Annotated in this window: 57 protein-coding genes and 2 riboswitches (1 of these 59 running past the window's edge); of the genes, 21 read left to right on the forward strand and 36 right to left on the reverse strand. The window is 37.7% G+C overall.

From position 1 onward, the window contains the following. Positions 1 to 74: 74 nt before the first annotated feature. Positions 75 to 491 carry a fluoride efflux transporter FluC gene (locus AC3WJG_RS23295; RefSeq protein WP_492588628.1) on the reverse strand — a complete coding sequence of 139 codons (417 nt, stop codon included), beginning with the start codon at positions 489 to 491 and terminating at the stop codon, positions 75 to 77. Positions 492 to 814: 323 nt separating this feature from the next. Between AC3WJG_RS23295 and AC3WJG_RS23300 the strand changes: the two genes are divergently transcribed. The 3 genes from AC3WJG_RS23300 to AC3WJG_RS23310 are packed head-to-tail and all read left to right on the forward strand — an operon-like array spanning position 815 to position 3,089. Further along, positions 815 to 1,636, forward strand: coding sequence for an amino acid ABC transporter substrate-binding protein (locus tag AC3WJG_RS23300; protein ID WP_028410254.1), 822 nt, complete (start codon positions 815 to 817; stop codon positions 1,634 to 1,636). Beyond that, the gene (locus tag AC3WJG_RS23305; RefSeq protein WP_034276677.1) at positions 1,620 to 2,324 is read left to right on the forward strand and encodes an amino acid ABC transporter permease; all 705 of its coding nucleotides are present in this window, start codon (positions 1,620 to 1,622) and stop codon (positions 2,322 to 2,324) included. Before AC3WJG_RS23300 ends, AC3WJG_RS23305 begins: the two co-directional genes overlap by 17 nt. A 30-nt stretch (positions 2,325 to 2,354) precedes the next feature. Further along, positions 2,355 to 3,089 (forward strand): amino acid ABC transporter ATP-binding protein, encoded by a 735-nt coding sequence (locus tag AC3WJG_RS23310; protein ID WP_028410252.1) that lies wholly within the window; start codon positions 2,355 to 2,357, stop codon positions 3,087 to 3,089. A gap of 34 nt (positions 3,090 to 3,123) precedes the next feature. Here AC3WJG_RS23310 and AC3WJG_RS23315 read toward each other — a convergent pair whose 3' ends face one another. Beyond that, entirely contained in the window at positions 3,124 to 4,068 is a 945-nt protein-coding gene (locus tag AC3WJG_RS23315; RefSeq protein WP_028410251.1) for a nucleoside hydrolase, read from the reverse strand. 179 nt (positions 4,069 to 4,247) lie between these two features. Between AC3WJG_RS23315 and AC3WJG_RS23320 the strand changes: the two genes are divergently transcribed. After that, complete coding sequence (locus tag AC3WJG_RS23320; protein ID WP_060745387.1) at positions 4,248 to 5,243, forward strand: NADPH:quinone oxidoreductase family protein; 996 nt, start codon at positions 4,248 to 4,250, stop codon at positions 5,241 to 5,243. Between the two features lie 53 nt (positions 5,244 to 5,296). Here AC3WJG_RS23320 and AC3WJG_RS23325 read toward each other — a convergent pair whose 3' ends face one another. The 3 genes from AC3WJG_RS23325 to AC3WJG_RS23335 form a co-directional block, all read right to left on the reverse strand. After that, complete coding sequence (locus AC3WJG_RS23325; protein ID WP_013081642.1) at positions 5,297 to 5,728, reverse strand: Rrf2 family transcriptional regulator; 432 nt, start codon at positions 5,726 to 5,728, stop codon at positions 5,297 to 5,299. A 66-nt stretch (positions 5,729 to 5,794) separates the two neighbouring features. Further along, entirely contained in the window at positions 5,795 to 6,124 is a 330-nt protein-coding gene (locus AC3WJG_RS23330; RefSeq protein ID WP_102813495.1) for an antibiotic biosynthesis monooxygenase family protein, read from the reverse strand. Between the two features lie 123 nt (positions 6,125 to 6,247). Continuing rightward, complete coding sequence (locus AC3WJG_RS23335) at positions 6,248 to 7,657, reverse strand: SpoVR family protein (RefSeq protein ID WP_013055269.1); 1,410 nt, start codon at positions 7,655 to 7,657, stop codon at positions 6,248 to 6,250. Between the two features lie 321 nt (positions 7,658 to 7,978). Between AC3WJG_RS23335 and AC3WJG_RS23340 the strand changes: the two genes are divergently transcribed. Together AC3WJG_RS23340 and AC3WJG_RS23345 are read left to right on the forward strand one after the other, a co-directional pair. Further along, complete coding sequence (locus tag AC3WJG_RS23340; RefSeq protein ID WP_013055267.1) at positions 7,979 to 8,230, forward strand: YhdB family protein; 252 nt, start codon at positions 7,979 to 7,981, stop codon at positions 8,228 to 8,230. A 209-nt stretch (positions 8,231 to 8,439) separates the two neighbouring features. Next, positions 8,440 to 9,051, forward strand: a complete 612-nt coding sequence (locus AC3WJG_RS23345; RefSeq protein WP_028410248.1) for a biotin transporter BioY — start codon at positions 8,440 to 8,442, stop codon at positions 9,049 to 9,051. 34 nt (positions 9,052 to 9,085) lie between these two features. Here the strand turns inward: AC3WJG_RS23345 and AC3WJG_RS23350 are convergent, their stop codons facing one another. The 10 genes from AC3WJG_RS23350 to AC3WJG_RS23395 form a co-directional block, all read right to left on the reverse strand. Continuing rightward, positions 9,086 to 10,840 (reverse strand): phospho-sugar mutase, encoded by a 1,755-nt coding sequence (locus AC3WJG_RS23350; protein WP_028410247.1) that lies wholly within the window; start codon positions 10,838 to 10,840, stop codon positions 9,086 to 9,088. A gap of 164 nt (positions 10,841 to 11,004) precedes the next feature. Next, the gene (locus AC3WJG_RS23355; protein WP_016762944.1) at positions 11,005 to 12,684 is read right to left on the reverse strand and encodes a glycerol-3-phosphate dehydrogenase/oxidase; all 1,680 of its coding nucleotides are present in this window, start codon (positions 12,682 to 12,684) and stop codon (positions 11,005 to 11,007) included. A gap of 187 nt (positions 12,685 to 12,871) precedes the next feature. Beyond that, positions 12,872 to 14,362 (reverse strand): glycerol kinase GlpK, encoded by a 1,491-nt coding sequence (glpK, locus tag AC3WJG_RS23360; RefSeq protein ID WP_028410246.1) that lies wholly within the window; start codon positions 14,360 to 14,362, stop codon positions 12,872 to 12,874. 67 nt (positions 14,363 to 14,429) lie between these two features. Continuing rightward, a complete protein-coding gene (locus AC3WJG_RS23365) occupies positions 14,430 to 15,257 on the reverse strand; it encodes an MIP/aquaporin family protein (RefSeq protein WP_028410245.1) in 828 nt (275 codons plus the stop codon). A gap of 178 nt (positions 15,258 to 15,435) precedes the next feature. After that, a complete protein-coding gene (locus AC3WJG_RS23370) occupies positions 15,436 to 15,990 on the reverse strand; it encodes a glycerol-3-phosphate responsive antiterminator (RefSeq protein WP_013081633.1) in 555 nt (184 codons plus the stop codon). A 113-nt stretch (positions 15,991 to 16,103) separates the two neighbouring features. Then, positions 16,104 to 17,642: a carbon-nitrogen hydrolase family protein gene (locus AC3WJG_RS23375; RefSeq protein ID WP_013055260.1), complete on the reverse strand. Its 1,539-nt coding sequence runs from the start codon at positions 17,640 to 17,642 to the stop codon at positions 16,104 to 16,106. Positions 17,643 to 17,960: 318 nt separating this feature from the next. Then, on the reverse strand, positions 17,961 to 18,731 hold the full coding sequence (locus AC3WJG_RS23380) for a L,D-transpeptidase (protein WP_102813494.1): 771 nt from the start codon (positions 18,729 to 18,731) through the stop codon (positions 17,961 to 17,963). 188 nt (positions 18,732 to 18,919) lie between these two features. Continuing rightward, complete coding sequence (locus AC3WJG_RS23385) at positions 18,920 to 19,714, reverse strand: SurA N-terminal domain-containing protein (protein ID WP_028410243.1); 795 nt, start codon at positions 19,712 to 19,714, stop codon at positions 18,920 to 18,922. A 259-nt stretch (positions 19,715 to 19,973) separates the two neighbouring features. Continuing rightward, positions 19,974 to 20,966: a Gfo/Idh/MocA family protein gene (locus AC3WJG_RS23390; protein WP_098433061.1), complete on the reverse strand. Its 993-nt coding sequence runs from the start codon at positions 20,964 to 20,966 to the stop codon at positions 19,974 to 19,976. A 233-nt stretch (positions 20,967 to 21,199) separates the two neighbouring features. Next, complete coding sequence (locus tag AC3WJG_RS23395; protein WP_013081630.1) at positions 21,200 to 21,592, reverse strand: YhcU family protein; 393 nt, start codon at positions 21,590 to 21,592, stop codon at positions 21,200 to 21,202. Between the two features lie 155 nt (positions 21,593 to 21,747). On the opposite strand from AC3WJG_RS23395, the gene AC3WJG_RS23400 reads away from it, so the two are divergent. Then, positions 21,748 to 22,659, forward strand: coding sequence for an RluA family pseudouridine synthase (locus tag AC3WJG_RS23400; RefSeq protein ID WP_098332953.1), 912 nt, complete (start codon positions 21,748 to 21,750; stop codon positions 22,657 to 22,659). A 37-nt stretch (positions 22,660 to 22,696) separates the two neighbouring features. On the opposite strand, the gene AC3WJG_RS23405 is transcribed toward AC3WJG_RS23400, so the two are convergent. Both AC3WJG_RS23405 and AC3WJG_RS23410 read right to left on the reverse strand, forming a co-directional pair. Continuing rightward, positions 22,697 to 24,715 carry a methyl-accepting chemotaxis protein gene (locus tag AC3WJG_RS23405; RefSeq protein WP_102813492.1) on the reverse strand — a complete coding sequence of 673 codons (2,019 nt, stop codon included), beginning with the start codon at positions 24,713 to 24,715 and terminating at the stop codon, positions 22,697 to 22,699. Positions 24,716 to 24,856: 141 nt separating this feature from the next. After that, the gene (locus tag AC3WJG_RS23410; protein ID WP_028410239.1) at positions 24,857 to 25,732 is read right to left on the reverse strand and encodes a cation diffusion facilitator family transporter; all 876 of its coding nucleotides are present in this window, start codon (positions 25,730 to 25,732) and stop codon (positions 24,857 to 24,859) included. Positions 25,733 to 26,064: 332 nt separating this feature from the next. Here AC3WJG_RS23410 and AC3WJG_RS23415 point away from each other — a divergent pair, with 332 nt between their 5' ends. Next, positions 26,065 to 27,021, forward strand: a complete 957-nt coding sequence (locus AC3WJG_RS23415; protein WP_013081626.1) for an L-lactate dehydrogenase — start codon at positions 26,065 to 26,067, stop codon at positions 27,019 to 27,021. A 62-nt stretch (positions 27,022 to 27,083) separates the two neighbouring features. Beyond that, a complete protein-coding gene (locus tag AC3WJG_RS23420) occupies positions 27,084 to 28,664 on the forward strand; it encodes a lactate permease LctP family transporter (protein ID WP_176526168.1) in 1,581 nt (526 codons plus the stop codon). Between the two features lie 95 nt (positions 28,665 to 28,759). On the opposite strand, the gene AC3WJG_RS23425 is transcribed toward AC3WJG_RS23420, so the two are convergent. Further along, positions 28,760 to 29,752 (reverse strand): zinc-binding dehydrogenase, encoded by a 993-nt coding sequence (locus AC3WJG_RS23425; RefSeq protein WP_102813491.1) that lies wholly within the window; start codon positions 29,750 to 29,752, stop codon positions 28,760 to 28,762. Between the two features lie 416 nt (positions 29,753 to 30,168). Here AC3WJG_RS23425 and AC3WJG_RS23430 point away from each other — a divergent pair, with 416 nt between their 5' ends. Continuing rightward, positions 30,169 to 30,699, forward strand: coding sequence for a DL-endopeptidase inhibitor IseA (locus AC3WJG_RS23430; protein ID WP_028410237.1), 531 nt, complete (start codon positions 30,169 to 30,171; stop codon positions 30,697 to 30,699). A gap of 249 nt (positions 30,700 to 30,948) precedes the next feature. On the opposite strand, the gene AC3WJG_RS23435 is transcribed toward AC3WJG_RS23430, so the two are convergent. After that, entirely contained in the window at positions 30,949 to 31,218 is a 270-nt protein-coding gene (locus tag AC3WJG_RS23435; RefSeq protein ID WP_028410236.1) for a hypothetical protein, read from the reverse strand. A 127-nt stretch (positions 31,219 to 31,345) separates the two neighbouring features. Here AC3WJG_RS23435 and AC3WJG_RS23440 point away from each other — a divergent pair, with 127 nt between their 5' ends. Beyond that, positions 31,346 to 32,488, forward strand: coding sequence for an AI-2E family transporter (locus AC3WJG_RS23440; protein ID WP_013081622.1), 1,143 nt, complete (start codon positions 31,346 to 31,348; stop codon positions 32,486 to 32,488). A gap of 35 nt (positions 32,489 to 32,523) precedes the next feature. Here the strand turns inward: AC3WJG_RS23440 and AC3WJG_RS23445 are convergent, their stop codons facing one another. Further along, positions 32,524 to 32,919 carry an SET domain-containing protein gene (locus AC3WJG_RS23445; RefSeq protein WP_025753011.1) on the reverse strand — a complete coding sequence of 132 codons (396 nt, stop codon included), beginning with the start codon at positions 32,917 to 32,919 and terminating at the stop codon, positions 32,524 to 32,526. Positions 32,920 to 33,254: 335 nt separating this feature from the next. Between AC3WJG_RS23445 and rarD the strand changes: the two genes are divergently transcribed. Together rarD and AC3WJG_RS23455 are read left to right on the forward strand one after the other, a co-directional pair. Next, positions 33,255 to 34,175, forward strand: a complete 921-nt coding sequence (gene rarD / locus AC3WJG_RS23450) for an EamA family transporter RarD (RefSeq protein ID WP_028410235.1) — start codon at positions 33,255 to 33,257, stop codon at positions 34,173 to 34,175. Between the two features lie 66 nt (positions 34,176 to 34,241). Beyond that, positions 34,242 to 35,012 (forward strand): TatD family hydrolase, encoded by a 771-nt coding sequence (locus AC3WJG_RS23455; protein WP_098250137.1) that lies wholly within the window; start codon positions 34,242 to 34,244, stop codon positions 35,010 to 35,012. A 32-nt stretch (positions 35,013 to 35,044) separates the two neighbouring features. Here AC3WJG_RS23455 and AC3WJG_RS23460 read toward each other — a convergent pair whose 3' ends face one another. Beyond that, positions 35,045 to 35,182, reverse strand: coding sequence for a lmo0937 family membrane protein (locus AC3WJG_RS23460; RefSeq protein WP_013055244.1), 138 nt, complete (start codon positions 35,180 to 35,182; stop codon positions 35,045 to 35,047). Positions 35,183 to 35,376: 194 nt separating this feature from the next. Between AC3WJG_RS23460 and AC3WJG_RS23465 the strand changes: the two genes are divergently transcribed. Next, positions 35,377 to 35,820: a YfmQ family protein gene (locus AC3WJG_RS23465; protein WP_028410233.1), complete on the forward strand. Its 444-nt coding sequence runs from the start codon at positions 35,377 to 35,379 to the stop codon at positions 35,818 to 35,820. A gap of 143 nt (positions 35,821 to 35,963) precedes the next feature. Next, complete coding sequence (locus tag AC3WJG_RS23470) at positions 35,964 to 37,265, forward strand: CitMHS family transporter (RefSeq protein ID WP_098433057.1); 1,302 nt, start codon at positions 35,964 to 35,966, stop codon at positions 37,263 to 37,265. Positions 37,266 to 37,576: 311 nt separating this feature from the next. On the opposite strand, the gene AC3WJG_RS23475 is transcribed toward AC3WJG_RS23470, so the two are convergent. The 5 genes from AC3WJG_RS23475 to AC3WJG_RS23495 form a co-directional block, all read right to left on the reverse strand. Beyond that, the gene (locus tag AC3WJG_RS23475) at positions 37,577 to 38,104 is read right to left on the reverse strand and encodes a GNAT family N-acetyltransferase (RefSeq protein WP_337134620.1); all 528 of its coding nucleotides are present in this window, start codon (positions 38,102 to 38,104) and stop codon (positions 37,577 to 37,579) included. A 71-nt stretch (positions 38,105 to 38,175) separates the two neighbouring features. Further along, entirely contained in the window at positions 38,176 to 39,717 is a 1,542-nt protein-coding gene (gene nikA, locus AC3WJG_RS23480) for a nickel ABC transporter substrate-binding protein (RefSeq protein ID WP_337134619.1), read from the reverse strand. Between the two features lie 143 nt (positions 39,718 to 39,860). Further along, positions 39,861 to 40,051: riboswitch (cobalamin riboswitch) on the reverse strand. 2 nt (positions 40,052 to 40,053) lie between these two features. After that, positions 40,054 to 41,058, reverse strand: coding sequence for a cell division protein FtsZ (ftsZ, locus tag AC3WJG_RS23485; protein WP_013055240.1), 1,005 nt, complete (start codon positions 41,056 to 41,058; stop codon positions 40,054 to 40,056). A 359-nt stretch (positions 41,059 to 41,417) separates the two neighbouring features. Further along, the gene (locus tag AC3WJG_RS23490; RefSeq protein ID WP_013055239.1) at positions 41,418 to 41,807 is read right to left on the reverse strand and encodes a tautomerase family protein; all 390 of its coding nucleotides are present in this window, start codon (positions 41,805 to 41,807) and stop codon (positions 41,418 to 41,420) included. Positions 41,808 to 41,974: 167 nt separating this feature from the next. Beyond that, positions 41,975 to 42,133, reverse strand: a complete 159-nt coding sequence (locus AC3WJG_RS23495) for a hypothetical protein (RefSeq protein ID WP_014461742.1) — start codon at positions 42,131 to 42,133, stop codon at positions 41,975 to 41,977. Between the two features lie 260 nt (positions 42,134 to 42,393). Here AC3WJG_RS23495 and AC3WJG_RS23500 point away from each other — a divergent pair, with 260 nt between their 5' ends. Further along, the gene (locus tag AC3WJG_RS23500) at positions 42,394 to 43,347 is read left to right on the forward strand and encodes a TRM11 family SAM-dependent methyltransferase (protein WP_337134618.1); all 954 of its coding nucleotides are present in this window, start codon (positions 42,394 to 42,396) and stop codon (positions 43,345 to 43,347) included. Between the two features lie 36 nt (positions 43,348 to 43,383). Here AC3WJG_RS23500 and rluF read toward each other — a convergent pair whose 3' ends face one another. Further along, positions 43,384 to 44,091: a 23S rRNA pseudouridine(2604) synthase RluF gene (gene rluF / locus AC3WJG_RS23505; protein ID WP_025601719.1), complete on the reverse strand. Its 708-nt coding sequence runs from the start codon at positions 44,089 to 44,091 to the stop codon at positions 43,384 to 43,386. Between the two features lie 339 nt (positions 44,092 to 44,430). On the opposite strand from rluF, the gene AC3WJG_RS23510 reads away from it, so the two are divergent. Continuing rightward, entirely contained in the window at positions 44,431 to 45,006 is a 576-nt protein-coding gene (locus AC3WJG_RS23510) for a TetR/AcrR family transcriptional regulator (protein ID WP_034276671.1), read from the forward strand. Between the two features lie 21 nt (positions 45,007 to 45,027). Further along, complete coding sequence (locus tag AC3WJG_RS23515) at positions 45,028 to 46,464, forward strand: DHA2 family efflux MFS transporter permease subunit (RefSeq protein ID WP_336063980.1); 1,437 nt, start codon at positions 45,028 to 45,030, stop codon at positions 46,462 to 46,464. A 56-nt stretch (positions 46,465 to 46,520) separates the two neighbouring features. On the opposite strand, the gene AC3WJG_RS23520 is transcribed toward AC3WJG_RS23515, so the two are convergent. The 4 genes from AC3WJG_RS23520 to AC3WJG_RS23535 all read right to left on the reverse strand — a co-directional run bounded on the left by AC3WJG_RS23520 (position 46,521) and on the right by AC3WJG_RS23535 (position 48,587). Continuing rightward, complete coding sequence (locus AC3WJG_RS23520; RefSeq protein ID WP_336063979.1) at positions 46,521 to 46,868, reverse strand: hypothetical protein; 348 nt, start codon at positions 46,866 to 46,868, stop codon at positions 46,521 to 46,523. 27 nt (positions 46,869 to 46,895) lie between these two features. Next, positions 46,896 to 47,141 carry a hypothetical protein gene (locus tag AC3WJG_RS23525; protein WP_028410224.1) on the reverse strand — a complete coding sequence of 82 codons (246 nt, stop codon included), beginning with the start codon at positions 47,139 to 47,141 and terminating at the stop codon, positions 46,896 to 46,898. 71 nt (positions 47,142 to 47,212) lie between these two features. Further along, positions 47,213 to 47,662 (reverse strand): hypothetical protein, encoded by a 450-nt coding sequence (locus AC3WJG_RS23530; protein WP_098250143.1) that lies wholly within the window; start codon positions 47,660 to 47,662, stop codon positions 47,213 to 47,215. A gap of 436 nt (positions 47,663 to 48,098) precedes the next feature. Then, a complete protein-coding gene (locus AC3WJG_RS23535) occupies positions 48,099 to 48,587 on the reverse strand; it encodes a QueT transporter family protein (protein WP_098433048.1) in 489 nt (162 codons plus the stop codon). A gap of 9 nt (positions 48,588 to 48,596) precedes the next feature. Then, a riboswitch (PreQ1 riboswitch) is annotated at positions 48,597 to 48,641 on the reverse strand. A gap of 196 nt (positions 48,642 to 48,837) precedes the next feature. On the opposite strand from AC3WJG_RS23535, the gene AC3WJG_RS23540 reads away from it, so the two are divergent. The 3 genes from AC3WJG_RS23540 (at position 48,838) to AC3WJG_RS23550 (ending at position 51,065) form a co-directional block, all read left to right on the forward strand. Then, positions 48,838 to 49,248, forward strand: coding sequence for an Lrp/AsnC family transcriptional regulator (locus tag AC3WJG_RS23540; protein ID WP_028410222.1), 411 nt, complete (start codon positions 48,838 to 48,840; stop codon positions 49,246 to 49,248). A gap of 383 nt (positions 49,249 to 49,631) precedes the next feature. Continuing rightward, positions 49,632 to 50,498: a YitT family protein gene (locus AC3WJG_RS23545; RefSeq protein ID WP_013081605.1), complete on the forward strand. Its 867-nt coding sequence runs from the start codon at positions 49,632 to 49,634 to the stop codon at positions 50,496 to 50,498. Between the two features lie 348 nt (positions 50,499 to 50,846). Continuing rightward, positions 50,847 to 51,065, forward strand: a complete 219-nt coding sequence (locus AC3WJG_RS23550) for a hypothetical protein (RefSeq protein WP_013055227.1) — start codon at positions 50,847 to 50,849, stop codon at positions 51,063 to 51,065. A 256-nt stretch (positions 51,066 to 51,321) separates the two neighbouring features. Here AC3WJG_RS23550 and AC3WJG_RS23555 read toward each other — a convergent pair whose 3' ends face one another. The 5 genes from AC3WJG_RS23555 to AC3WJG_RS23575 form a co-directional block, all read right to left on the reverse strand. Beyond that, positions 51,322 to 52,110, reverse strand: a complete 789-nt coding sequence (locus AC3WJG_RS23555; protein WP_337134617.1) for a 5-deoxy-glucuronate isomerase — start codon at positions 52,108 to 52,110, stop codon at positions 51,322 to 51,324. Between the two features lie 133 nt (positions 52,111 to 52,243). Beyond that, positions 52,244 to 53,269, reverse strand: coding sequence for a LacI family DNA-binding transcriptional regulator (locus tag AC3WJG_RS23560; protein WP_098433047.1), 1,026 nt, complete (start codon positions 53,267 to 53,269; stop codon positions 52,244 to 52,246). A gap of 60 nt (positions 53,270 to 53,329) precedes the next feature. Further along, a complete protein-coding gene (gene iolE, locus AC3WJG_RS23565) occupies positions 53,330 to 54,226 on the reverse strand; it encodes a myo-inosose-2 dehydratase (protein ID WP_025753031.1) in 897 nt (298 codons plus the stop codon). A gap of 84 nt (positions 54,227 to 54,310) precedes the next feature. After that, entirely contained in the window at positions 54,311 to 56,245 is a 1,935-nt protein-coding gene (gene iolD, locus AC3WJG_RS23570) for a 3D-(3,5/4)-trihydroxycyclohexane-1,2-dione acylhydrolase (decyclizing) (protein WP_098334672.1), read from the reverse strand. Positions 56,246 to 56,357: 112 nt separating this feature from the next. Continuing rightward, a protein-coding gene (locus AC3WJG_RS23575; protein ID WP_337134615.1) for a CoA-acylating methylmalonate-semialdehyde dehydrogenase crosses the window boundary here: on the reverse strand, positions 56,358 to 57,671 show its 3' portion. It continues 144 nt past the right edge of the window; only the last 1,314 of its 1,458 coding nucleotides appear in the window; its start codon lies beyond the right edge, outside the window; the stop codon is at positions 56,358 to 56,360.

Consider the following 57,671-nt stretch of genomic DNA (forward strand, 5'->3'; position numbering starts at 1 on the left):
GTAACTTTTAAACCCAAAAGATAACGGCATATTCCTCCAGCTGCCCCGCCAAGTGCCAAGCTCACTATGCTCATTTAGTTCACCTCATGTACTTTCACTAAATTTTTTCCTGCCGCTTCACCGCATAGATAGCCTGCTAAAGCAAGAAAGATTCCACCTACTAAAGAGACAATTACATAAATTGCTCCCCAAAATAAATGGTGCTGAGTGAGAGAAATGACGTCTCCTGCAAACGTTGAATACGTTGTAAAACCGCCGCATACGCCAACTCCTAGTCCAAGCTTTATCCATTCTTTTGGCTTTTTCCACACAAAAAATCCTGTTAATAGGCCTAGTATGAAGCTTCCTAATAGGTTTTCAATTACCGTTCCTATTGGATAGCCCGTATATAATAAGGAAAGATTCAGCAAATAACGTGCATATGTACCAGCGATAGCACCAAAGGCAATTGAGATTAAGTTTATGGCTTTCATCATATCGCTCCGTTTCATAAATTCTTCTTTAAGTGTACCATAAGGAATTTATTTCTACCTTAACATTTAACTATATGTTTATTGCACCAAAAGTCATGAAAAAATGAAAGAGAAAATCGTCGCATGAAACTTCCTTTTTACTCCTCAAATCTCCCTTAAAAATCCACTTAATCCAAATTTTAAAATCTTTCTGTATCCTTATGACAAACCGTGTATAGAAGGTATATTTCCCTTATTTTAAGTCACATTAATCGTATAAGTTTTTTTTGTTGACTTTTGCTGTGTTCTTGTTTAGTATCACAGAGTATCATTTCCTATCAGAATACTAGGGGGTTTAGAAAATGAAGAAATTTGCTGCACTTTTGTCGCTACTATTAGCTTTCACAGTTGTGCTTGCCGCATGCGGTTCTAGCTCAAAAAATGAAGCAAACAATGGAGACAATAAATCTGCACAAGAAGATTTATATAATAAAGTGAAAAAAGATGGCGTATTAACAATTGGAACTGAAGGTACATACCCTCCGTTCACTTTTCATGACGACAAACAAAAGCTAACTGGGTTTGATGTAGAATTGGCTCAAGAAGTAGCTAAACGTCTTGGCGTAAAAGCTGAGTTCAAAGAAACACAGTGGGATGGCATGTTTGCCGGATTAGATGCTAAACGCTTTGACATGATTGCTAATGAAGTTGGTATTCGTGAAGATCGTCAAAAGAAATACGATTTCTCTGATCCATACATCCAGTCAGGCGCTGTATTAATTGTTCGTAAAGACGAAAAAGATATCAAATCATTTAAAGATTTAAAAGGAAAAAAATCAGCGCAGTCATTAACAAGTAACTATAAAGACATGGCTCAATCTTATGGTGCAAACATTACGAGTGCTGAAGGTTTTGCTCAAGCAGTAGAACTAATGAGCGCAAACCGTGTTGATGCTACAATCAACGATAAATTATCGTTCCTTGACTATAAGAAAAAGCACCCTAACGCACCTATCAAAATCGCGGATGAAAAATCCGATGGTGCTGCAAGCGGCTTTATGTTTAGAAAAGACAGCGGTAAGTTAGTGGATAAAGTAAACAAAGCATTGAAAGATATGAAAAAAGACGGAACATACGCAAAAATTTCTAAGAAATGGTTTGGCGAAGATGTTTCTCCTAAATAATATTTTTCCTGATGGAGAGCGATTGAATCAATTGATTTCAATCGCTCAATCATCTCTCTTACCAATGGTAAAGGGAGCTATTCAATATTCTATTCCACTAACATTAATAAGCTTTGCCATAGGCATTGTGTTAGCTGTTTTAACAGCACTTGCTCGCTTGTCGTCAAGTAAGGTATTAAACATGATTGCACGTGTATATGTCTCAATTATTCGTGGAACGCCTTTGCTTGTGCAATTATTTATCATTTTCTACGGATTACCTAACTTAGATATAACAATTGATCCATTTATCTCTGCTGTTATTGGATTTTCATTAAGTGTAGGTGCGTATGCATCTGAAATTATTCGAGCAGCAATTCAATCTATTCCTAAAGGACAGTGGGAAGCTGGCTACTCACTTGGTATGACCTATTCCCAAGCGTTAAGACGGATTATCTTACCGCAAGCAGCACGTGTATCGATTCCGCCATTATCTAACTCTTTTATTAGTCTTATTAAAGACACGTCACTTGCATCGCTTATTCTTGTTTCTGAAATGTTCCGTCAAGCTCAAGAAATTGCTTCAACTAACTATGAGTTTTTACTTCTTTATAGTGAAGCAGCTCTATTGTACTGGATTATGTGCACAATCTTATCCATTATCCAAGGACGCATTGAAATAAGACTAGATCGTTACGTATCTAAATAACCGTTTCAAGTAGCTAAAGGAGTTTTTTATATGATTAATATCAAAAATTTGCATAAATCATTCGGTGATTTGCAAGTATTAAAAGGAATTGATTTAGAAGTTGAACAGGGCAAGGTAATTGTATTAATCGGCCCTTCTGGATCGGGTAAAACAACTTTTTTACGTTGTTTAAACCTGTTAGAAATCCCAACAGACGGCACGATTGAACTTGATAAAAAAAGCATGAATTTTACCAAGCCTGTTCGCAAAAAAGACATTACTTCATTTCGAAGCCTAACAGGTATGGTCTTTCAAAACTATAACTTGTTTCCTCATAAAACTGCGCTTGAAAATGTTATGGAAGGTCCTGTAATTGTAAAAGGTGTTTCCACTCAAGAAGCAGAAAAAAGAGGGAAAGAATTATTAACACGAGTTGGCTTAGGAGACAAGCTCGACTTTTATCCTTTCCAGCTGTCTGGCGGACAACAACAGCGTGTTGGCATCGCCAGAGCAATGGCGATGGACCCAAAAGTTATGCTGTTTGATGAGCCTACTTCAGCTCTTGATCCTGAGCTTGTAGGAGACGTTCTTCAAGCCATGAAAGACTTGGCAAAAGAAGGAATGACGATGGTGGTGGTAACTCATGAAATGCGCTTTGCCCGTGAAGTAGCGGATGAAGTTATTTTTATGGATCAAGGTGTCATTATGGAAAGAGGGATACCGGATCAAATATTTTTAAATCCTCAGCAAGAGCGGACACGTCAATTCTTGAATATGATTCATTAAAAAGGTTGCACACTTTCATGTGCAACCTTTTTCTTTATTTGGCTACTGCTTTTTTCATCAAATCTGTAATGTACGTAAAGAATGCTTCAGCTGTGACATCATATACGATATCTACAGGTCGTCCCTCTTCGGAAATTTCTGTTCTTCCTTGGCTCGGTGTTTCTGTATGCACAATACTCGAAACCGTTTTTACCTTCACAAGTGTTGAATTCCCTGTAAATGCTGTTGTGAGTACATCCCACAAATAATATGTTGAATTGGTTTCAACGTGCACAAGCGGCGGGCAGGCCGCGTAGCACTGCCCTACAAAGTCTACTCCTTCATATCTTCGAAGTGAAGCCCACATTTGACGAATAGCCGGTGTTAAAGGAACTTGATTCGTGCTTTCTAAAGCAACCATCTCAATTTTAATTTTGCTTTCCCATAGTTTCGCTACTGCTTCTGGATCCCAAAAAGCATTCCACTCCGCCGTTCCATCGTGTTCAGGTTCCTGTACATTTCCTACTTCTTGAAATGTACCGCCCATCCATACTAACTTGTCAATTTTCTCTTCTATTTCCGGCGCTTTTTCAAGTGCTCTTGCTAAATCTGTTAACGGTCCTGTAAACAATAAAGTTGTTTTCCCGGCTGTGTGCTGCAATGTCTCGATTAAATGATCATGAGCAGGGAGCTGACTTATTTTTGTTTGTACTTCCCCTTTTTCATTTAAAATCGGCAGTGCATCTACATAAAACGTATGCATGCGCCACTCCTTTGGAAATGGATTCATACCGCGTGAAGTAGATTTAGCAACCTCAATATCATAACTTCCAAAACGATCAATAATCTTTTGGCTTGCGCTGATACCTGGCTCTAGATATCCGTCAGCCGGAATAACAGATACTCCCGTTACTTTTACATCATCCATTTGCAGCAGTAAAAAAAGCGATACTAAATCATCGATGCCTGCATCATGGTTAAAATATACATTTGTGCTCATTTCTCTTCTCCTCTTTTCTATGTATTGCTAACTAATAGCTATACCGCTATTTTATAATGAAATGATCTCTTTCGTAATCAAAGTATTAGGAACTTCTTTTACTATTTTCTATAATGGGTATAGAAAGAAGGTAATCTATGTATAGATGTATACATCTCAGTATAGAAAGGAGAAATAAAATGGAGCAATCATTTTCAGCATTAATCGTAGATAAAAAAAGTGAAGACCAAGTGGAGGCGTCCGTCCAAGAACTGACGCTAAACGATTTGCCAGAAGGCGATGTACTTATTCGCGTTCATTATTCAGGAGTGAATTATAAAGATAGCTTAGCCAGCATCGCAAACGGCAATATTGTGACAAGCTACCCGTTTGTCCCAGGAATCGACCTAGCAGGCGTCGTTGTATCTTCTGACAGCCCTGATTTTAAAGAAGGTGATCATGTCATCGCAACAAGCTATGACATTGGCGTATCACACTTTGGAGGCTATAGTGAGTATGCGCGCATACGCAGCGAATGGATTGTCCCTCTTCCTCAAAATTTAACGTTAAAAGAAGCAATGATTATCGGAACAGCTGGCTTTACAGCTGCTTTATCTGTGCATCGCTTAGAGGAAAACCATACTAGTCCATCTAATGGCTCTGTGCTTGTAACAGGCGCTACGGGAGGTGTAGGAAGCTTTGCGATTGCCATTCTTTCAAAATTAGGCTACACAGTGGAAGCAAGTACGGGAAAAAGCTCGGAAGCAGCTTATTTGAAAGAGCTTGGCGCTTCCTCTATTGTAGCGCGTGAAGATGTTTATAACGGCAAATTAAAAACATTAGGCAAACAAAAATGGGCTGCTGCGGTGGATCCTGTGGGGGGAGAGCCTCTAGCTTCTGTTCTCAGTCAAATTCAGTACGGCGGCTCTGTAGCTGTCAGCGGGCTAACAGCTGGAGGCAAAGTGCCAACAACCGTCTTCCCCTTCATTTTAAGAGGGATTAATTTATTAGGTATCGATTCTGTTTACTGTCCAATGCCTACTCGAAAAGAGATTTGGAATAGACTCGCTAGTGACTTTAAGCCTGAAAGCTTTGAACCTTTCATTCAACAGGAAATTTCACTACAACAGCTCCCTGAGGTACTTCCGACTTTATTAAAAGGACAAGCTCGAGGACGAACAATTGTGAAGCTATAAAAAAACGGAGAAACCTAGGTTTCTCCGTTTTTTTTACGAACAGAAGCATGTTATTACGCATCTATTTTTGCTATTAAATCCGTCACTAATTCTTTCATGGTCACATCGGCTAAGACTTGTTCCATGGCATCTTGAGAACGTTTTAAAATCAATTCAAGGACACTTTGAATATTGGCTCCTACAGGACACTCCACATTCGGATTTTCATGCATTTGAAACAATTCTCCTTCTTCCACTGCCGCCACCGCTCGATAAACGTCTAACAACGTTATCTCTTCTAAATCTTTCAATAGATAAGCTCCGCCAGCTCCGGCTTTTACACCCACGAGTCCAGCTTTCTTTAACATCCCAATTACTCGTCTTATAACAACAGGATTTGTATTTACACTGCTAGCAATCCACTCTGAAGTACTAGGATGACTGCTATCTACTTTAATTAAAGATAGTATGTGAACGGCCACGGTGAATCGACTGCTAATTTTCATTGCTCTCACTCCTATTTTGTTGTAATCATTATAGTTACAACATTTATGAAAGTCAAGCATGCTTTTTTAGGAAAGAATGTCCTCTTCTACCGCCTCATAAAAGCGCAGCGTTTTCTTGATTTCCATAGCTTCAGCACATGCTTTCGTTTTCTTTTTATTCGCTTCTTTATGTTCGTTCACATGTTCTTCTCTTGAGATCCACGCTTGAAAGAACTTCTTGTCTTCCCACTTGGATACAAAAACATATTCAACTTTATCTGCGGAATCTTTTTTCCAGCATTCGAACGATAAATTTCCTTTGGCTGCCTCAATTTCTCTTTTGTTTTTCTTAGCTTTTTGCTTGAGCTGTTCTTCAAATTTCTTTTCTGTTTCAAAACTTGCGTTTACAACAAACATCTTATCTTCCTTTCTAAATGAAAGTAATTCTCATTTGATTATTGCATAGTAATTTTATTTTTTCAATTTATATGGATAAGTTACAGAAGCCCAAAAAGACCGCTGTTTAAGCGGTCTTCTTTTTTACAAATGTTTTCTATGCACTGTTTTTCCATCATACGTAAAGGCGATTGGCTTGCCTTCCATTACCGTTTCTAAATGAACGGGGCGGCCCCAAAGCTGATGAACGTACGGTACCACTTTTTCTAAGTATTTGACATCTAATTCAATTCCTTCATACCAGTGTTTTAAATAGAGCTCTCCATTTTTTAGATAGTCTCCATTGGTTACTGTGATATAAGGAAATCCGCCGTTTACGCGCATATTAACAAGCTGATCTCTAACTTCTGTCCACTCTTTGTCGACGATTTTATAGTCTTTTCCTTGTTTTTGGAATAAGTACATATCCTCCCGCATGACTAAATCTTTTGTTAAGTAATTGCGGATAAAGGAAATATCTGATTCAACCTCACGTACCTCAAACATCTTCTCTCTTCCTGACCCCGGCTCCACGCCCCGGCGAATCATATCTTCTGTTGGATTATTGTAGCGTTCTTCAATGTCTTCAAAGATTTTTAAACCTAAATAATATGGATTGATTCCCGTCTTAGACGGCTGCACAACCCCTGCATTTAGCTTGGCGAATTCTATCGCTTCATCACTCGTTAAATCCATTTCTCGAATAATGCGCTGATGCCAGAAAGAAGCCCAGCCTTCATTCATAATTTTTGTTTCAAGCTGCGGCCAGAAATAAAGCATTTCTTCTCGCATCATCGTTAAAATATCCCGCTGCCAATCCTCTAGATAAGGACTGTATTCTTCGATAAATAATAAGATGTCTTTTTCAGGCTGAGGCGGAAATTTTTTAAAAGACTTTGGAGGTTTTGGTTTTTTCTTTTCTTTATAATCCAAATTCCATAAATCATCGTAAGGAGAAATGATTTCTTCTTCCGATGATTCTACATCATCTATGCTCCAAGAAAGCTTGGCACGCATAAGGGACGGATCAATATGTTCCTGAATCGATAGGACAGCATCCAAAAACTTTTCTACTTCACGCTTACCGTGCTTTACTTCGTATTCTTTAATTCGATCAGCGGTCGCTGCCATACTTTCTACCATATCCCGTTTAGTGTTGGCAAAACGGCTGTTATTTTTAAAGAAGTCACAGTGGGCTAACACGTGAGCTACAATTAATTTATTTTGAATAAGCGCATTGGAATCCAATAAAAATGCATAACAAGGATCTGAATTGATAACTAATTCATAAATTTTACTCAATCCCAGATCGTAGTGTAATTTCATTTTGTAAAATTGTTTTCCAAAGCTCCAATGTGAAAAACGAGTTGGCATCCCATATGCACCAAACGTATAAATAATATCTGCCGGGCAAATTTCATAGCGCATCGGATAAAAATCTAAGCCGAAACCGCTAGCTATTTCCGTAATTTCATCAATCGCACGGTATAATTGCTTATAATCTGCTTCTTTCACGACAGCTCCCCCTTTCACTCCTTACTTCAATCTATGTACAAACATGTCAATTCATGTGTTTTCATCAAAAAGAAGCTTTATTTTTTCAAGAAAAGGGGATTTTTATTTAGTTGTCTTAAATAATGGATGTAATATAACTGTTATGCTGCATCATTCTTTGCTTTTCTTATGATTTATCAGGTGCTGTACGTTTATTCTTCTTGCATAATAACTACAACCTCTTTTAATTATGCACTGGTCTTTTGCCCAACATTTACAGCGTAAGAATTCCCGCAAATATCATACACTAATTTCAACTCCTCAAAAGGAGGAACGTTATTAATGGATGTAATTGATTATGATCGAGCTTTGTATTACACACACCGTTCACAATGGGATAACTTATTAATTTTAATGGTTCGAACAGACGACGATTTTCTTTCAAAAAAGATTGAACATTTTTTGCACGCCTACAATTTCGAACGAAACTACCGCATCATTCAAGAAGAGCTTTATTCCTTACTACGCTACATTGATCATGCAACGGAATATTCGGAGCACAACCCGGAGCTTCTGGAAGAATCATTGTACTAGTATTTTTGATACACACACTTGGACAAAGAAGGGATGAATTCCCTTCTTTATTTTTTTATGTTGCACTAAAAATATGCATACTTTATTTCAAAAAACCTCACATAATATATGTAAACATATTTATTTTTACCGTTGACATAAAAGTGAATTCGACGTACAATCTTCAGTACATACGCTAAGATATTTCAGTACATACTGGGAGGAACAATATGAGTACTAATAAAAGGTTTCGCACATTAGATTTAACGCTAGCCGGTATGTTTGCGGCTCTGATGGCTATTGGTGCAAACATTACTTCTTGGGCACCTTTTTTACAAGTAGGCGGCGTGCCTCTTTCACTTCAGCCTTTTTTTGTTATATTAGCAGGACTTTTACTTGGGAGCCGAATGGGTTCTATTTCGATGATTGTATACGTATTAATTGGCATTGCCGGCGCCCCGGTATTTGCTCAATTTAAAGCAGGAATTGGTATTTTATTTGGAAGCACCGGCGGCTTTTTGCTTTCTTATATCGTAGCAGCATTTATCACAGGAAAAATTATGGAAATGCGCGGGAAGCCAACTTTTTCTATCTTTTTAATTTCATCGCTAGTTGGTATTGCGGTTATTTATTTAATTGGTACTACGTATATGTATGCAGCAGTTAATTACTGGCTTGAAGCTCCTGCAATGACATATGCAGCCGCTTGGAAGATTATGTCGTGGTTTGCGGTAAAGGATCTTATTTTTACTGTTCTTGGGGCTATGCTTGCTCCGAAAATTTATAAAGCCCTACGATCTTCTTCGTACTTGTCAAATACGCAATCAAACAAAGTATCATAAAAGAAGCCTGCTCAAGTTTGAGCAGGCTTTACTTTTATACCGTTTTCACTTTATCCAATACACGTTCTACTTCACCCATTACAGCTGTTTGTACAGCTTCTAAATGAGCAATGCTTGTTGCTTCATCTTCTGACACGACGCCAAAATAGAACTTCACCTTTGGCTCTGTACCAGACGGACGAAGGCAGAACCAAGAACCGTCTTCTAAGATATATTTTAATACATTTGATTTTGGTAATGTAATTTCTTCTACTTTTCCTGCTTTAATATGCTGACGCTCACTTAATGTATAATCCTCTACAACCGAAACATTTAATCCTGCAATGTCAGTAGGAGGTTCATTTCTAAATGTAGCCAAAATATGCTGAATTTGCTCAGATCCTTCTTTTCCTTTAAGCGTTAAAGATTTCAGACCTTCACGATAGAAACCATATTTAGTAAACACTTGCTGAAGCGCTTCGTATAGTGTCATGCCCTGCTTTTTATAATAAGCACAAGCTTCTACTGCTAGAATGGCTGCTTGTACAGCGTCTTTGTCACGAGCAAAGTCACCAATTAAATAGCCATAGCTTTCTTCATAACCGAATTGGAATGTATACTCGCCCGTTTGCTCATATTGCTTAATTTTTTCACCGATAAATTTAAAACCTGTTAGAGTGTCAACAACTTGCAGTCCAAATGAACGAGCAATTTGTGCGCCGATTTCTGACGTTACAATCGTTTTTAACACAACGCCATTAGCAGGCAGCACGCCTTTTTCTTTCTTTTGAGAAAGCAAATAGTGAAGCAATAAAGCACCCGTTTGGTTTCCTGTTAATAACGCATATTCGCCGCTTGGATCTTTGACAGCAATTCCTAAACGGTCTGCATCTGGATCCGTTGCGATTAAGATATCTGCATCAATTTCTTTTCCTTTACGAACAGCATATTCAAATGCAGCCGGCTCTTCAGGATTCGGAGATTTAACCGTCGAGAAATTTGGATCAGGAAGTTCTTGTTCTTCAATAACCGTGACATTTTCGTAACCGATGGATTGAAGCGCGTTGCGAACTGGCTTATTAGCTGTACCATGCAGAGGTGTAAAAACCACTTTTAAGTCTTTACCTGTTTCAGAAGCTAGCTCTGGATTAATTAAAATCGTTTTTAGTTTCTCATTGTATGCTTCGTCAATCGCTGAACCAATCATTTCAATAAGACCTTTTTCTTTTAGCTCCGCTTCAGATTGAACAGCTAATGCAAGTTCATTTTCCACAGCATTTACAAAGCCAACTAGTTCATCAGCTTCTTTTGGCGGCAACTGACCACCGTCTGGACCATATACTTTGTATCCATTATATTCAGGAGGATTGTGGCTCGCTGTAATAACAATACCTCCAAATGCGTTTAACTCACGCACTGCAAATGAAAGTTCAGGTGTTGGTCTTAGCTCTTCAAATACATACGTTTTAATTCCGTGACTTGCTAATGTTTTTGCTGCTTCCATTGCAAATTCAGGGGATTTGTGGCGAGAATCATACGCTATGACTACTCCTTGGTTAATAGCTTCTTCGCCAGCTTGTTTAATGTACTCAGCAAAGCCTTCGGAAGCTTTTCGGATTGTATACGTATTCATACGGTTTGTACCCGCTCCAATTTCCCCACGCATTCCGCCTGTTCCAAATTCTAATGTTTTGTAAAAACTATCTTCTAATTGTTTTTCATCACCTTTGATTGCGTCTAAATTTTGACGTAATTCAGGATCTAAATTTGGATGATTAACCCAAGATGTATACGTTTCTTTCCAACTCATAAAAAAAAGCCCCCTTATATAAATGTAAATATGTATGAAAAGAGAAAAACGAGTAATCGTCTTTCTCTTTTTTTAACAGTCATATTATATTTCTTCGTCAAAATTTGACTTCCTGCTATTATATTATGGCTGTATTGACAAATTTTGAGGTACTTTTTATTTTATCATGAAATACCTGTCATACGGTTAACTTTTTCATCTACTGGTACAACTGCGTCATGAAGGTGCTGTTCTAATTCATCTGTATAAGCTTTTGTTTGCTCAGGCGTCCACTTTAACTCTTCGGCCATATGAGCAATCACTTGTTTTTTCCAGCTTCTTACCCAGTTGATATCAAAGAATAAAGCGCCCGTACGTCTAATAAAGAAGTCCACTGGTTTTGAAACCATTTCTTCTTCTATGCCATATTGAATTTGCAGAAATACACTAGCTGGAAGGTCGCTGTTTTTTAGCTGATCTGGACGTTCAATCATGTAGCGGTATACTTTATCTACGTTTGAGCCATAGCGTTTTACAAGCTTTTCAGCAGCGTCACGTGATAATCCTAGTTTGATGCCTTCTTTGACTTTTTGCTCTACAAACGTTGGGAACCCACCTGAACCTCCTACATTACCTCCAGAAATCGGTAAATGTTTAGTTTGACAGCTTTCAAATTCGCGTCCTTCTGCTTTAAAATCTTCAGCTACGCGATTTACGACAATTTCAGCCATTTTACGGTACCCAGTTAATTTCCCTCCAGCGATCGTAATTAAACCTGATTCCGATGTCCAGATTTCATCTTTACGCGAGATTTCAGAAGGGTCTTTTCCTTGTTCGTGAATAAGTGGACGAACACCAGCCCAGCTTGATTCCACATCGTCTACTGTAATATCAACCGTTGGGAACATATAGTTAATCGCATCAATAACATATTGACGATCTTTTACAGTCATACGCGGATGTCTAGCGTCTTCTTTATAGACCGTGTCTGTTGTGCCCACATATGTTTTTCCATCACGCGGAATTGCAAACACCATACGTCCATCAGGTGTATCAAAATAAATGGCTTGTTTTAACGGAAAGCGCTCTTGATCGATAACTAAGTGAATTCCTTTTGTTAATTGAAGCTGCTTGCCTTTTTTTGAATTATCTTTTTCACGCAGCGTGTCCACCCATGGACCTGCAGCGTTGACGATTTTTTTCGCATAGATATTATATTCTTTATTCGTAAGCTGATCACGAACAACAGCCCCTACTACTTTTCCTTTATCATAAATGAAGTTTTCCACTTTTGTATAATTGACTAAATCTGCTCCTCTTGCGGCAGCTTCTTTAGCTACTTCAATTGTTAAACGTGCATCATCTGTTTTATATTCAACGTAGTAACCGCCGCCTTTTAAGTCTTTAGATTTTACCAATGGCTCGCGGCTAAGCGTTTCTTCTGCGCTAAACATTTTGCGGCGCTCTGAGCGTTTTACACCAGCTAAGAAATCATATACGCGCAGTCCAATTGAAGTTGAGAATTTACCGAATGTTCCACCCGTATGGAAAGGTAACAGCATCCACTCCGGAGTCGTTACATGAGGACCATTTTCATATACAATCGCACGTTCTTTACCAACTTCGGCTACCATTTTAACTTCAAACTGTTTTAAATAGCGTAGTCCGCCGTGAACAAGCTTCGTTGAACGACTAGACGTTCCTGCTGCGAAATCCTGCATTTCAACTAATGCCGTTTTCATACCTCGATGAGTCGCGTCAAGGGCAATACCTGAACCAGTAATTCCCCCACCAATTACTAGTAAATCATATTGATTTTGTGTCATGTCTACCAATTTATTCGAACGTGTTTGACTTGAAAACATAAGTCATTCCCCTTTCATTTTTCAAAGATATCAAATTTTTCCAATATACCAAAAAGAGAGACCACAAATCACATATATAGTATGCCTACATATGGATCTGTGGTCTCTCCGATTCTCCAACCAATTTATTAACTTGAGTAAATTATATCATACATACACTTTTAATTAAAGGATTTTCATCAAATAATTACTTAAAAGCCATTGTTGCATGCACAGCTTTTTTCCAGCCGCTATATAATTCTTCACGCTTTTCTTCTTCCATATTTGGTTCGAAAGATTTTTCCATATTCCACTGCTGCGCAATTTCATCGCAATCTTTCCAGTAGCCAACCGCTAGACCCGCTAAATATGCTGCCCCAAGAGCCGTTGTTTCATTCACTTGAGGACGCTCAACCGGAACGTCTAACACATCACTTTGGAACTGCATTAAGAAATTATTCTTAACTGCTCCTCCGTCTACACGCAATGTTTTTAATGTAATTCCAGAGTCGGCTTCCATTGCACTTAATACATCTCTTGTTTGATAAGCTAGTGATTCAAGCGTTGCACGGATAAAGTGTTCTTTTTTTGTACCACGAGTCAATCCAAACATCGCTCCTCGTACATCGCTATCCCAATATGGCGTTCCAAGTCCTACGAAAGCTGGCACAATATATACACCGTCTGTAGACTCTACTCGTGTTGCATAGTTTTCAGTTTCAGCCGCATCTTTAAACATTCTTAAACCATCGCGGAGCCACTGAATAGCAGATCCTGCTACAAAAATACTGCCTTCAAGCGCATATTCTACCTTACCGTTAATCCCCCATGCTAATGTAGTTAACAAACCGTGATCGGACTTAACTGCTTTTTCACCCGTATTCATTAACATGAAGCAACCTGTTCCATACGTGTTCTTCGCCATTCCTTTTTCATAGCACGCTTGTCCAAATAAAGCGGCTTGCTGATCTCCTGCTGCTCCCGCAATTGGAATACTCTGACCGAAGAAGTGATAATCTACTGTATGAGCGTATACTTCAGAAGAAGGCTTTACTTCTGGAAGCATAGATTTCGGTACTCCTAAAATATCTAGCAGTTCATCATCCCATTTTAAATCGTAGATATTGAACATAAGCGTACGGGATGCGTTTGAGTAATCCGTTACATGCGCTTTTCCACCTGATAGCTTCCAAATTAACCATGTATCGATTGTTCCGAATAACAATTCACCGTTTTCCGCTTTTTCTCGTGCACCTTCTACGTTATCTAAAATCCACTTTACTTTTGTTCCAGAGAAGTATGCATCAATTAATAATCCCGTTTTGTCGCGGAACGTATCGTTTAATCCTTTTGCTTTTAACTCTTCACAAATGGCAGACGTTTGTCGAGACTGCCATACGATTGCATTGTATACTGGCTTTCCTGTTGCTTTTTCCCACACTACTGCTGTTTCACGCTGATTGGTAATTCCAATTCCTTCAATTTGATCAGCATGAACACCTGACTCAGATAGACAAGATGCAATAACAGCAAGGATAGAACCCCAAATTTCACTAGCATTATGCTCTACCCAACCTGGTTTTGGGAAGTATTGCGTAAACTCTTTTTGAGCTACATGTACAACTTCACCTTTTTTATTAAATAACATTGCTCGTGAGCTGGTTGTTCCTTGGTCTAAAGATAAAATAAATTTTTCCATATCAATATCCCCTATTCTCTGTATAGTGTCGTTTCTTTATTGTACATAGTTAGATGGTAAAGCGCATTCATTTTTTTGGTACTACTGCTGATTGAATTTGTGCTGTCTTTTGTTTAGAAACAGCGTAGATAACAGCTAAAACAATCACCGCAATGCTTAAGACAATCCATAAGCTGCTAGACATTTTATTTAAGAATGCCGCTTGATAAAATACTGCACCAATTGATCCGCCTAATAAAGGACCCACTACTGGTACCCAAGCGTATTTCCAGTTCGAGCTGCCTTTTCCAGGTATAGGCAAGATAGCATGAGCAATACGAGGTCCTAAATCACGAGCAGGGTTGATGGCATAGCCTGTTGTTCCTCCTAATGATAAACCAATACTTACGATTAAAAATCCTACTACTAAAGGATTTAATCCATCTGTAAATTTATTTGCTCCAATTGCTAAGATTCCTACAACTAATACAAACGTTCCAATTGCCTCACTTAAAACGTTTGCAAATGGGTTAGCAATTGCTGGTCCCGTTGCGAATACGCCTAATTTTGTACCAGCATCTTTTGTTTCTTTCCAGTGTGGAAGATAGTGTAAATAAACAACTGTTGCACCAAGAATGGCTCCAATAAACTGAGCTAAAATGTACATCGGTACTTGTGACCACGGAAAATCACCTGTAATAGCAAGCGCTACGGTTAACGCTGGATTTAAGTGTGCCCCACTCATATTACCAACCGCATATGCTGCCATCGCTACCGCCATTCCCCATCCCATTGTGATAACGATCCATCCTGAATTAGCAGCAAACGATTTTTTTAAATTGACGCCCGCACATACACCAGCGCCAAGGATAATTAAAATCATTGTTCCAATTATTTCTCCTAAGAATGCTTGCATATAAATAACCTCCCCTTCGTATGAAAACGATTAAAACAACAAGAAAATAAGAAAATCCACCATACATCCCCCTAATAAAATCATTAAAAGGCTATACCGTGGATCTCCTATTCTCCCTCACATCTATTAACTTATCTAGAAGTTTACTAGATGATGAAAGCGTTGTCAAACAGTTTTTTTAAGTTGAAATACTCCACAGTTCTCTATTTGATGTTGTAACAGCAGAAGCCCCCGCTCCCAAAGCATTACGAACTTCTTCTTCGGTTCGTATTAACCCCCCAGCTAACACCGGAATGCCTGTTTCAGCTTTGACTTCTTGGATTAAAGTGGGCACAATTCCAGGAAGAAGCTCAATATAATCGGGTTTTACTTTCTTCATTAACTCGTAGCTTTTCTTCAAAGCCGTGCTGTCCAATAAAAAGACCCGTTGGATGGCATAGATCCCTCTTTGTTTAGCTTTTAAAATGACGTTTGTTCTTGTCGAAATAATCCCCGCAGGCTTAAACTCCTGACACAAAAAATCAACCGCATACTCATCGTGCTTTAAGCCATGAATTAAGTCTAAATGAATGATTAACTTCTTTTCATGCTTATGAACCTCTCTCATAATTCCTTTTAGCATTCCCACTTGATTGTCTAAAAGAACTCCGTACTCGTAATTACTTGCTAAAAAATTTTCCAATTGCTTCATATCTCGAACAGCGGGTAATACCGATTGTCCATGAAAACTCATGTTTTCCCCTCTTTTCCACGGTTAGTCCACAAAATTCATTGTAATAGTTTTTATTATGGCAAAAGTTGAAATAAAAAACACCATGCATTTGCATGATGTTTTTAGAAAATACGTTATTTTTTATATTTAATATTGTAAACGTCATGGCGTCGGTCTTTTAATTGACGAACCGTTCCTGATTGGCGCTGGCGACGAAGAATTTCTAAATCTACATCTCCAATAACTACCATTTCAATATTAGGGTTACATTCTCCTACAATGCCGTCTCGTGCAAATTCAAAGTCCGACGGTGCAAAAATAGCAGACTGAGCGTACTGAATATCCATGTTTTCAGTTTCAGGCAGGTTTCCAACTGTACCTGCGATAACCGTATAAATTTGGTTTTCGATCGCACGGGCCTGAGAGCAGTATCTTACGCGCAGATAGCCTTGGCGGTCTTCCGTACAGAATGGTGTAAAAATAATATTTGCACCTTTATCTGTAGCAATACGAGCAAGCTCCGGAAATTCAATGTCATAGCAAATTTGGATCGCAATTTTACCGCAATCTGTATCAAACACTTCGACTTTATCTCCTGGGCTAATTCCCCACCATTTTCTTTCATTAGGTGTAATATGCACTTTATACTGCTTTTCAATTGTTCCATCTCGGCGGAATAGATACGCAATATTAAAGATATCTCCATTATCTTCTTCGACGAAGTGGGATCCTCCAATAATATTTACATTATATTTAACCGCTAAGTTAGTGAATAGCTCAATGTACTCTTCCGTATATTCTGCTACGCGCTGAACCGCTTTGCTTGGAATCTTTTCATTCAAGAAAGACATTAGCTGAGTTGTGAAAATTTCCGGGAATACGCAGAAGTCGGCTTTTGCGTCATAAGCAACATCTGTATAATATTCTACCTGTGTTGCAAACTCTTCAAATGAATTGATCTGTTTCATCATATACTGAACAACACAAATGCGCACTGGGAATGACGTTTTAAAATGGCGTTTTGAACGGCGAACGTAATCTACGTTGTTCCATTCCATCAGCGTTGCATACTTATTAGAAGCTAGATCATCAGGAAGATAACCAGGGTTTATACGCATAAGCGTAAATCCGTTCATTAGCTGAAAAGATAGGACTGGATCATAAATTTTATGATGAATAACTTGTTCTACATATTCTCTAGGCGACATTTCAGCTGAATGCTTATGGTAATTAGGAATTCTTCCTCCGATGATGATACTTTTCAGGTTCAATTCACGTGCTAAATCTTTACGTGCTTCATACAAGCGGCGTCCTATTTTCATGCCGCGATACTTTGGATGAACCATTACTTCAATTCCATACAGATTGTAGCCTTCCGGGTTATGATTTGTAATGTATCCTTCGTCTGTAATATCGTCCCACGTATGCTGATCATCGTACTCATCAAAGTTCACAATCAAGCTTGAACAAGATCCGATAATTTCCCCGTCGTACTCTGCACATATTTGTCCTTCTGGAAAAATGGCCAGATGACTTTCAAGCTGTTCTTTTTTCCACGGATCCATTCCGGGGAATGATAGCTTTTGAAGTGCTAAAATTTCATCTATATCGTCCGGTTTGATGTTACGAATAATCATTTTTTTCTCGAACTTTGATAAATCTATTGTAGACATACGTTAAAACAACCCTTTCTCTCTCTTCATTAGGCAATTAGTTTCCCTGTTTTTTATTATAATAAACATTATTAAAAATTCAAAAAATGAGGCTGAGACATAACAAAATAAATCCAATCTAAAGACGAACAAATGGATGCATTAGCTCGTATGAATAGCTTGTGACACCGCTGTTGATTTCCGTACAACTGCTAGAAGGAACAAAACAGATGAAACCTACGTTCACCATAATAAAAAAAAACGAACCACCAATCAAACATGTTGATCAATGGCTCATTTTTCACTTAGGCTAAAATACTTTTGTCCCAGCCTCATTTTCTATTTGCAAATATCTAATTTTATGGATGTTTTTTTATTAGGATAATTTTCAATAAATCCTGGTCCTAAAGAGACTTTAATGCCATTTATTTTATATACATTATAGCGTTCACCGCGATTTAACGTACGAATCTTTACCCATTTTCCTTTTTCTTCTCTTAACAAAACCATCGGTGATTGAATCGTTACAAAACCAATTTGGCCTTTTGAGAGCTTTTTCGTTTTACAAAGATTCTGGGCGACTGGAGCACTGCTTACTTTGTATTTGTTTTTAACAGCGATTGAATCAAAACTTTGAGAATGAAATTGACCAATAACCACTTTTGTACCGGTTTGAACGCGGCCAAACAGCCAGCGTACCTCTTCATCATACATACGAATGCACCCTGAACTTGCGTAAGTCCCGATAGAACTTGGATTATTATTCCCATGAATAGCGTACGTCGTTCCATATGTTCCGCGGGCATTTAATCCTAGCCAGCGATCACCTAGCGGATTCCTAGGATCTCCGCCCCGAATATTGTCTTTATAATAAGGCCGGTTCTTAATTTTATTCACAATGCTGAAGGTACCTTCCGGTGTATAGCTCATCTGCCTCCCTGTGGCAACTTTGAACGTCCTTACTAGTTTTCCTCCATCATAAAAAGCCAGGGTGTTAGTAGATTTGTTAATAATAACAAGTTGATTGGACGCCGCAGAAGCATTGCCTGTCAGACCCATCCCCGCGAGTAAAAAAACAAGCCCAACAAAAAAAACAGCCACCTTTTTCATTTATTGACTCCCCCAATTTCTCTTATATCTATATAAGAAAAGTATAGGATGGAAGGCAAATCATCAGAACACTTTTTACTTTATAAGTCAAAATACAATAAAATCTTTCACGCACTCCTTTTTACTGACAAGAAGCAATAATGTACATAACAAAAAAACGGCCGTTTAAAGGGCCGGTTCATTTGTATTTAAAGCTTCACTTCAACTTTTGCATTTTTCTTAAGTTCTTCAACTTTTTTCTGTAATGCTTCTTGTTTCTTTTGTTGTTCAAGCTGCTGCTTAATTTGAGGCTTTACGTCTTCAAGCTTTGGCATTTGAGATTGTTCTTTACCGCCGCTTGCTTGACTTTGGCTTTGTTTTGCAAATTGATCGTAATAATCTTGAATTTCTTTATCTGTTACTTCTGGTGTTTGGATGTCTTTATCTACGTACTGCTGATATTTAATGCTGTCAGCGAGTTCAGACTTTAATTGTGATTGAGTTAATCCTGCATCTTTTAAAGCCGCTTTAAACTGTTTATCTGTCTTGAACTGCTTTTTCGTTTCTTTTAACTTTTTATTTACTTCTTCATCAGTTGCTTTATAGCCTTTGTTTTCAGCTTCTTGCAATAGCAGCGTTTGACCTACTAAATTGTCAATTGTTTGCTGCTTTACTTGTTTAGCTGCTTCTTTAGATGTTGGGTCTTGTCCCATTTGTTGATATTGATTTTGTGATGTAGCAAGAGCTACATTATACTCTTTACCAGAAACTTTTTTACCGTTTACAACCGCTACGGTTTTTTTGTCGTCTACTTTCTGTTTATCTAATTTTTTCTGCATTTCTTTTGCTTGTTTTTCCTGCTTCTTCTGAGCCTCTTTTTGCTGCTCAGTTTGTGCAGTTTTTTGATCATCACTCTTTGATTGCTTTGCATCATCGTTTGAACCGCATGCTGTTAAAGCTGCAGCAATTAACCCAATGAGCAATGTATACATCAGTTTTTTCATGATTAATCTCCTTTCATAATCCCAAACGATTACTAGCTATTCGAAAAAATCATCTAGGGGGCATTGTATATGATATAGACGTAAAAAGAAACCATTTAGGCTAATTTTAAACATATGTAATAAGATTGAAACGTTCTGTAATCTTATGAAAGATAAATGCTCTTCTCTATACGGCCTGTCTAATCATAACATTATTTAGTATGATTTACATAATTTACAGAAGTTTATTCATCGTACATTCTTTTCTCTAAAGCTTTCTTTACATTAAAGATGACAGTATTTGATCACATAATTTCATCGTTTTTACATTGTCACTTCCACTGGAAATAATTTCTTTATCACTTGTACAACACTCAATGAAATGAGCCATCTCTCCAACAAATCCACGAAGGTAAAGATCTCGATATGCTCCTGACATTGGAGAAGCAGAAGGTGTAAACACACGGTCGTTTTCTTTTAATGACTTCCATGGTAAATCATCAAAAGTCTGAGATTCGTGAATAGTCAATGCGTTTACTTCATCAGCAAAAGCAAAGCCATTGTCAAATGTCACTAATAAGTTTTCGCTTTCGCGAGACCACGCTGTCATGCCAGTAAAATATAGGCTCCCTACAGTGCCATTGTCAAACTTCAGCGAAATACTATTTGAAATATATTCACCATGATTATTTCTGAACCCTGTCACGTGAACGACTTCGCCGAACAAGTGACGGACAAGATCAACAATATGTATGGCAGCAAGCTTCATAAACTGCTCTTCATCTTTACAAAAAGGGGTACTGTCTACAGCAAACCTCGCTTGAAATGAACGGACGTTTCCAAGGTTTCCTTCTTCAATTAGCTCTTTTAGTTTTATATAGCAAGGTGCATAGCGCTTCATAAAACCTACCATTACTTTTACGCCAGCTTCCCTAGCAGCATCTGAAATCTCTTTTGCTTCTCTTTCATTCATCCCCAAAGGCTTGTCCACATAAACATTTTTTCCCGCTCGAATGCAATCAAGCACCAAAGCAGGATGATCTTCAGGCTGTGCCACAACTACTACTCCGTCGCACTTTTCCTGCTTCAGCATTTTCTTATAATCATCGTATGGCGTACCGCTGCTCCCAAATCGCTGAAGAGCAGCTTTTGATCTTTCCATACTGCGTGTGGAAATTGCTTTAATTTCTGCTCCCGCTTCAATAACTGAGGGATAAATGTTCGTTGATGCATGAAAGCCTGCACCTATAAAACATAATTTTGCTTTTGTCATGTTTTCGCTCCTATTTGTTTTTTGTGATGGATTTATACAAGTTTGACCATATCACAAGCTCTTTTTGAATGTCCAATTGAAATCTGAAATATGCCAATAAAAAGAAATAAGTTGAGACACAACTAAATGAAACTTACGTTTACCATAACAAAAAAACGAACCACTAATCAAAAATCTCGATCAATGGTTCGTTCTTCACTTCGTCTAAAATGCTTTTGTCCCAGCCTCTTTCTTTAATTTATGTATGAATTATAAAACGATTCATACGAATACGTAATCAAATTGTTTTCTTTTGCAAAACACTCAATGGAAACAGGAAATAAAAACCCGTATTTTTTTAAAATTGCAATATTTTTTTCGAATTGCTCGCAGTCGCTTTCTTCAATCGGCCGATGTTGGATCGCTTCAATCACGGCAATTATTGTCTGAAGGCTACTAATGACTTGCAATGCTTCATCGAGTAAGCCATTATATAAATGGTCTGTACAATAATCTGGGTTCAATAGTTCATCAGGATTAAGCTTATCTACAGATACATACCGAGGTAACAAGTCATAGCGAAGCTGTTCAGTCAACTCTTCTATGTAATTCTCCATTTCTGGCGGAGCTGCTTGGGCAATTTTCATGGTTACCCCCCCTTTTTTCTCTTAACTTATGTCTCTTTATTTAGCATAACATAAACATAAAACGAGAACTTCAGGTAGTTATTTCCTCCTAATTATTTACAAGTTCTTTTAAAAGATTAAAGGATATTTACTAGTATGTAAGGAAGGGATTAAATATGAGTATAAACGGCCAATGGCTAGAAGATAAAATCGCAAAAAATGATGCAGGGCAAACAATTGAAGATTATTTAAAAACGAAATGGCGTATTCCTAAAAAAACGCTGCATCAGTTTCGAATGAATAAAAATGTGCTTATAAACGGTGAGCCTTTACCATGGAGAAACACTCTTAAGGAACATGATAAAGTGTCACTTCCTTTTTTTGAAGCAGAGCCTAATGAAATCACCCCTTACAATGTTGATATAGAGATTTTGTTTGAAGATGAGCACGTACTAATCGTAAACAAACCAATAAACCTAGATACTCATCCTTCATCAGAGCAAGATCAAAAAACTCTTTTAAATGCTGTAGCTGCTTATTTTCAAAAAATAGGCCTCAAAACAAAGCCTAGACACGTTCACCGTTTGGACAGCGATACATCAGGTGCTATCTTGTTCACGAAGCATTTTGTAGCAAGCTCTGTGTTTGATCAGCTGCTGGCTGAACGTAAAATTAACCGTACTTATATTGCCCTCGTCCAAGGAATCATAAAAAAAGAAGAAGGAATCGTTAATGAACCCATTGGACGCGATCGTCATCACGCTACAAGAAGAAGAGTATCTAGAACGGGACAAGCTGCCAAAACATCTTACCGGGTGTTGAAGCGTAATACGGCAAAAAATGAAACGCTTATTGAACTTTCGCTAGAGACCGGACGCACTCACCAAATTCGTGTTCATATGAGTCACATTGACCATCCATTACTTGGTGATACGCTTTATGGAGGAAAGAGATTAAAAGAACAGCAGCAAGCTTTACACGCCATTAAGCTTTCTTTTATACATCCATTTACTCATCAGCGCGTATCAGCTGTTGCACCTACAGATCAGCAGGTTTTTTTACCGTATAGCAACTTGTTTTCCTATTGAATAAAAAAGAGCGCCAATATGTTATTGGCGCTCTTTTTTATTTAATTTTAAATTGACGAATCAAGTTCGCTAATTCTTCACTAATCTCTTGCAGATGTTCAGCCGATTGAGAAACAGTAGAAATAGCTCTAATTTGTTCTTCTGTAGAAGCGGTAATTTCTTCAGTTCCCGCTGCTGATTGCTGTGCGATAGCTGCTATACTTTGAATGGCCGCTACCACGTCCTCCTTATGCTCATCGATACTGTCCATGTTGCTTGTCACATGCTCGACAGCCGCCGCCACTTGTTCAATTGTAGTTGCAATTTCATGAAAAGCTCGTTCTGTATCTCCTACCACAAAGTCCTGAGACTTTGAAAGCTCTTCTGTACGGTTGCATTCTTCACGCGCAGCAGCGACTTCCCCTTGAATCGCTGCAATCGTATGGCGAACTTGTTCAGTGGCCTGAGAGGACTGTTCAGCGAGTTTTCGCACTTCTTCAGCTACTACCGCAAATCCTTTGCCATGTTCTCCTGCACGAGCTGCTTCAATACTAGCATTTAATGCAAGTAAATTTGTCTGATCTGAAATACTATTAATGGTAAAAATAATAGATTCAATTTTTTTCATCTTATTTGTTAACTCTTCCATTACAGCTTGAACAGCATGAATCGTTTGAGACGATTCAGTAGTTTGGTTGCGAAGCAGCTTCATTTGTTTTAAACCTTTTTCATTGATGGTTACAGCTTCAATCGTCATTTTATTAATCTGGGCATTTTGTTCAATGACTTCTTCAATTTGCGAAGATAAACTCATCGTTTTGTGATTAGTAGAGTCAGCGTCAGAAGCTTGCTGCGTGGCGCCGCTGGCAATTTCATGGATAGCCCGGCCGATTTCCTCACTGGATGCAGTGGCTTCTTCAGATACGGCACTCAAGTCTTCAACAGACGTTTTTACTGTCTCAACAGACGTCTGAACCGTGCCAATCAATGTTTTCATTTTGGCTACCATATCATTAAATAAATGAGTAAGCTCACCAATTTCATCTTTTGACTTCGTCTTCACCTGAACCGTTAAATCGCCAGCTGTTACTTTGGCTACTTCGTTTTTCAAGCGGCGAATCGGATTAGTAATGATTCTTGAGAAAAAGATGGTTAACACCACTGATAATAAGATGCCAATTAACGCAATCCAGACAATAACAGTCAGTAAATGATGAGCGCTTGAGAGCATTTCATTATAAATAAAGGCATTTCCTATCTTCCAATTCGTTCCTTCGAGAGTATCATATGCCATCACTCTCTCTTCACCTTGAAAGGTATACTTCATGAAATCTCTATTTCGGTCTGCTTCGTACATTTTTTTCATAAATGGCTGATTCATTAAATTTTTTCCAGCTTCTGTTGGATGGACGAGCGCTGTGCCATTTTGATCAAATAAAAATGCATATCCACCGTGATTTACTTCTGCTTTACCTACAATGTTTTTTAATGCATCTAAGTCTAAATCAGTAGCTATAACACCCAGTACCTTTTTAGTATCTGGATCTAAAATAGCCTTTGCAATCGTCACAACCGTCTTTTTTGTTGCTGCATCTTCATATGGATCCGTATAAATTACTTGATCAGGTAATGCCATTGCTTGTTTGTACCAAACTCTTGAAGTCGGGTCATAATCTGATCCGTACTCTTGCTTAGGAACAGAATACATTCCTTTATTTTTTGTGCCTATGTATTCAAGTGCCAGGTTCGGATATTTTTCTTTAAACTGCGTAAACTCTTTTTGAACCGTATTCCATGTAAAATAAGGATTTTTCTCTTGATTTGTTTCATTTCCTTCTTGCTTAACAAAATTAACGATTACATCGTTCTCACTGTACGTCAGCAAAGAACGACTATACATGTCTAAGTACGTATGAATCGTTTCTTTTAACTCTTTCACTTGACTTTGAGACTGAACTTCTACATCTTTTTCTATTTGTGTTTTGGTAAATTGATAAACAGTCCCTGAAACAACTAATAATAAACTAGCTATAAAAATACTAAAAAATACTACGAGCTTTGCACTTAACCTCTTCATTCCCTCACCCTTCTACAAAAATCTTTATATTACTAATAACGGCTTTTCATTTTCATTTTTGAAGAAGTTTTTGTGAATTATTTCAAATTTCCCCAAAAATAAAACCAGCCCATCCTTTCATAACGAAAGAACGTGCTGGTTTTATTTTTGCTTTTCGTATGCATCAGGTTCAATATGAACAAGCGTATCTTTAATTTGATGCTCATCGTTCATCATATGTTCAATTTGATCAGCAATTTCATGGCTTTTGATAACATTTAAATGGGGATCTACTTTAACAGTTACATCGATCACGACTTGGTTACCAAGCTTACGCGCTTTCACATCTTCTACTTCTTTTACACCATCTACAAGCTCGATGCTTTCTTTGTAGTGCCCTAACTTTTCTTCATCAAATCCGTCCGTTAAGGAATGAGCCGCTTCTTTAAAAATTTCGATGGCTGTTTTACAAATAATAATTCCCACAGCAAAAGCAGCTACCACATCCAGCCAGGGCAGACCGAACTGTGAACCAAAAATTCCCACAACAGCCCCTATACTCACAAGTGCATCAGACAAATTATCTTTAGCAACCGCATATAAAGACTGGCTATCAAGTTTTTTAGCAAGCTTAATATTATATCGGTAGACACCACCCATAACAGCAGCCGCTCCAAGACCTACCCAAGCAGCCAGTAAATTAGGCGCTTCAGATTTGTCCATAAATAATGACTGACCCGCATCGACCAATACTTCTAGTCCGATGACCATCATGATAAAAGAAGCAATAAGTGAAGAGATATGTTCCGCTCTGGAATGTCCATAGGGGTGATCATTATCGCGAGGTTTTTTAGAAATCTTTAAGCCGATTAAGACGGCAATTGATGCAATAATATCTGTAACATTATTAAGACCGTCGGCTTTTAATGCAGAGGAAGCGGTGATACCCGCAATGATAAGTTTACATGTCGATAAAAAGATATATGATAAGATACTAACCCAAGCGCCTTTTTGGGCTTGCTCATAGTAATTCTCCATCCCTTCCACTCCTTTATTCAAAATAAGCAAACTTAGTGTAACAAATGGATTTCGTGTGGGTCTATAGAAACATTATTGGCTGCTAACATACAAATAGAGAATGTTAAACTCTTTAGCTTTCTGCAAAACAAGTTGCCTTTACTCAACACTTTAAACGTTTAAGATCTTTCTAAATGTGGCACTTCATGTAGAAGGACATTTTTTTAAATCGCCCTGTAAAATTGTTTACTATTTTTTTAAGGGTGTGATTTTTATCACAGCCGAGGGTATTTATTCTTGTTACACTAACATTGTGAAAAACATCACAAAATAAAATTCAAAGGATGATACAAATGAAAACACAATTTACACCAAAAACACGAAAAGTTGCCGTTATCGGAACTGGTTTTGTTGGCTCAAGCTACGCTTTTTCAATGGTGAATCAAGGTATTGCCAATGAATTAGTGTTAATCGATATGAACAAAGAAAAAGCAGAAGGTGAAGCACGCGATATCAATCATGGAATGCCATTTGCCACACCGATGAAAATCTGGGCTGGAGATTATAAAGACTGTGCTGATGCTGATTTAGTAGTTATTACAGCGGGCGCTAATCAAGCTCCAGGGGAAACACGCTTAGATCTAGTTGAAAAAAACGTTAAAATTTTTGAATGCATCGTAAAAGATATTATGAACAGCGGATTTGACGGCATCATTTTAGTGGCAACAAATCCAGTTGATATTCTCGCACACGTTACACAAAAAGTATCAGGATTACCAAACGAACGGGTAATTGGTTCAGGAACGATCCTTGACACAGCTCGCTTCCGCTACTTGTTAAGCGACTATTTCGAAGTAGATTCTCGCAACGTCCACGCTTATATTATGGGGGAACATGGAGATACTGAATTTCCTGTTTGGAGCCACGCGCAAATTGGCGGTGTGAAGCTCGAACATTTTATCAATACTGCCGCTATTGAAAAAGAACCCGATATGCAGCATCTATTCGAACAAACCCGCGATGCGGCTTACCATATTATTAATCGAAAAGGAGCGACTTATTACGGAATTGCAATGGGGCTTGTACGCATTACCAAGGCTATTTTAGATGATGAAAATTCTATTTTAACAGTATCTGCTTTATTAGAAGGACAATACGGTATTTCTGATGTGTATATCGGCGTACCAGCTATCATTAATAAAAACGGCGTGCGTCAAATTATTGAATTGAATTTAACTCCTCACGAACAGCAACAGCTCGAGCACTCTGCTAGCATTCTTAAGCAAACTCGCGACAGAGCTTTTGTGTAATATCTAAAGATTTTTGCGGGGGACTTCCCCGCTCCCTTGTTTTAAATATGTAGTAGAGGTGTATGAATATGACGTGGACTCAGGTATATAATCCGTTAGATAATATTTGGCTTTCTGCACTAATTGCACTCATCCCCATTATCTTTTTCTTTATTGCTTTAACTCTTTTGAAATTAAAAGGACATATTGCTGCCGGTATTACGGTGCTTCTTTCTATGATTATTGCTATTTATTTTTATGATATGCCTGCCTCAATGGTTTTAGGAGCCACAGGCTATGGGTTTCTGTATGCACTTTGGCCCATCAGCTATATTATTATCGGAGCGGTGTTCTTATACAAGCTAACTGTCAAAAGCGGACAGTTTACTACCATCAGACAATCTATTATTTCAATAACCGATGACCCCCGCTTGCAAATGCTGCTTGTTGCTTTTTCCTTTAATGCTTTTTTAGAAGGGGCAGCGGGATTTGGAGCTCCAATTGCCATTACAGCAGCGCTTTTAGTTGGACTTGGGTTCAAACCGTTAAAAGCAGCGGCGCTATGTTTAATTGCTAATACAGCTTCAGGAGCGTTTGGTGCCATGGGGATTCCTGTTATTGTCGCAGGACAAGTATCTGGCATAGATCCAAAAGAAATTGCTCATTTTCTTGGCACGCAGCTTCCGATTATTTCTTTTCTTATCCCTTTTTTACTTGTCTTTATTATGGATGGGATAAAAGGATTAAAAGACGTATGGAAAGCAACGGGCATCACAGCCGTTTCCTATGCACTGACACAGTATTTAACTGTTACATACATCGGCCCTGAACTTCCAAATATCACATCTTCTATTGTGAGTTTGCTTGCTCTTGCTTTTTATATTAAACGAACAAGCCCGGCAGCAGCTAAAAGCTTCAGCCTGTCACCAAAACAGATTTTAAAGGCTTGGTCTCCTTTTATTCTATTAACGATACTCGTTACGGCTTGGAGCATTTCTTTTGTCAAAATAATGCTTGAACATATGAACCTGCTTATTAACGTCCCATTTTTACACAATCACGTAATTAAAGCAGCGCCTTTAGTAAAAGATCCTACGCCTTACGCTGCTGTCTTAAAAATAGACGTATTTGCAGCAACAGGTACAGCAATTCTTATTGCTTGTATCCTTTCAGTTTTCTTGCTTAACGTATCGCCAAAAGTGGCATGGACCACTCTTTTAGAAACCGTAAAAGAATTATCAAGACCTATTATTACTATTATGATGGTCATTGCTTTTGCTTTTATTTCAAATTATTCAGGACAGTCTTCTACACTTGGATTGGCGCTCGCTACATCAGCTGCTTATTTTCCATTTTTATCTCCATTTCTTGGCTGGATCGGCGTATTTCTAACAGGGTCTGTCGTATCAAATAATGCGCTGTTCGGCAACTTGCAGCTAACTACAGCTCAGCAAATTAATGTCTTGCCAGTTATTCTCGTAGCGGCCAATACTGCCGGCGGCGTGATGGCTAAAATGCTTTCTCCTCAATCAATTGCCGTCGCTGCCGGAGCAGTGGGACTGGCTGGAAAAGAAGGTGAACTGTTTAAATACACGCTCAAATACAGCATGGGATTTTTGATACTAGGAGGGTTTGTTACTTTTTTATTGGCTTGGTGGTTATGATAAAAAGCGCTAAAAAGCTGTTATTACCGTGTTTCTTTCATTTAAACAAACGTTTGATTATATAAAAAAGTCCCCAGTTAGCGCTGGGGGTTTTTTTATTCCGAAATAAGTAAACCTATGTTGCCAAATTGTTTCCCTTTATCTAATCGTTCGCAGGCTGCAACTGCCTCTGACAGCGGATAGAATCGATCGACGATTGGTTTAATTTGATATTTCTCTATAAAATCCATCATGTCCACGAATTCTTCCCGACTTCCCATAGACGTACCAAGTATGTTGAATTGAGGATAAAAAATGGTTCTTAGAGGTAATTCAACTTCATTTCCAGAACTTGCACCAAAGTTAACAATTCTTCCATTTGGCTTTAATATTTCAAAATAAGCAGGAAATAAAGCTGCCCCCACACTATCAAGTATGATATCTACTTTTCTATTGTTGGTTTCTTCTTTTAGGTTGCTTCCGCTATCTAATGCATAATTCGCTCCATGCTTTAGAGCTTGCTTTCTTTTTTCAACACTTCTAGAAGTGACTGTTACGTTAGCTCCGATAGCTTTTGCGAATAACAATCCATAGGTCGCGACTCCGCTTCCTATACCGGGAATAAGGAGGTGCTCTCCTTTTTTTAATTGGCCTTTTGTAAATAGAGCTCTATAAGCAGTTAAAGCGGATAATGAAAGAACTCCCGCCTGTTTCCAAGATAGATAAGATGGCTTTTGTACAACGTTATTCGCTTGTATGATTACATACTCTGCAAATGTTCCATGTGATGGACCGCCTAAAATTTCAGGTATAAGTGGAACGTGTTCTACACAATCCCACTCTAGACTTGGATTAATAATTACTTCCATTCCTTTTTTTAAACCTTTTACGCTTTCTCCCAATTCTTCTATAATGCCTGCACCGTCTGAACCGGGGATAAACGGCTTATCTCCTTTGCCTCGATTATTCATAACGAATAAATCTCTCCGGTTTAAACCTGCTGTTTTTAGTCTTACTTTTACTTCTCCTCTTTGAGGGTGCACCTCCTGAAGATCTCTGTACTTCATGCCTGCTATTCCACTTTTTTCACTATGTATAATGCCTTTCATCATTTCGCCTCCTCTTAATCTACCCTACTAAAAAGCTGTAAATGGAAAAAGAAATATGCCTAAAAAAAGGAAAAAAACAGTTTTCATATTCACTTTTTCACCGTTTTATCTTTATTTTTCTGTATCGTAAAGGTATTAAGCTTCTTTTATTACATTTTTGTTACAAACGATCTTTTTGTAACAAAAAGATTAAAAAGTAGAGAGAAACGCCTAAAAACGTTGATAAATCAACATTTAACTGGTAATTATCTTACTATATCTAGTTTAGAAACTAGTAAAAAACTAAAAAAATTTAAGAAAAAAAGACAAAACACTTTCTTTTATTACAGATTTATTGTAATATAAATGTAACAAAAGAAATATAAAACACATAATTGTTACATAAATAAGGTTAATTAATTAGGAGTGAGTTAGAAATGAAAAAGATTGGACTAGTTTTATCATCAATCGCTATTTTCTTTACACTAAGCACTGGAGTTACAGCACAAACAACATCTACAACACTAACAGATGCAAATGCTGTCAAAATTGCAGCTAGTGCCAGCAATCATTTCTGGAGTGCTCTGCACGGTTATAAAAACAAACCATGTACAGAACGTACATTTGAATATAAAGGAACTGATTACGTGTATCTTTGCCCTGAATTTGATACAAAAGCTGAGCTATCAAGCTACTTATCTGAGACATTTACAAATAGTGCAGTGGAAAAAGGATTAACAAATTACGGCTATATCACATATAACGGCAAACTTGCACATCCAATCGGCGACGGATTCAGCATGTTAGAGTGGTCAAAAGCAAAAACAAAGCTTGTGTATCAAACAGCAACAGTTCGCTCTTATGAATTCACAGTTCCAACTGTAGATGGCGGCAGCGTAAAACGCACTGTCACATTCTATAAATCTAATTCTCAGTGGAAAGTAAATAAATTTGACGCTGTTCAATAATAAAAAAAGCAGGCCTGCTTGAGCAGACCTGCTTTTTTCTTTTTTTATCGATAACATAAATAAAACTTCTACTCACAGCGCTCTAATAGCTGTAAATAGAAGTTGAGATCACAAGTTTAAGTAAATCAAATTTTGTCGAATCCTGTAGAAACAGTGATAAGTTACGTTTTATATTACAGGCTAAATTGCTTATTGTCAACAAAATTCAGCAAAAAGATAGGGCAATATATTCAGAGCATAATAAAGACATTAACTTGGATTTTGTTCATGTTCCTCTGGGTTATCATGTACAGGATGAGCGCCAGGAAATAATCTTTGCGCTTTTTCATGAAGATTTTTGTTTTCATAATTAAATGCGCTATACGTTCGCTGCCCTTCTTCCCATGAAGTAGATTTCCCCAGTTTTTGATTAACAGGAGAACCGAAAGGACCGTCTGGAAATTCTTCAGCGGTTATATACTCATGGCTTTTTTCTACTGTAGAGAAATCATCATACGATGGTTGTTTGTCTTTTTTCAATGATTTCACTCCTTCTTTCTAGAAGATTTTCTACTAGTATGCACACTTCTTTGTAAAAAACCCTCTTAAATTAGTCTAAATCAGGGTATGATAACTATACATTTATTTTTAAAAGGAGTTGAACAGCTTGGAACCTAGACCTCAGAAAGGAACTTTTTTCCGAGAAAAAATCTTAAATAATAAATTTGTTGTATATACAATTATTATTTTTATTCTCAGCATGACTATTTTTTCGTTATCAAAAATCGGATTTATTTTAATTCCTATCTCTATTTTTATTAAAACAATCGCACTGCCGATTATCTTAGCAGGAATTTGCTTTTATTTATTTAATCCGCTTGTTGACTTTTTAGAACGAAAAGGTGTAAAACGAATTATTTCCATTCTTGTTTTATACATAGTGATTATCGGCGCATTAGCCATTATTATTTCATCGGTTATTCCGCCTCTAAAAAATCAAGTTGACCGTCTTATTGATAATATCCCAGAGCTGACGCATGACGTTCAGCATGCGGTGACGAACCTTTCGAATAACCGATATGTCGAACAAGGTCTTCAGTCGGCTAACACGGACCTAGATAAGATTTCAAAAGATGCATCAAAACACTTGAGTAAATATGTTTCTGGATTTTCAAGCGGTATTGTGAATTTTGTCGGCACCATTACAGAAATTATATTATCGGTTGCCGTTTTACCCTTTATTCTTTTTTACTTATTAAAAGATGGGAAAAATTTACCTAATTACATTGTAAAACTGCTTCCAAACCGCTCTCGTTCTGAAGCTAAATTCATTTTAGCCGACATGAACCACGCATTAAGCGCATATATTCGCGGGCAAATTTTTGTTGCGATTTGTATAGGTGTACTGCTTTTCATTGGCTATCTGATTATTGGGTTAGATTATGCATTACTTCTAGCGATTATCGCCATGGTAACCAACGTTGTGCCTTACCTTGGTCCTATTATCGCCATTATCCCAGCCATTATTATTGCGTTTATTACCTCTCCTTTCATGCTTGTAAAACTAGCCATTGTCTGGGCAGTTGTTCAATTGCTTGAAGGTAAAGTAATATCTCCGCAAATTATGGGAAGAAGCCTAGACATTCACCCGATTACAGTCATTTTTGTCATTCTAACCGCCGGAAACTTATTCGGAATCATCGGTATCATTTTAGCCGTCCCTGGATATGCCGTTTTAAAAGTTATTATTACGCATATTTACCAATTCATCCGTTTGAATTCGACTATGTATCCAGATAAAAAAGCATAATAAAAAGCCCATCGATTTTCGATGGGCTTACCTTTTTACTTTTGTTCTTCTTCATCTTCACGATCAAACCAAAGGAGCTCTTGATCATCTTCATCTCCATTATAGTTGATGAGAATTTCTTCTCCTGCTTGGATATCCGTATATGCATAAAAATCAAAGGTATGATTGTCAAAATTAATTTCATACGTAGCATTGGGTGTATACGAGTGATTAAACAGCATACCGTATCCCAAAAGAATAGCCGTATGATTCACTCCATATTCAAAAGCATAATCCGCTAGTGTTGTTTTCTCAATAAAATCATGCTCTTTATTAGGATAAGCGATAACAGGAGCTTCGTGAATAAGCGTTCCTTTTTTAATATCTTGCTTAGCAAATACACCTCTATTAAATTCTCCGTCGCTTATCGCCGACGCTTTTATTTCGATCATATTCGTCACCTATATATTCTTTCCTCTAAGATTTTTTTCTTCCTTAAGCTTGACAGTTTCTAATAGGGAAATCAACTGTTTTTCATAACCACTTGAATAAAAGCTGAAGGAGCGCTTATCATGCACACTTGTGTAAGCACTTACCTTGTTAGAAACACACAATTTGACTTTATTTTAGACATGGAAAAGCAATAACCTTGCGCATAGCGCTTTTTTGAGCCATTCAACATGTGAAGAATCGTTTTTCTCTGTGATATAATCGTTTATGCTGCTTTTTTATGTTAATCTATGACTCTTATTACCAAATTTATCTCATGTTAGAAGGAAGGTTTTAAATGAACTTAAATCATGACAAAGATGGTGTAACGTATGCAGTCCTTTCTTATCTTATGTGGGGGCTCACGCCAATTTATTGGAAGCTGGTTCACCACGTAGCACCAGGGGAGATTTTAGCTCAGCGCGTTTTTTGGTCTTTTATTTTTATGCTTATTCTTTTATTGATCACAAAGAAATGGCGTACATACATTACGTTTGTAAAAGAAATAATGAAAAAACCATCCTTATTCTGGTCCCTTTTTACTGCGTCTGTACTTATTAGTGCAAATTGGGGCATTTTTATGTGGGCTGTCATTGATGGAAAAATAGTAGAAGCGAGCCTTGGACAATATATTAACCCCCTAACAAGTGTTTTATTAGGTGTTATTGTCTTAAAAGAGAGATTAAGCGGGGCTCAAATTTTTGCATTTATACTAGCAGCGATCGGGGTATTAACACTCAGTCTTCATTATGGTGTGGTTCCTTGGATTTCGCTTAGTTTAGCTCTTACTTTCGGATTATATGGTTTGGCAAAGAAAAAGATTAAAGCTGACTCAACAATCGGATTAACTCTTGAAACGATGGTCATCTCCCCTATTGCATTAGCATATATAAGCTACCTCACGTTTCAATCACACTTGCAGTTTTTTGATTCTTTTTCAACAAGTCTTTTATTAATGGGAAGTGGAATGGTCACAGCTTTACCACTCTTATTATTCACAAAAAGTGCTAAAAAAGTATCATTATCAATGCTTGGTATTCTTCAATATATTTCACCAACATTATCTCTGCTAGCAGGAGTGATTCTGTACCATGAATCGCTAACAAAAGCTCATGTTATTGCTTTTAGTTTTATTTGGTTAGCTCTTATTGTTTATACGTTTTCATCTATTGCTAAATGGGGGAACAAAAAACAAATAAGAAATAAAATGGAGGCCTAACAGAATCATACATTCTCTTACGTATTATTTCTAAACAAATTGGGCTGAAAGGAGCGAGCGATATTTATGAAACAAATCATTGACGCTCATATTCACCTCGATCAATATGAACCGAAAAGCTGGAAAGACATAGTAGAGAAGGATCCTTCGTTACAAGCGCTTATTTCTGTATCTTCCACATTACAGTCTTGCCAACTTAATCAAAAAATCAGCCAATTGTATTCTTGTGTGAAACCCGCCTACGGATTTCATCCTGAACAAATGCTGCCTTCTTCAAATGAATTAGCGGAGCTGTTTGCCTGGATTGATCAAAACAATGAAGAAATGATAGCTGTTGGTGAGGTAGGTCTACCTTATTACTTAAGTCAGACCTATACTCTTTCTCTAGAGCCCTATTTGGAGCTGCTTGAAGCTTTTATTATTCATTCAAAAAAATGGGGAAAACCGCTAATTCTTCACGCTGTATATGAAGACGCTGAAATTGTGTGTGACTTACTAGAAAAACATTCCGTGTCTAAAGCTCACTTCCACTGGTTCAAAGGAGCTAAAAAAACCGTTGAACGAATGAAAAACAACGGTTACTATATTTCAGTTACACCTGATATTGTATATAAGCCTAAAATCCAAGCGCTTGCCATGGAATACCCTCTTGATTACTTGATGGTCGAAACAGATGGTCCGTGGCCATTTGAAGGACCTTTTCAAAACCAGATAACGGTTCCATCAATGATACATCAGTCCGTTGAGGAAATAGCACGTCTCAAAGGAGTTTCTGGAACGGAAGCATATGATTTTTTATATCAAAATACGTCTTGTTTTTATAATCTCTCCACATAAAAGGCCTTTCCCTAAGGAAAGGCCTTTTATATCTAAATTCGTTTCACAAGTTTTACGATTAGCACAATCACTGCAATGACAAGAAGAATGTGAATGATGCCGCCGCCAATATGAAAAACTAATCCTAATAACCAAAAAATAAATAAAAGTCCAATAATCGTCCACAACATAATTTTTTCTCCTTTTTTTATATGTAGTATTTGTTATAATTTTATATTTCCCTAAATGTGCATAAATAAACGCATTTCATATACATCTTTTCACTGAGGAAGATTCACATAATGTACAAAAAGCAATCATGTTCTCTGTGGTAAAATAAGTATGTAATCTTATTTCATTTAAACTATAGCGGAGATGATTAACTATGACATGGATTGTATTACTTTCCATCATTCTTGTAAGTGCACTCAAAATATTAATAACGTGTCTTCCAACTCCAGTGGTCAAATGGCTTATGACTAAATTTCAATTACACCCAACACTTGATGACCACAACGTTACTGTCACAGTTGATGGGAAACATTTAGAAGGCAAAGACAAAATGCAAGTGATTGATTATTTTAATAAAGCAACCTTTTTAAAACAATATTATGTCCATGAAGGAAATAAGGACTATTATAAACACCTAGAAGACAGTGAAACTCCACTGGTTATTGATACGAAAAAAGGAAAAAAAGATGTTCGATTATGCGTATACAGTTATGATGATCATGTCGATGTCGTAAAACAGTATAAAAAGAAAATTATTGCTTACAGCCTGCTGTCTGATCACCTTCAAAAGCAGTCCATAACAGCTGACCTAGCTTAAACCAGTCGCCTATAAGGCGGCTTTTTTAGCTTTTAGTTTTAGTTTGAAGCTATCTTATTTAAAAATACCAAACTTTAACAGTAATTCTAATGCTATAATGAAAATTAATGGAATTTTCTAACTTTTTTAAGAGGTGATGGATAATGCTTTCTTTGTTAGGGTTTGGAATGATTGCGACTTTTCTATTTCTTGTCATCAGTAAACGCTTGTCCGTGGTTGTTGCTTTTATTTTTGTCGCTATCCTCTTTGGTATAATTGGAGGTTTTAGTGCTGATATGGGCGATATGATGATGAATGGTATTTTAAAAGTAGCTCCTACGGCCATTATGATCGTTTTTGCTATTTTATATTTTGGACTAATGATTGACGTCGGTTTATTTGATCCTATGATTTCTCGTATCCTAAACATTGTGAAAGGCGATCCTTTAAAAGTCGTAATGGCAACTGCCGTTATTACAATGCTTGTTGGCTTGGACGGAGACGGCTCTTCTACATTTTTAATTACAGTTTCCGCCTTGCTTCCTTTGTACACAAAACTGGGAATGAACCGACTAATACTGGCTTGTGTTATTAGTTTAAGCGCAGGTGTTATGAATATGATTCCTTGGGGAGGTCCTCTCGTAAGAGCCGCAGCAAGTTTGCAATTAGAAGTATCAGATCTATTTAATCCTCTTATTCCAGCTATGGCAGCGGGATTGATGTGGACTTTATTTTCAGCATATCTACTAGGAAAGAGAGAAAAAGCGCGCTTAGGAACTATTCATTTAAAAGGTGCATCAATGGCATTTGCTGAACAGCTTTCAGTTCATGAGACCCCTGGGAAGCCACCTAGACTCTTTTGGTTTAATGCCTTATTGACACTGTGCTTAATGACTCTCTTGATCATAGACATACTCCCTATTCCAATTTTATTTGCTATTGCTTTTGCCATTGCTTTATTTGTTAATTTTCCTCATCCAAAAGAACAGCAGGAAAGAATCTTAAGTCATGCAAACAGCTTTGTAATGGTTAGTACGTTGGTTTTTGCAGCCGGAATCTTTACAGGCGTTTTTACAGAAACAAAAATGATGGATGCCATGGCTAATACCATTGTCAGCCTCACTCCTGAATGGCTGGGCTCTCACCTTCCCTTAGTTGTAGCAATAACGAGCCTTCCTCTTAGCTTTGTATTTTCACCTGATGCTTATTATTTTGGCATTTTACCTGTTATTAGCCATACAGCAGCTAATTTTGGTGTAGACCCTGTAGAAATAGGACGAGCAGCTTTATTGGGACATTCCACAACGGGGTTTCCCCTATCTCCTTTAGTACCCGCTACTTTCATTCTGATTGGGCTGGTTGAAGTAGATTTCGGGGAGCATCAAAAGTTTCTTTTCAAGTGGGCCTTTGGGACAACTATTGTGATGACAATTACAGCCATTTTAACGAATGCTATCTCCTTTTAGACTCTACCATAAAAAAGGAAGCCGACTACCATAAGGCAATCGGCTCACACATGTAGGATATTGATTTAACACTAACAAAGTACAACACAACACTAGTAATTATATAATATATTTCATTATTTTGAAAGCGATTTCATATATATTTTTAAAAATATTTTGTTATTTGTTTTTCATAGAAAAAAACCACGTTTCAGCCAATTCGAAACGTGGTTCTTTTCTGTAAGGACTTGCCCTACAGGCTATAAATGTAAGTAAGCTCATTATAGCATGAGCTCTTATCTAGATTCTATGGTAATTACTGTATAATATCGTTACATTACGACCGGTTGTATTTTTCTGTCCATGTGCAGCGTATTCCATGGCTCATCCTGTTCAGCAAGCCTTTCGATAAAATCTTGTGAAGTCCAGAATGGAATAGCCCCCGGTAAAAAAGGATGAGTATGCAGATACAACGTGTCATAAAAATGACTTTGAGCAAATTGTTCCACTGCCTTTAACAGCTGCTGTCCAATGCCTAGACGCCGGTATGCTGGATCGACATAGCATTTTACAATCTCGGCTGCAGTTTTATGTTCATATCGCTTTTTTAATGCATGAAACCTTCCATCGTAAGCGTATAAACCAATTGTTCCAATTACTTGTTGATTTTCCGTGACAGCTGCAAAAAAAGCAGCGCCTTTCGCTTGAACATAATATTTATTAAAATGAAGCAAATCCACAGGAAGCTGATTTTTTTCCATCATAAGAAATAGCTCATTCCGCATATTCATGACAAACTGAATCACTTCCGCATCCTTTTCTTTTACTTCTTTAATTTGATACGTTTGTACTTCTTGCACGTTTACTGTCACATCCTTTTATCTATCATTGTATACTTTCTCGTTTTCCTATAGGAACAACACAATATTGACTATGGCGTTACGTCTAAATGCTGAGTCAGCATATAATACTCGCTTGGATTTGTGGTCCAGTTTTTCACTTTTTGATTATAAGCAACAACAATGTTTGGATGTACAATCGATGACGTCAGCATTTCCTCATTAATCAAAGCGGTTGCTTGCTTAGCTAACTGATCTCGCTTTGCGTCATCTACTGTTGAATTTAACTGTTCTATCATTTTTGTTAGCTTATCGTCATCAATCCGGCTGGCATTTAAACCACCGCCCGGCAAATAGTTCGTACTTAAATAATAGCTTGCATCTCCTCTAGGTGCAGTGATAAGACTGTACAGTGCTAAATCCCAATCGTCTTTTGCCATTACATATTCATCGCTGTCCTCAACGAGATGAATCTTAATAGTAATTCCTAACTCTTTGGCATTAGACTGTATAAGCTGAGCAATCAAAGGAAGTTCTGGTAGAGAGCTGTATGTGACAAGAGAGAGCGATAGTGGCTTTCCATTTTTCATTGGTTTGTCATTTTTGATTTGATAGCCTGCTTTCTCTAAATATTTTTTAGCAGATGGCATACCTCTTTGCTCATTAGCATTATTATCAGCAAAAGGAAATTGAGGTAAAAATGGACCTCGAGCTGCTGCCGCTTGATTGTTCATGATGCTGCTGACAATTTCTTTTCGGTTCAGTAAGGTATCGATAGCTTTTCTTACATTTTCGTCTTTTAATGCGTCATTGGTTTGATTATAAAGTAATAAATGTGTACGCACACTGGGTACTCCACTTACCTTAAAAGACGGATCTGTTTGTAAAGTGCCCAAACTTTCTAAAGGCGGGCGATAAATAATATCGGCTGTTCCGGACTGAAGAGCCGCAACGCGCGCATTAGCATCTTCGTTAAATGCAAAGATCGCATTTTTTAATTTTACTTTCCCATTCCAATAATGTTCATATCTTTCTAACTTCACTTGATTTCCTTGATCGAAAGTCAAAACTTGAAATGGACCTGTGCCAATAGGCTTCTTAGCTATATTAGAAACATCAACATCTATAATAGCTGTGTTTGGATGTACTAACTCAGAAGGAAATTTAGGCATTGGTTCTTTTAATGTAATTGTCAGCGCATGACCGTTCGCTTTCATTTCTTTAATATTTAAAGCGTTTTTCATCGCATAACTTTGATCTATCGTTCTTTGAAGAGAAGACTTAACGGCATTTGCATCTAGCGCTTTACCATTTTGAAACGTAATATTCTTTCTTATCGTAAATGTCCACGTAAGACCGTTATCTTCCGTTTTCCACTTTTCAGCAAGCCAGGGCTTTATTTTTAAATCATTGCTGATTTTAACAAGCGTCTCCCCTACTCCCGCACGAACTGCTGTATAATTATCATCCGTATGAGGATCAAGCGTTGCAGATGTAAAATTAAATAAAAACGTCACACTTTTATCCGTTTTCTTTTTTTCTTTTATACTTATGCTCTCTTCATTAGGAACACAAGCAGTGAGGCAAAGTAACACAAGAAATATCATAGATACGAGTTTTTTATTATTTATCATTGATTTTTCCACCTTCTATTTTAATACACAAAAAAAGCACTTCTAAAAAGAAGTGCTTGTCTTCAATACAAATTCAGATAAACGTATCCCTTGTTTATCTTATTTTTGATTCTGCCAAAACACCTCCCTATCCTCGTAGGTTATTGTGTGCTGCGATTTATGGCAGGTCTCCTGGCTTCAAGTCATTGCCTTATACCGCCTTCCCGTCTCTAAATAGACAGTGGCTTTTTGACATAAGGCTCCTTGTTACAGTGGCGGGACCGCTCCGGATTTGCACCGGATTCCCTTTTAAGGCAATTGAAAAACAATTGCCACCATAAAAGCTGGTTATTTAATTTAGTAGCGTGCTCTTGAAACTCTAGAAGTAGAAGCTGATGGTGAAACATCTTCATCATCAAATCCAGTGGCAATAACGGTTACCATCATTTCGTCCTTTAAATCTTCATTAATCACGGACCCAAAAATCATATTTAAGTCCTGATCAGAAGCAGACGTGACAATATCTGCTGCTTCCTGTACTTCGTAAAGACTCAAGCTGCTGCCGCTCGTAATGTTCAACAGCACGCCTCTTGCTCCATCAATCGATGCATCTAGCAGCGGACTAGAAATCGCTTTTTTCGCCGCTTCAATTGCCCGGTCTGATCCAGAAGCTCGTCCGATACCCATAAGCGCAAATCCTTGATTAGACATGATTGTTTTTACATCAGCAAAGTCAAGGTTAATCAGCCCCGGAACAGCGATTAAATCTGAAATACCTTGAATACCTTGGCGAAGAACATTATCTGCTTCACGGAATGCTTCAAGCATAGGCGTCTTTTTATCGACAATTTCAAGCAAGCGGTCGTTTGGAATCACAATAAGGGTATCTACCGATTCATTCATCGCAGTAATACCGCCTACTGCTTGCTTCGTACGTTTATTTCCTTCAAACTTGAATGGGCGAGTGACTACTCCAATTGTTAAAGCATTTAGTTCACGGGCAATTTGGGCAATAACCGGGGCTGCTCCAGTACCGGTTCCTCCACCCATGCCAGCTGTTACGAATACCATGTCTGCGCCTTGCAGTACTTCTTGAATTTGTTCTCTGCTTTCTTCGGCTGCTTCTCTTCCCACTTCTGGATTAGCTCCTGCACCTAATCCTCGCGTTAATGCAGCACCAATCTGCATTTTTACATCTGCTTTAGATAAGTTAAGCGCCTGAGCATCCGTATTAACGGCAATAAATTCTACTCCTTGTACACCGTGTTCAATCATACGGTTAACGGTGTTATTTCCTCCACCGCCGACTCCAATTACTTTAATTCGCACTAGTGGCGATACATCTGCATCAAATCCAAACATTCTAAGTTCCTCCTCAATGATCAAAATTACTTTCTCTTCTTATCCGAAAAAACACGTGAAGAACCTTTTACTCCTATGTTTAACGCGTAACTGTTCTTTTGTTTTACAGATTTTATACATTTCTCTTTTAACCTTTAAATCTTTACATCTTTATGTAAATTTATTGTTGTTCTAAAATTAGTACGCCGAACTCTTTTATGGCTTTTCCACTCAAAACGGCATATAAGCTTATTGTATCATTCATTTGACAGATGTCTGTATTTAATTTTGAGTAAGATGTGACTAAGAGAATAATATTTTTAGATACAAAATGAGAAAAAGCCCTTAGAAATAAGGGCTTCTCTAGATAATAAACCGTTTTATAATTTCCCAGTTAAGAATTGAGCCTCTCCCATGCCAAAGCTCCAGTCAGCATTACCGTTTTCAACAATCGAAATCATAATGTCGTTTGGCTGAATGCCGCAGCTCTCTCCAAGCTCTTTTACAATTAATCTGTAAAGAGCTTGCTTTTGCTCTTCTGTTCGCTGTTTACTCGTTACACTTATAATAACCAAATCCTTGCTTCTCTCAAAGCCAAGACCTGTATCTTCAATAATCATTTCATGAGCAGGATGCTGATGTACAATTTGATAACGGTCTCGCTCCGGGACGCCAAAGGCTTCTAGCATCGCTCGGTGAGCAGCGTCTAGTAATGTTTTTAACTCTTTTTCATCTCTTCCTTCTATTACATCAAATCTAAGTAATGGCATACTAAGTAACCTCCAGCTTTTTGTCTAATATATTATTGCCTCATCATATCACAACTATCATTTGTAAAAAAAAGATATGCTATTCACAATGTGCTCTCTAGTGAAAGAGACCTCAAATGCTTCAATAAAAGCTGAACCTAACAAAAAGAAATGAGCAGCATAACGGCTCATTTCATTAGTATAAAAACATTTATAATAAGAGCTAAAATACATACAGATACAATGGCAATGAGTACGTTCATCACAAGGTTTTGCGAGGATGTTTTGGCTTGTTTTTTCATATCAGCCCGACTCATCTGTTGCTTTTCATGATCACTTTTAGACATCACGTAGCCTCTCCTATTCATCAAAATGTCAGCAGTGTGTAAATGATTTTTGAGAAACCTTGATCCAGTTCTTTTGTATAGACAGCAGCACATGCAGGTTATCACCAGTTATTTTAGCATGTTTTGTCAAATAAGTGGACTATGTAGCGCTTCAATTTATTATTCACAGCCAAATATATTTAAATTCGTTGCTTTTCTCTTCTTTTCTCGCTATTGTTTGAGAAGAAGGATAATTAGATACGATAAAGGATGATACGATATTGAATAACCATACGCAGCTGCCTCAGTATATCTACACATACGCATGCAGCGAAGAGGAACTCTCACTATGTCAATTAGAGAGACGCTCTCTTTTTGAAATTGAAACTGAGAAACCTATCATAAAAAGTGCTGTTAAACTTGATCCAAGCAGAAGCCCTTTTATCAAAGAGCGATTAGATATTATGTATGAATCAGATGACCTTGCAGATATTTGTAAGCAAGTAGAAGATATTGACCTCGGAGACAAAACATTTAAACTCATTTTTATGAAAATTAATGACTTGGAAAAAGATCAAAAAATAAGTTATAAAGGTCAGCGTGCTATTGAACGTGATGTGGGTTGGCATTTTGTAGCAGAAGCAGACTTGCATAACCCTCACCATTTGTTTGGCATTGTTCCATTTGAAGGACGCTGGTATTTTGGGAAATATCAAAAAAGCGAAGCCATATGGCTGCATCATTTGAAGAAACCGCGTGAATACTCTACAGCACTCAGTACCCGCCTTGCAAGAGCTGTAGCTAACATTGCCGTTCCAAACCCCGAAGGAATCAAAGCGATTGATCCATGCTGCGGTATTGGTACAGTCCTTGTAGAAGCCCTTTCAATGGGTATTAATATTGTAGGACGCGATATCAATCCACTTGTGACCGACGGATCTCGTGAAAATATTGCGCATTTCGGCTTAAGCGGTGATGTCAAAACTGGACCGATTTCAGATGTTACAACTCACTATGATGTAGCTATCATCGACATGCCTTACAATCTCTACACCCACGCGACGCCTGAAGATCAGCTTTCTATTTTAAAACACGCTCGCCGCTTTACGGATAAAGTAGTCGTGATTACAGTAGATACGATTGACCATATGATTCATGAAGCCGGCTTTTCTATTTCAGATCGCTGCGTGGCGCGCAAAAGCGTATTTTCTAGACAAGTAGTTGTATGCGAATAAAAAAGACACCAGTCTAACAGGCTGGTGTCTTTTGATTTACCACTCTTTAGGTTCATAGTCTAATTCTTTGAATAGCTGCGTACGCTCTTTTTTCGTTAAATCTCTCCATTGCCCAACAGGTAAGTTGTTTAAATGGATATTCATAATACGCGTGCGCTGAAGGCGGTACACTTCATATCCGAGCACTTCACACATACGGCGAATTTGACGATTTAAACCCTGTGTTAAAATAATTTGAAACTCATACTTAGACAGCTGTGTCACTTCACAAGGAAGCGTTTTTGTGCCTAAAATTTTCACTCCCTCAGACATGTTTTTGATAAACTCTGGTGTAATTGGCTTATCTACTGCCACAATATATTCTTTTTCATGCTTGTTTTCTGCACGTAAAATTTCATTAATAATATCGCCGTCATTTGTAAGTAAAATTAAGCCGTCTGAATCCTTATCAAGTCGTCCAACGTGGTGAATACGCAAAGGGTGATTGACTAAATCAATGATGTTTCCCTTTACTTTTTTTTCACTCGTACTTGTAATGCCGACTGGTTTATTAAGCGCAATATATACATTATTTCGAGCAATCCGAAGCTGTTGGCCGCTTACTCGAATATCATCGCCAGGCTTAACTTGATCTCCGACTTTTGCAACCTTTCCATTAACGGTTACTCTTCCTTCACTAATTAACTTATCTGCCCCGCGTCTTGACGCCTTTCCAGATTCGCTAATAAATTTATTCAGTCTCAGGTGAATCACAACCTTACATTTAAAAATTTTAAAATTTGTCTCTTCTATTAGAAACAGACATATGCCAATTTCTATACCGTCCCTATCGTAACATGCTATACGCTTCTCGTCTTCTTTTAATTTCATTACTTAATCATATTTTTTTAACAGTAATAGAAGTATAGGTCCAAAATACTTTGTAACCTTATTCTTAACATTTCAATCAATGCTTACACCTGTGAATCTTGCATCAATCTTCACTTATATACAAGACCTCAACGTCTGGATTGACTGATCAGTATAGAGTTGCTACCATTATACTGACCGATCAACTAGTAATTATATTAGGGAGCTGTTTTGATGGAACCAACCAATTCAAAAGAAAAGATTTTAAGCGCAGCTGCTAAACTTTTTCGCAAAAAAGGCTATCACGCCACCAGTCTAAGTCAAATTACAAAAGAAAGCAGCGCTCCGAGAGGATCTATTTATTATTATTTTCCGGACGGAAAACAACAGTTAGCAAAAGAAGCTATTCAAAAAACAGGAGAAAGAGTCAAAGCTTATATCGAAAAATCCCTCGCTTCTCATGAAGATGCCGCGTCAGCTATTCAATATCATATAAAGCTGATGGCTGATCGAATGTTTGAACAAGTGGAAAATGAAGCGGATATCTCTCTCGCTGCTATGTCGAGTGAAGTATGGTCATCAAACGAAACGCTTCGTATGGCCTGTGAAGCCGTGTATAACGAGTGGGAGCAAGTTTATGCAAATAAGTTAGTTTGTTCAGGCTATGAGCAAGAGGAAGCAAGACAGCTAGGTTCAGCTATACAGTCTTGGATTGAAGGGGCTTATACTCTTTCATTAACTAAAAATAGTACAGTCCCTATGCAAATAGCAGCTGACCAAATTGGCAAGCTGTTTGCAAACAAAAATTAATTTAGTAAAAGGAGGTCACTTATGACACAAACAGAAGAAAAAATGAGTACACAAAGTAAGCTTATCCTTTTCATTTTGATTCTAGGGAATTTTTTATGCTTAATTAGTGAAACGGTAATGAACGTGGCCTTGCCAAGTATCATTTCAGATTTTCACATTAGAACGAGCTCAGCTCAGTGGTTAACTACCGGATATATGCTTGTAATCGGCATCTCTGTTCCGGTGTCTGCTTTCTTAATTCAACGATTCACATTAAGACAGCTGTTTGTGACGGCTATGAGCTTTTACTTAATTGGGTCCTTCATTGGATTTATCACTCCATGGTTTTCTCTGCTTTTTGCGGGCCGTATGATTCAAGCATTAGGGACAGGCATTATTTTACCTCTTGTGATGAGCACAATGTTAACACTCGTGCCTGTTAGCAAACGCGGCACCGTAATGGGGATTTTTAGCGTAGCTATTTTATTTGCACCGGCAATAGGACCGGTTCTTTCAGGATTAATTATTCAATATTATTCGTGGCAAATTATATTTCTAGGTCTTTTAATTGCAGCGGCGCTTATTTTCCTATTTGCTCTCTTTAAGCTCAGTAACGTTTCTGAAACATCTAGACCAACAATTCATATGCCATCTGTGATTCTTTCTACAATTGGGTTTGGAGGAGTTGTTTATGGATTTAGCGCAGCTGGTGAAGAGACGGGATGGAGTAATCCTATCGTATGGCTTACGCTCATAATTGGCGTCATAGCTCTTGCTTTATTTGTCAGACAGCAAAGCAAGCTGAATTCTCCTATGATTAATATGAAGCCTTTTAGATCGTCTGTGTTTTCAAGATCGATTTTCTTAATGTTTCTTATTATGATGATTCAGTTTTCAATGATGTTAATTTTGCCGCTATACTTCCAAACGGCTGCGGGACTGTCTCCTTTGCAAACAGGGTTTCTTATGCTTCCTGGCGGCGTAACGCTGGCTCTAACAGCTATGGTGGGAGGACGTTTGTTTGACAAAATCGGATTTAAACCGCTGCTTTTAACGGGCTTAGTCCTTTTAACAATTATCTTAAGTTTGTTCACTACTATTTCAAGCGGAACAAGCACGACGACTGCAGCCATCTTATACGCAGCCTTTACAATTGGCGTAGGTTTAAGCATCGGTCCCGTGATGACGCTTGCTTTAAATCAAGTGCCAAAACCGCTTCATGCCCACGGTTCAGCTATTTCAAATACGATTAACCAAGTTTCAGGCGCGATTGGACCCGCTTTGTATACAAGTATTATGACCATGGCTTCTCAGCACTTTATTCAACAATCAAACGAAACGAATAAAACGCTGTTACAAATAAAAAGTATGACAAGCGGGGTTCATACCGTCTATTATGTAGCCATCGCTTTTGCCGTCGTTTCGTTCTTGCTCGCTCTTACGTTAAAGAAAAGAGATCAGCATCTTGAAACACAATAAATAAGAAACTGATAAGAGCTGCTCACTGGTTGAGCAGCTCTTGTTACATGCAGAATTTATATTACAAATGTAAAAGCAATCATAGATACTATTAAAACAAGGATAACAATACTTTTCTTTTTTTCTGTCTTCCATGCTTCAACAGCGCCCACGATACCACCAATAGCTAAAATAAAAGTACCTATAACGTGGAGAGGCAGCAGAGATAATACTCTACCTAAACTCGCCATCACTCCTCCAATCAATATAAATCCTGTTGTTACAATAGATTTTAAAGATATTAAGTCTCGTATCGCTTCTTTTTTTTCAGTTTTACTCAGTTTAAAGTACTCTATTATACTAAAAACAGCGGGTGATCCCCATAAAATAAAAAAGCTAATCAATCTATCCGTGTCTACACTCACTGTTCATTCACCGCCTTTATCAATCCCTTATGCACTTTTCCTAACGCGTTTTTTAGAAATAAAAAAAGCGGCTGTAGCTGCTAAAACGGGAATTACAAAAGCAAAGCTAGGTAAATGACTGCCAAATATTACTTTACTTGATAAACCTTCAATTGAATTCCACATATCCGCGCTTTCTGGAACATACAAAAGCGTAAGAATCATGCCTGATAGCAGTTGAAAGCTACCTAGCAACACAATGAAGCTAATGATAAATAGTCCATATCTCTTCAATGAAATCTCCCCCTTGGTTTATATACGATTTCACACCTTTCAAGTTCCACTATTTAACAAAAAACTTTCCATTACTCTTGCTTTAAGGATCCTCCAAAAGAAAATTGATGGTAGTCATCAAGCTTATTCCAATACCCTATGCACTTTACGTCAGGCTCATCAATAGCTAACGCTTCTTTATTGGTTCCTTTATAAGGAAGAAATGCCGTTAACTTTACCTTTTGTTTTGGCTTGATATTTAATTTATTTCCTTCTGCTAACACCTTAAATTTATTATCAGAATAACCGTTTTTCATTTTTAAAGGATAGGATAAAAATACATTGTTTTGTTTAATGGTCAAATCGCTCTTGTTTACCAATTCCATTTCATATGAAATTCCTTGCTTCATTTTTTGTTCTTTGATTACGTTAATACTTATCTTTTCTAGTTCTCTTAAAGGAACGTTGTCTTCTTCTTTTGAACAGCCGGCAAATAAGGTGGCTAACGCTAATAAAACAAGAATTGCTAACTTTCTATTCAAAAAATAATCCCCTCTCTAGTAACAAAGGTTATTTTACAATTATAACTCAAAAAAGTTATTTAATGGTAAAAAATACAATTAAAAAAGCAAACCGTCATCGGTCTGCTTTTTTAATTGCTACGCATAGGTAATGTGTTGTTGAGCGAAAAACTTTTCGATAAGGAGTTTGCCAACTATATGTATATCGTAACAAAAGAAAAAAGAATGTGCTGTGAGATTTGTCACTCCTTCTTTCAAAATAATCTAACCGGATACTTCCTATTGCCTTACGCAAAAAGAGCAGATCGCAAACGCGACCTGCTCTTTTCACATGCTAGATATGGGTAATTTGTCCATGCGTGAAAAGCTCTTCAATAATAAGGGGTTTATCACTACACTTATAGAATAACAAAGAAAAAAAGATGTGGCTGTGAGATTTATCACAGCCACATCTTTCTTATCCAACTAGCTTATTAAATCGTACACGTTTATTAATTGCTGCCATAATTGGTGCTCCAACAAGCATAACAACAAACTCACCAACGGCTGTTGTTAGCCAGGTAAAGAAAAATGGCAAGTCAAATGCTAGGTGCAGCTCAAAAGCAATAATAAACATCGTAAATGTAAACACAAGTGTATTCATAAGCATACGAGCCCACATATTTTTAATGTAGCGCATAGAAAAAATGGTAATGAGTAATGATAGGACAGACTGTCCTACCCCAAACACCAGGTCATAAGCGACCATTGGTGAAAAAAACAAGTTCGTCAGAAATACCCCTAGTACAATGCCGTACACGTACTTTTTATTAAATACAATCAAATGATTGAACATTTCCGATATACGAAATTGGATATTGGTGAAGCCAAACGGCTGAATTAGCATGCTGACAGCAATATACATAGCAGCTAAAAGACCGTTGACGCAAAGTGTTCTTATATTCATCTTACTATTCTCTCCTTAGTTTTTTAACGTGGGATGGTTACGAACCACGTAAACACTCAAAGAATCATACAGCAAGCTTAAGCTTTCGTCAATCTAGCTGTTTACAAACTACTGCTGCTTTCTATATCTTGCATATTGACTGCTCTTTTTTCTGACTTTCCTTTAGTATAAAATAGAAGACGTATCAGTATACATAGGTGACATCAAGTAGTTAACCCTTTTGATTTGAAATACGAAAGGATTTGTAGCGATGTTGGATAATACAGATAAGCGCATACTAGAAGAACTATCAAAAAACGGACGTATGAAGATGAAGGAATTAGGAGAAAAAGTGCATTTAACCGGACAAGCGGCTTCTGCTAGAGTATTAAAGTTAGAAGATGAAGGCATTATCAAAGGCTATACAATTAACATTGATGAACGAACACTCGGCTACACCATCCATGCATTTTTAAATATCTATACGCAGAGCATTCATCATCACCCCTACCTTACATTTTTAGAAAGTCAACAGGAGCACGTTATCAACAACTTTAAAATCAGCGGCGATGGCTGCTACTTACTAGAATGCAAATTTCATTCAACTGAAGAACTAAATGATTTTTTGACAGAGCTAAATCAGCATGTGAATTACAAACTTTCAATCGTCATTAACAAATAAATTTTTTAAAAAAATAAAGGTATATTAATTTATGAAAATGGTAATCCTAATAACGTATTCCCCCTATTCCAATAAATTTGAAAATCCTTTGCACCATCGCAAAGGATTCTTTTTTTTATGTAGGAAACCGCCTTCTATTTTTTGAAAAGTTGAACATCTCTCATAGCGTTGACATAGCGGTCAGAGGTTTATATAATCGGTGACATCGAAGCATAGAAAAGCCGGATCAAGACCTATACACGTATCGTAATTCTTCGTCTTAGAAGTTGATCAGTTTTATAACTAGACAATTTCTAAGACGTTTTTTATTTTATCATTTGTGAAACACTAGTAAAAACAAGATTACACATGAAAATATCCTAATAATCAAGGAGGTTTGCATATTGAAAACAATCTATAAAGACATCATCTTAATTATTGTTGGCGCACTTTTAGTTGCTGCATCCATTGATTTCTTCGTCATTCCAAATAAATTAGGTGACGGAAGTACAGTTGGTATTGCTCTTGTTTTATATTATTTATTTCATATCCCTACAAGTATCAGCACATTTCTTGTAAACCTTATATTTATTGCCTTAGCCTATAAATTTCTAACCAAAAAAACGATTCTTTATACGATTCTAGGAGCCGTCATGACGTCTGTTTTCCTCGGTCTAGTCAGCTATATTCCTTTTCACGTTCACGACATGATTTTAGGAATTGTATTCGGCGCCTTACTAATGGGAACAGGACTGGCTCTCATTTTTATAGCGGATGGATCGACTGGTGGAACAACTCTTTTAGCTTATTTATTAAACTACACAAAAGGCTATAATATTTCTAAAAGCATGTTCTACATGGACAGTGTCATTATTTTAGCATCAGTTTTCGCTATTGGCGTCAATAACATGCTCTATACTTTTATATTCGTCTATCTTTGTGCCAAAATCGTAGATGTCGTTATCGAAGGTTTCCACAACAAAAAAGCAATGACGATTATGTCCGATCAATACAAAGACATAGCGCAAGTCATCACCAGTGAATTTGGAAATGCAGCCACCATCTTTTATGGATATGGCTACTACGCCAACAAAGATAAACGCATTATCTACGTTGTTATTAAAAAGAACGAGCTATTAAAAATTAAAAAGAAAATCCAGCAAATTGACCCGAATTCTTTTATTGTCATCCACGAAGTAAAAGAAGTTGTCGGCGGGAAATTTGGATTTATCGGTAATTCGCCTCATGAAACAAAAGCCGCTGCTAAATAAAAAATCCACCTCTTGGTGGATTTTTTTATGAAAAAACCGTTAAGAAAAATGAAAAGATACCTGCTAAAAAGTAAACCGACCCTAACGCAATTGCTCCTGTAACGACCGTAAATACACTTAATCCGATAGCCATCTTCATTTTCATCCACATCCCTTTTTAGATTAGTAGTATAAGTATGTCCAAGAATAGAAGATTTATAACTATGCCACCCTATTTATTTCATATATAGATGCAACAATTGTCTATTCAAGGTGTTCTAAAACTACCTCTAGCGACATAATGTATAGGAAGGATTTCATATACACATCTTTGTATCACACATATCATATGAAATTAGGTGAGATAAAATGGTGGCTGTTCACTTTTTTGAAAACAGAAAGCTTCTATTAAGCCAGCTGAGGGAAAACATTCCTTCTACGGGTGATGATTTAAAGATTAAAGGACGAAAAGGAACCGTCGTGCTTGTGAATGACATCGATGAAAAAAATGTTCACGTGGAAGTTGCTTTAGAAAAAGTAGTGAAAAAGAACTTAGCATTAGATAACGCTAAAAAGAAAAGGAGATAAGCGGCTTACGCTTATCTCCTTTTCTTTTTAATTTATATACGAATCGTCTTTATCTGTTGCTTCCGTTTCCAAAAAAAAAGAGACTCCTAAAAAGGAATCTGCAGCAAAGAGCGATATCATCGCCTGAATATTAATACAAGCTATACTTTAACATATAAAAACATATTTTACAAAAATAAACTATTATTTTACGCATAATTATTTTTCATTCGAGGTTTTTCGACATTTGAGACCCATTTCGTATAAAGATCTTTATTTATTTCTCAGGCCAAATTTTTGCATCCGGCTCTAATAACCACTTATGCTCTTCTTCCATAATACGGTCTGTCCACGGATTATTGTCGAGATGGCGAATCATCCAGCAGAAGTACATTGCATACCCAGGAGCCGTTGCTTGAGGATGATCCAATTCACCAGGAATTGTAATAAAACTATTATCAACTACACGGTACGCATCTTCTCCAACCATTGCGCACCCAAATCCTTGTGGCTTGTCAAAACGATAGTAATACACTTCGGGCTGGTCATGATGATGAGGCGGATAACTCGACCATCTTCCTGGATAAGAAATAACTTCTCCAATAACAAGGTTAGAGTAAGGAGTGTTATTGTAGTCAAAAATTGTTCGGATTACACGCTGAGCAGTACCTTCCCATACTCCTTCACCAGCCACTGTGTTTTGACAATCTTCGGGCGTGTATAATTTTGATGAAAATTCTTTTTCATTATCCGTTTTTTGAACTAGTACTTCACTATCGGCAAGCCCGGTAATTTTGACCTCCACATTTTTTGAAACGTGCAAACACCAAGGCTCTTCTTCAAATAGGGACTGGCGCTGAATTTCTTTCGAATGGCCTTCCCACTCTAGCTTTACCTTTCCTTCTAGTAAAAGAATAGCCGTTTCACTGCTGCTGTCTAGTAAAGTTTCCTCTTTTCCTTGGGACATTTTATAAATCCCAATATCCATCAGCATATCTTTGTGCTGACCGGTCATTTCTGTAAGTACGTTGTATCCTTTATTTAATTCACCTAATTTACCTAACATGCTTGAATTCCTCCTTTATGTAGTAGCGCGATAAGAATTTACTAATTACTTATTTTTCTTCATAGACTCTCTAAATTCTTTTAAATATGTGACTATGAGGATTTTTTATTAACGGCAATATTCTTGATTGTGTTCAATTATTTATAGATGCTGTGGCTTCCTTTCGTAACGGAGCCGTTGATTTCCGAACAATCAATTTTGGCTCAAGAAGCAAATGTTCTTTATGCATCGCTGGATATTTCATTTCTCTAACCAGCAAATCCACTACGTTTACAGCCATTTCTTTTGTCGGCTGTGCTACTGTCGTCAACATGGGCGTAATGGTAGTAGAAAGAACCGTATTATCAAAGCCAATCACTGATAAGTCTTGCGGTACATCAATTTTGAATTCTTTTGCAGCTTGGATAACTCCAATAGCCAGTAAATCGTTACAAGCAAAAATAGCCGTCACTTTCTCCTTCATTGAAAAAATTTGCTTAGCACTTTCATATCCTTTTTGAATACTTGCTTCGGTCGTAATAACGTGCTGAGGCGGCACGATGATTCCATTTTCTTGCATAACGGCTCGAAAAGCATCTAAACGGGCGTGATTGCTTTTTGCATTTTCTGTAATAATCGCAATTTTTTTATGATGCAAAGACAGCAAATAATCAGTCGCTAAATAGCTCCCTTTGTAGTCATCCACTGTCACTGTATTAACGGATATGTGAGGAATTTCTGAAGCAATAACGCTAATAGGTATATCTTGCTTAAGCATATTTTTTAAAAGATTAGCATTGCGAAAAGCAGAAGCTACAATTAAACCGTCGATTCTCTGACGTATTAACAGCGATAGATACTTTTTCTCTTTTTCCGCATCGTTATCGGTATTGCACATTACAACATGGAAACCTCGCTCATGACTTCGGTCTTCTATGCTTCTTGCCAAATCGGCAAAAAAAGGGTTGGAGATGTCAGGTACGAGAAGCCCAATCGTTTTAGTGGGTTTTCCTGTTAAAGCAGATGCTACGACGCTTGGATGGTAATTCAACTGCGCCATAACCTCAATTACTCTTTGTCTTGTTCTTTCACTAATATGACCGGTTTGATTGATGACTTTTGATACCGTAGAAATTGATACACCTGCTTCTTCAGCCACACTATAAATGGTTGGCTTCATTTCCTCTCCTCCTTTCCTTTCATAAACACATAAAAGGCGTAAAATCTTTTACAATGGAAATTAAAGACCGCTTTTTTCTTTAATAAAGTTTCTTGCTTTTAACGCATATTCAAAAGGATTAGCAAGAGCTGGATCCTGTTCTGCTTCTACGACAAACCATCCGTTATAATCCGAAGTGGCAAGCGTAGTAAATACTTCATCAAATTCAATAGCTCCATCACCTGGAACAGTAAAGGCTCCTTCTTTTACCGCTTGCAAGAAACTTAGGTCTTGTTCTTTGACTCGATCAACTACTTCTTGACGAATATCCTTTAAATGAACATGCTTAATACGATGCAGATATTTTTTTAAGATATAAAGAGGTTCTTCTCCTGAAAAGACAAGATGACCGGTATCAAATAGCAGCGAAACAAGCTCCGGATTGGTAAGCTCCATTAGCTGCTCAATTTCTTCTGTTGTTTGTACACCTGTTCCCATATGGTGATGATAGACAATATGCATATCTTTTTCTCGTGCCAGTTTCCCAAGATGGTGCAGGCCTTCTGCAAGTCTGCTCCACTCTGTTGGCGTGAACACAGGCTTTTCTTTAAATAAAGGAACATCCATCAGCCCTTGAATGCTGTGCCCTTGTTCAGACACAACAATTACTTTTGCTCCCATTTCGTATAAAAAATCGCGATGTTCAATAAACGGCGTTACCGTTTCTTCCAGCGGCTTTGTTGTTAAAAATGTACTGAACCACGCACTTGCAATTTCCAAATTCCGAAGCGATAATGCCTTTTTTAAGATTGAAACATTTCGCGGATATTTGTTTCCGACCTCACTTCCTCTAAAACCGGTTAAAGCCATCTCACTGATACACTGTTCGAATGTATTTTCAGCTCCCAGTTCAGGCATATCATCATTTGTCCAAGCAATTGGAGCAATCCCCAGTTTGACCGTATTCTCCTTGAACATCTCTTCCTCTCCCTTATATGAAATTGAAACCTCTTTTATATTTATCGAATGTTTCTCTTCAACAACCTCATTTTCTCCTGCTCCTTAATAAACTCTTGCCATTTCAAGGTTTTTCACCTTATCTTCATAAGCTTCCTGTACATGCTGATTTTTAGATACCTCTGCCACTCCTACATGCCACCATGATTCATAACCGTTCGTCATAGTTTTTGGCAGCACTTTAATATCAATTAGCGTAGAAACCTCTTGTTTTTGTGCATCTTCTATCGCCGTTTTTAATTCTTCAAGAGAACTTACGCGATACGTTTTTACACCGTAGCCTGCGGCGCTGGCTGCAAAATCAATTTTCATTACGTTTCCGTTTAGTTTTCCTGTTTCATCGTTTCGATAACGAAACTCTGTGCCAAAGCTCCCCATACCGTTTGACATTTGAAGGTTATTAATGCACCCGAAGCCGGAGTTATCAAACAGTAAAATGTTTATCTTTTTTCTTTCTTGAAGGCTTGTAATAAGCTCTGAATGAAGCATTTGATAGCTTCCATCTCCAACCATCGCATATACTTCTTTCGCTGGTTCTGCCAGCTTAACTCCAAGTGCGCCTGATACTTCATATCCCATACATGAATATCCATATTCCATATGATAGGTATTAGGTTTATTAGACTTCCACATTCGCTGTAAGTCTCCTGGGAGACTTCCTGCTGCACCAACAATGATGGAGTTGTCATCAAGGAGCTTATTCACCTTTCCAATTACTTCTGTTTGCGTTAATTGAGTACCAAGTGATTCTACATATTCAGCTAAGCTTTCATCTAAATGACCTTGTATTTCCGGAACAAAATCTGCACCAGTAAAACGTATGCTATGCAGACGCTCTAATTCTGTATCCCATGCGTCTTTAGCACTTGTAATTTCTGTTGTATAAACAGACTGATAGCCAATTGATTTCAGCTCTTCCCTAAGAGCAAGCAACCCTTCTTTTGCATCAGCTACAAGTTTCACGGCATCAAGTTTATTTGCATGAAATTCAGACGTATTAATGGTAAGAAATTGCACGTTGGGATGTTGAAAAAGCTGTTTAGATGCTGTTGTAAAATCAGTAAATCGAGTGCCTACTCCAATTACTAAATCTGCTTCTTTAGCAATTGTATTAGCAGCTGAGTTCCCTGTTACACCTATTCCGCCTAGATTATAGCGATAGTCACTTTCAACGGCACTTTTCCCTGCTTGAGTTTCTCCAAATGGAATATGGAACTCACTAGCAAATTGCTTTAACTCTTTTGCAGCTTCTGAATACCGAACGCCTCCTCCGCAAATGATGATTGGCTTTTTCTTTGTTTTCATTAATTGAATTGCATCTGCTAGACTGTCCCTAGTCGGAAGGCGGCGCTCAATGCGGTGAACGCGCTTTTGGAAGAAATAAGCTGGAAAATCCCATGCTTCTCCCTGCACATCTTGAGGCAAACAAATAGTTACAGCTCCCGTATCTGCAGGATTCGTTAACACACGTATCGCATTAATCATAGCTGTCATCAATTGTTCAGGGCGGCTTACGCGATCCCAGTACTTACTCACTGGTCGAAAAGCATCGTTTGTAGAAATAGATAAATCATATGACTGTTCAATTTGCTGCAAAACGGGATCCGGCTGTCTAGTTGCAAATACATCACCAGGAAGCAGCAAAATTGGAATATTATTAGCTGAAGCAGTGGCTGCCGTTGTAACCATATTTGCTGAACCTGGCCCCACTGAAGATGTGCAAGCCATAATTTGCTTTCGATGTTTTTGTTTTGCAAAAGCCATCGCTGCATTCGCCATTCCTTGTTCATTACGTCCCTGATATACATCTAGATTTCCTGGATCTTCTTCCAAAGCTTGCCCAAGACCTACCACATTTCCGTGCCCGAAAATTGTAAAAATCCCTTTAATAAACTGATGCTGCTTTCCATCAAATTCAACATACTGCTGATTTAAAAACTTCACTAATGCTTGTGCCGTCGTCATTCTAACCGTTTCCATGCTTCTTTCTCCCTTCTAGTACTAGATTGTGATTTTAAAAAAGGAAGCATAAGGAATATCTTTAATTCCTGGTACTTCCTTTTAAAATGAGATGCGATTTTTAATGAATTACTTACCAGCGCGTTGTTACCATTTTCTTTCTTGTATAAAACTCCACGCCGTCCGTACCGTTTGCATGAAGATCACCATAAAAAGAATCTTTCCAGCCAGAGAATGGGAAGAATGCCATAGGTGCCGGTACCCCTACATTTACTCCTAACATACCAGATTCAATATTTTCACGGAACTCACGTACACTTGCGCCGCTATCTGTATAAATACAAGCACCGTTTGCAAATCGAGAGTTATTAGCTACTTCAATAGCTTCTTCTAATGTTTTCACACGTACAATGGACAGCACAGGTGCAAAAATTTCATCTTCCCAAATTTTCATTTCTTGCGTAACATGATCAAAAATCGTTGGTCCGACAAAGTAGCCATTGCCATTTACTGCTGCATCTGTGCGACCGTCACGAATAAGCTTTGCTCCTTCTTGCACGCCTAATTCAATATAGCTGAGCGTACGCTCTTTATGATTTTCACGAATAACTGGTCCTAAGAAGACATTTTCTTCTAAGCCGTCGCCAATTACAATATCATTTGCTTCCTCTACTAATCTTTCAATTAGCTGATCCGCAATTTCTTCTTGTACAGTAACAACAGATGCTGCCATACAACGTTCACCTGCTGAACCAAAAGCGGCTCCGATAATTTGTTTTGTTGCTATGTTCAAATCTGCATCCCTTAATACAATTGAATGGTTTTTAGCACCGGCTAAAGCTTGAACACGCTTTAAGTTTTCCGTACCTTTTTTGTACACGTACTCAGCTACAGGCTGGGAACCTACAAACGAAATAGCTTTCACTAACTTATGTTCAAGAAGACCGTTTACCACATCATGCGCGCCGTTTACAATGTTTAATACACCTTTTGGCAAACCAGCTTCTTCAAATAATTCTACTAATCTTGCAGCTAAAAGCGGCGTACGCTCAGAAGGCTTTAACACAAATGTATTGCCGCAAGCGATTGCAAGCGGGAACATCCAGCAAGGAACCATCATTGGGAAATTAAACGGCGTAATTCCCCCAATTACACCAATTGGGTAGCGGTACATGCCAGACTCAATGTCTGTTGCAATATCAGGAAGCTGTTTCCCCATCATTAACGTAGGAGCACCCGCCGCAAATTCTACACATTCAATACCACGCTGCACTTCCCCTCGCGCTTCGTTAAAGCTTTTTCCGTTTTCAACCGTCACTAACTTTGCTAATTCATCCCAGTTATCTACTAATAGCTGCTGATACTTGAATAAAATTCGTGCACGTTTAGGCACAGCTGTTTTTGCCCAACCTTTGAACGCTTCATTTGCTGCTTGCACCGCTTGATC

Source organism: Priestia sp. FW507-14D1A, from assembly GCF_058781295.1.

Bases quoted from the DNA above. Each gene is read 5' to 3' on its own strand.
- AC3WJG_RS23455 (WP_098250137.1), top strand. From the start codon at position 34,242: ATGAAACAAATCATTGACGCTCATATTCACCTCGATCAATATGAACCG.
- AC3WJG_RS23400 (WP_098332953.1), top strand. From the start codon at position 21,748: ATGAGTATAAACGGCCAATGGCTAGAAGATAAAATCGCAAAAAATGAT.
- AC3WJG_RS23325 (WP_013081642.1), bottom strand. From the start codon at position 5,728: ATGAAAATTAGCAGTCGATTCACCGTGGCCGTTCACATACTATCTTTA.
- AC3WJG_RS23380 (WP_102813494.1), bottom strand. From the start codon at position 18,731: ATGAAAAAGGTGGCTGTTTTTTTTGTTGGGCTTGTTTTTTTACTCGCG.
- AC3WJG_RS23295 (WP_492588628.1), bottom strand. From the start codon at position 491: ATGAAACGGAGCGATATGATGAAAGCCATAAACTTAATCTCAATTGCC.
- AC3WJG_RS23415 (WP_013081626.1), top strand. From the start codon at position 26,065: ATGAAAACACAATTTACACCAAAAACACGAAAAGTTGCCGTTATCGGA.
- AC3WJG_RS23535 (WP_098433048.1), bottom strand. From the start codon at position 48,587: ATGAATATAAGAACACTTTGCGTCAACGGTCTTTTAGCTGCTATGTAT.
- AC3WJG_RS23365 (WP_028410245.1), bottom strand. From the start codon at position 15,257: ATGCAAGCATTCTTAGGAGAAATAATTGGAACAATGATTTTAATTATC.
- AC3WJG_RS23395 (WP_013081630.1), bottom strand. From the start codon at position 21,592: ATGAAAATTGCCCAAGCAGCTCCGCCAGAAATGGAGAATTACATAGAA.
- AC3WJG_RS23445 (WP_025753011.1), bottom strand. From the start codon at position 32,919: ATGATCGAAATAAAAGCGTCGGCGATAAGCGACGGAGAATTTAATAGA.
- glpK (WP_028410246.1), bottom strand. From the start codon at position 14,362: ATGGAAAAATTTATTTTATCTTTAGACCAAGGAACAACCAGCTCACGA.
- AC3WJG_RS23470 (WP_098433057.1), top strand. From the start codon at position 35,964: ATGCTTTCTTTGTTAGGGTTTGGAATGATTGCGACTTTTCTATTTCTT.
- AC3WJG_RS23420 (WP_176526168.1), top strand. From the start codon at position 27,084: ATGAATATGACGTGGACTCAGGTATATAATCCGTTAGATAATATTTGG.
- rarD (WP_028410235.1), top strand. From the start codon at position 33,255: ATGAACTTAAATCATGACAAAGATGGTGTAACGTATGCAGTCCTTTCT.
- nikA (WP_337134619.1), bottom strand. From the start codon at position 39,717: ATGATAAATAATAAAAAACTCGTATCTATGATATTTCTTGTGTTACTT.
- AC3WJG_RS23390 (WP_098433061.1), bottom strand. From the start codon at position 20,966: ATGACAAAAGCAAAATTATGTTTTATAGGTGCAGGCTTTCATGCATCA.
- AC3WJG_RS23560 (WP_098433047.1), bottom strand. From the start codon at position 53,269: ATGAAGCCAACCATTTATAGTGTGGCTGAAGAAGCAGGTGTATCAATT.
- AC3WJG_RS23370 (WP_013081633.1), bottom strand. From the start codon at position 15,990: ATGAGTTTTCATGGACAATCGGTATTACCCGCTGTTCGAGATATGAAG.
- AC3WJG_RS23405 (WP_102813492.1), bottom strand. From the start codon at position 24,715: ATGAAGAGGTTAAGTGCAAAGCTCGTAGTATTTTTTAGTATTTTTATA.
- AC3WJG_RS23300 (WP_028410254.1), top strand. From the start codon at position 815: ATGAAGAAATTTGCTGCACTTTTGTCGCTACTATTAGCTTTCACAGTT.
- AC3WJG_RS23355 (WP_016762944.1), bottom strand. From the start codon at position 12,684: ATGTTTTCAAGTCAAACACGTTCGAATAAATTGGTAGACATGACACAA.
- AC3WJG_RS23495 (WP_014461742.1), bottom strand. From the start codon at position 42,133: ATGTCTAAAAGTGATCATGAAAAGCAACAGATGAGTCGGGCTGATATG.
- AC3WJG_RS23340 (WP_013055267.1), top strand. From the start codon at position 7,979: ATGGATGTAATTGATTATGATCGAGCTTTGTATTACACACACCGTTCA.
- AC3WJG_RS23310 (WP_028410252.1), top strand. From the start codon at position 2,355: ATGATTAATATCAAAAATTTGCATAAATCATTCGGTGATTTGCAAGTA.
- AC3WJG_RS23550 (WP_013055227.1), top strand. From the start codon at position 50,847: ATGGTGGCTGTTCACTTTTTTGAAAACAGAAAGCTTCTATTAAGCCAG.
- AC3WJG_RS23510 (WP_034276671.1), top strand. From the start codon at position 44,431: ATGGAACCAACCAATTCAAAAGAAAAGATTTTAAGCGCAGCTGCTAAA.
- iolD (WP_098334672.1), bottom strand. From the start codon at position 56,245: ATGGAAACGGTTAGAATGACGACGGCACAAGCATTAGTGAAGTTTTTA.
- AC3WJG_RS23555 (WP_337134617.1), bottom strand. From the start codon at position 52,110: ATGTTAGGTAAATTAGGTGAATTAAATAAAGGATACAACGTACTTACA.
- AC3WJG_RS23460 (WP_013055244.1), bottom strand. From the start codon at position 35,182: ATGTTGTGGACGATTATTGGACTTTTATTTATTTTTTGGTTATTAGGA.
- AC3WJG_RS23350 (WP_028410247.1), bottom strand. From the start codon at position 10,840: ATGAGTTGGAAAGAAACGTATACATCTTGGGTTAATCATCCAAATTTA.
- AC3WJG_RS23385 (WP_028410243.1), bottom strand. From the start codon at position 19,714: ATGAAAAAACTGATGTATACATTGCTCATTGGGTTAATTGCTGCAGCT.
- AC3WJG_RS23465 (WP_028410233.1), top strand. From the start codon at position 35,377: ATGACATGGATTGTATTACTTTCCATCATTCTTGTAAGTGCACTCAAA.
- AC3WJG_RS23410 (WP_028410239.1), bottom strand. From the start codon at position 25,732: ATGGAGAATTACTATGAGCAAGCCCAAAAAGGCGCTTGGGTTAGTATC.
- AC3WJG_RS23305 (WP_034276677.1), top strand. From the start codon at position 1,620: ATGTTTCTCCTAAATAATATTTTTCCTGATGGAGAGCGATTGAATCAA.
- AC3WJG_RS23430 (WP_028410237.1), top strand. From the start codon at position 30,169: ATGAAAAAGATTGGACTAGTTTTATCATCAATCGCTATTTTCTTTACA.
- AC3WJG_RS23540 (WP_028410222.1), top strand. From the start codon at position 48,838: ATGTTGGATAATACAGATAAGCGCATACTAGAAGAACTATCAAAAAAC.
- iolE (WP_025753031.1), bottom strand. From the start codon at position 54,226: ATGTTCAAGGAGAATACGGTCAAACTGGGGATTGCTCCAATTGCTTGG.
- AC3WJG_RS23375 (WP_013055260.1), bottom strand. From the start codon at position 17,642: ATGTCTACAATAGATTTATCAAAGTTCGAGAAAAAAATGATTATTCGT.
- AC3WJG_RS23320 (WP_060745387.1), top strand. From the start codon at position 4,248: ATGGAGCAATCATTTTCAGCATTAATCGTAGATAAAAAAAGTGAAGAC.
- AC3WJG_RS23490 (WP_013055239.1), bottom strand. From the start codon at position 41,807: ATGCCATTACTTAGATTTGATGTAATAGAAGGAAGAGATGAAAAAGAG.
- AC3WJG_RS23345 (WP_028410248.1), top strand. From the start codon at position 8,440: ATGAGTACTAATAAAAGGTTTCGCACATTAGATTTAACGCTAGCCGGT.
- AC3WJG_RS23330 (WP_102813495.1), bottom strand. From the start codon at position 6,124: ATGTTTGTTGTAAACGCAAGTTTTGAAACAGAAAAGAAATTTGAAGAA.
- AC3WJG_RS23315 (WP_028410251.1), bottom strand. From the start codon at position 4,068: ATGAGCACAAATGTATATTTTAACCATGATGCAGGCATCGATGATTTA.
- ftsZ (WP_013055240.1), bottom strand. From the start codon at position 41,058: ATGTTTGGATTTGATGCAGATGTATCGCCACTAGTGCGAATTAAAGTA.
- AC3WJG_RS23515 (WP_336063980.1), top strand. From the start codon at position 45,028: ATGACACAAACAGAAGAAAAAATGAGTACACAAAGTAAGCTTATCCTT.
- AC3WJG_RS23425 (WP_102813491.1), bottom strand. From the start codon at position 29,752: ATGAAAGGCATTATACATAGTGAAAAAAGTGGAATAGCAGGCATGAAG.